The 57,671-nt window shown below is 61.4% G+C and carries 54 protein-coding genes (1 of these 54 running past the window's edge); 18 read left to right on the plus strand and 36 right to left on the minus strand.

The window, feature by feature from the left end; translation table 11 throughout:
* Together Q7S58_RS06200 and Q7S58_RS06205 are read right to left on the minus strand one after the other, a co-directional pair.
* A partial coding sequence (locus Q7S58_RS06200; RefSeq protein ID WP_304822118.1) for a nucleotidyltransferase family protein occupies positions 1 to 535 on the minus strand: 535 nt, incomplete at its 3' end.
* Positions 536 to 542: 7 nt separating this feature from the next.
* Positions 543 to 1,601, minus strand: coding sequence for a phosphotransferase (locus Q7S58_RS06205; RefSeq protein ID WP_304822121.1), 1,059 nt, complete (start codon positions 1,599 to 1,601; stop codon positions 543 to 545).
* 126 nt (positions 1,602 to 1,727) lie between these two features.
* On the opposite strand from Q7S58_RS06205, the gene Q7S58_RS06210 reads away from it, so the two are divergent.
* The 11 genes from Q7S58_RS06210 to Q7S58_RS06260 all read left to right on the plus strand — a co-directional run bounded on the left by Q7S58_RS06210 (position 1,728) and on the right by Q7S58_RS06260 (position 12,363).
* On the plus strand, positions 1,728 to 2,081 hold the full coding sequence (locus Q7S58_RS06210; protein WP_304822124.1) for an NADH-quinone oxidoreductase subunit A: 354 nt from the start codon (positions 1,728 to 1,730) through the stop codon (positions 2,079 to 2,081).
* 48 nt (positions 2,082 to 2,129) lie between these two features.
* The gene (locus tag Q7S58_RS06215; RefSeq protein ID WP_304822127.1) at positions 2,130 to 2,630 is read left to right on the plus strand and encodes an NADH-quinone oxidoreductase subunit C; all 501 of its coding nucleotides are present in this window, start codon (positions 2,130 to 2,132) and stop codon (positions 2,628 to 2,630) included.
* Between the two features lie 17 nt (positions 2,631 to 2,647).
* Positions 2,648 to 3,862, plus strand: coding sequence for an NADH-quinone oxidoreductase subunit D (locus tag Q7S58_RS06220; RefSeq protein WP_304822130.1), 1,215 nt, complete (start codon positions 2,648 to 2,650; stop codon positions 3,860 to 3,862).
* A gap of 238 nt (positions 3,863 to 4,100) precedes the next feature.
* Positions 4,101 to 5,171 (plus strand): glycosyltransferase family 9 protein, encoded by a 1,071-nt coding sequence (locus tag Q7S58_RS06225; protein ID WP_304822133.1) that lies wholly within the window; start codon positions 4,101 to 4,103, stop codon positions 5,169 to 5,171.
* A complete protein-coding gene (locus tag Q7S58_RS06230) occupies positions 5,168 to 6,076 on the plus strand; it encodes a lipopolysaccharide kinase InaA family protein (protein ID WP_304822137.1) in 909 nt (302 codons plus the stop codon). Before Q7S58_RS06225 ends, Q7S58_RS06230 begins: the two co-directional genes overlap by 4 nt.
* A complete protein-coding gene (locus Q7S58_RS06235; protein ID WP_304822140.1) occupies positions 6,076 to 6,771 on the plus strand; it encodes a glycosyltransferase family 2 protein in 696 nt (231 codons plus the stop codon). Before Q7S58_RS06230 ends, Q7S58_RS06235 begins: the two co-directional genes overlap by 1 nt.
* A gap of 59 nt (positions 6,772 to 6,830) precedes the next feature.
* Positions 6,831 to 7,988: a glycosyltransferase family 4 protein gene (locus Q7S58_RS06240; protein WP_304822143.1), complete on the plus strand. Its 1,158-nt coding sequence runs from the start codon at positions 6,831 to 6,833 to the stop codon at positions 7,986 to 7,988.
* Between the two features lie 5 nt (positions 7,989 to 7,993).
* Positions 7,994 to 8,869 carry a YicC/YloC family endoribonuclease gene (locus tag Q7S58_RS06245; protein ID WP_304822146.1) on the plus strand — a complete coding sequence of 292 codons (876 nt, stop codon included), beginning with the start codon at positions 7,994 to 7,996 and terminating at the stop codon, positions 8,867 to 8,869.
* Between the two features lie 47 nt (positions 8,870 to 8,916).
* On the plus strand, positions 8,917 to 9,549 hold the full coding sequence (gmk, locus tag Q7S58_RS06250) for a guanylate kinase (RefSeq protein ID WP_304822149.1): 633 nt from the start codon (positions 8,917 to 8,919) through the stop codon (positions 9,547 to 9,549).
* Positions 9,537 to 11,771: a bifunctional (p)ppGpp synthetase/guanosine-3',5'-bis(diphosphate) 3'-pyrophosphohydrolase gene (locus tag Q7S58_RS06255; RefSeq protein ID WP_304822152.1), complete on the plus strand. Its 2,235-nt coding sequence runs from the start codon at positions 9,537 to 9,539 to the stop codon at positions 11,769 to 11,771. Before gmk ends, Q7S58_RS06255 begins: the two co-directional genes overlap by 13 nt.
* Positions 11,772 to 11,973: 202 nt before the next feature.
* Positions 11,974 to 12,363, plus strand: a complete 390-nt coding sequence (locus Q7S58_RS06260) for a RidA family protein (RefSeq protein WP_304822155.1) — start codon at positions 11,974 to 11,976, stop codon at positions 12,361 to 12,363.
* A 141-nt stretch (positions 12,364 to 12,504) separates the two neighbouring features.
* On the opposite strand, the gene Q7S58_RS06265 is transcribed toward Q7S58_RS06260, so the two are convergent.
* Genes Q7S58_RS06265 through lpxB form a run of 7 tightly spaced genes read right to left on the minus strand, consistent with a single transcriptional unit; the run spans position 12,505 to position 20,162 of the window.
* Positions 12,505 to 13,233, minus strand: coding sequence for a lipopolysaccharide kinase InaA family protein (locus Q7S58_RS06265; protein ID WP_304822158.1), 729 nt, complete (start codon positions 13,231 to 13,233; stop codon positions 12,505 to 12,507).
* Positions 13,234 to 13,267: 34 nt separating this feature from the next.
* Positions 13,268 to 14,482 (minus strand): glycosyltransferase family 87 protein, encoded by a 1,215-nt coding sequence (locus tag Q7S58_RS06270; RefSeq protein WP_304822161.1) that lies wholly within the window; start codon positions 14,480 to 14,482, stop codon positions 13,268 to 13,270.
* A 34-nt stretch (positions 14,483 to 14,516) separates the two neighbouring features.
* Positions 14,517 to 14,687: a Trm112 family protein gene (locus Q7S58_RS06275; RefSeq protein ID WP_304822164.1), complete on the minus strand. Its 171-nt coding sequence runs from the start codon at positions 14,685 to 14,687 to the stop codon at positions 14,517 to 14,519.
* 26 nt (positions 14,688 to 14,713) lie between these two features.
* Positions 14,714 to 15,832, minus strand: a complete 1,119-nt coding sequence (lpxK, locus tag Q7S58_RS06280) for a tetraacyldisaccharide 4'-kinase (protein WP_304822167.1) — start codon at positions 15,830 to 15,832, stop codon at positions 14,714 to 14,716.
* A 2-nt stretch (positions 15,833 to 15,834) separates the two neighbouring features.
* On the minus strand, positions 15,835 to 17,097 hold the full coding sequence (locus tag Q7S58_RS06285) for a 3-deoxy-D-manno-octulosonic acid transferase (protein ID WP_304822169.1): 1,263 nt from the start codon (positions 17,095 to 17,097) through the stop codon (positions 15,835 to 15,837).
* A gap of 39 nt (positions 17,098 to 17,136) precedes the next feature.
* Positions 17,137 to 18,930 (minus strand): ABC transporter ATP-binding protein, encoded by a 1,794-nt coding sequence (locus Q7S58_RS06290; protein ID WP_304822172.1) that lies wholly within the window; start codon positions 18,928 to 18,930, stop codon positions 17,137 to 17,139.
* A complete protein-coding gene (gene lpxB, locus Q7S58_RS06295) occupies positions 18,927 to 20,162 on the minus strand; it encodes a lipid-A-disaccharide synthase (RefSeq protein WP_304822175.1) in 1,236 nt (411 codons plus the stop codon). The genes Q7S58_RS06290 and lpxB overlap by 4 nt, the downstream gene beginning before the upstream one ends.
* Positions 20,163 to 20,626: 464 nt before the next feature.
* Here lpxB and Q7S58_RS06300 point away from each other — a divergent pair, with 464 nt between their 5' ends.
* Entirely contained in the window at positions 20,627 to 21,169 is a 543-nt protein-coding gene (locus Q7S58_RS06300) for a Fic family protein (protein ID WP_304822348.1), read from the plus strand.
* Between the two features lie 47 nt (positions 21,170 to 21,216).
* Here Q7S58_RS06300 and Q7S58_RS06305 read toward each other — a convergent pair whose 3' ends face one another.
* From Q7S58_RS06305 to Q7S58_RS06370, 14 genes are all read right to left on the minus strand, one after another.
* On the minus strand, positions 21,217 to 22,083 hold the full coding sequence (locus Q7S58_RS06305; protein ID WP_304822177.1) for a copper resistance D family protein: 867 nt from the start codon (positions 22,081 to 22,083) through the stop codon (positions 21,217 to 21,219).
* Positions 22,080 to 22,466, minus strand: a complete 387-nt coding sequence (locus Q7S58_RS06310; protein WP_304822180.1) for a copper resistance CopC family protein — start codon at positions 22,464 to 22,466, stop codon at positions 22,080 to 22,082. Before Q7S58_RS06310 ends, Q7S58_RS06305 begins: the two co-directional genes overlap by 4 nt.
* Positions 22,466 to 23,371 (minus strand): hypothetical protein, encoded by a 906-nt coding sequence (locus tag Q7S58_RS06315; RefSeq protein ID WP_304822184.1) that lies wholly within the window; start codon positions 23,369 to 23,371, stop codon positions 22,466 to 22,468. Before Q7S58_RS06315 ends, Q7S58_RS06310 begins: the two co-directional genes overlap by 1 nt.
* A gap of 103 nt (positions 23,372 to 23,474) precedes the next feature.
* Positions 23,475 to 23,792, minus strand: a complete 318-nt coding sequence (locus Q7S58_RS06320; protein WP_304822187.1) for a hypothetical protein — start codon at positions 23,790 to 23,792, stop codon at positions 23,475 to 23,477.
* Positions 23,793 to 23,801: 9 nt separating this feature from the next.
* Positions 23,802 to 24,419: an SCO family protein gene (locus Q7S58_RS06325; RefSeq protein WP_304822190.1), complete on the minus strand. Its 618-nt coding sequence runs from the start codon at positions 24,417 to 24,419 to the stop codon at positions 23,802 to 23,804.
* 16 nt (positions 24,420 to 24,435) lie between these two features.
* Positions 24,436 to 24,882 carry a Fe-S-containing protein gene (locus Q7S58_RS06330; protein WP_304822193.1) on the minus strand — a complete coding sequence of 149 codons (447 nt, stop codon included), beginning with the start codon at positions 24,880 to 24,882 and terminating at the stop codon, positions 24,436 to 24,438.
* A gap of 34 nt (positions 24,883 to 24,916) precedes the next feature.
* A complete protein-coding gene (locus Q7S58_RS06335) occupies positions 24,917 to 25,867 on the minus strand; it encodes a Gfo/Idh/MocA family protein (RefSeq protein ID WP_304822196.1) in 951 nt (316 codons plus the stop codon).
* Positions 25,860 to 26,687, minus strand: coding sequence for an LpxI family protein (locus tag Q7S58_RS06340; RefSeq protein WP_304822199.1), 828 nt, complete (start codon positions 26,685 to 26,687; stop codon positions 25,860 to 25,862). Before Q7S58_RS06340 ends, Q7S58_RS06335 begins: the two co-directional genes overlap by 8 nt.
* Positions 26,680 to 27,471, minus strand: coding sequence for an acyl-ACP--UDP-N-acetylglucosamine O-acyltransferase (gene lpxA, locus Q7S58_RS06345; protein WP_370655462.1), 792 nt, complete (start codon positions 27,469 to 27,471; stop codon positions 26,680 to 26,682). The genes Q7S58_RS06340 and lpxA overlap by 8 nt, the downstream gene beginning before the upstream one ends.
* Positions 27,468 to 27,923 carry a 3-hydroxyacyl-ACP dehydratase FabZ gene (gene fabZ / locus Q7S58_RS06350; protein ID WP_304822205.1) on the minus strand — a complete coding sequence of 152 codons (456 nt, stop codon included), beginning with the start codon at positions 27,921 to 27,923 and terminating at the stop codon, positions 27,468 to 27,470. The genes lpxA and fabZ overlap by 4 nt, the downstream gene beginning before the upstream one ends.
* Positions 27,924 to 27,931: 8 nt before the next feature.
* Complete coding sequence (locus Q7S58_RS06355) at positions 27,932 to 28,585, minus strand: OmpH family outer membrane protein (RefSeq protein WP_304822208.1); 654 nt, start codon at positions 28,583 to 28,585, stop codon at positions 27,932 to 27,934.
* A gap of 141 nt (positions 28,586 to 28,726) precedes the next feature.
* On the minus strand, positions 28,727 to 31,078 hold the full coding sequence (gene bamA, locus Q7S58_RS06360) for an outer membrane protein assembly factor BamA (RefSeq protein WP_304822211.1): 2,352 nt from the start codon (positions 31,076 to 31,078) through the stop codon (positions 28,727 to 28,729).
* A 153-nt stretch (positions 31,079 to 31,231) separates the two neighbouring features.
* Entirely contained in the window at positions 31,232 to 31,963 is a 732-nt protein-coding gene (locus Q7S58_RS06365) for an ABC transporter ATP-binding protein (RefSeq protein WP_304822214.1), read from the minus strand.
* Positions 31,956 to 33,236 carry an ABC transporter permease gene (locus Q7S58_RS06370; RefSeq protein ID WP_304822217.1) on the minus strand — a complete coding sequence of 427 codons (1,281 nt, stop codon included), beginning with the start codon at positions 33,234 to 33,236 and terminating at the stop codon, positions 31,956 to 31,958. Before Q7S58_RS06370 ends, Q7S58_RS06365 begins: the two co-directional genes overlap by 8 nt.
* Before the next feature lie 210 nt (positions 33,237 to 33,446).
* Between Q7S58_RS06370 and gspD the strand changes: the two genes are divergently transcribed.
* Together gspD and Q7S58_RS06380 are read left to right on the plus strand one after the other, a co-directional pair.
* Entirely contained in the window at positions 33,447 to 36,029 is a 2,583-nt protein-coding gene (gspD, locus tag Q7S58_RS06375) for a type II secretion system secretin GspD (protein WP_304822220.1), read from the plus strand.
* Between the two features lie 84 nt (positions 36,030 to 36,113).
* The gene (locus tag Q7S58_RS06380; protein ID WP_304822223.1) at positions 36,114 to 37,034 is read left to right on the plus strand and encodes a lysophospholipid acyltransferase family protein; all 921 of its coding nucleotides are present in this window, start codon (positions 36,114 to 36,116) and stop codon (positions 37,032 to 37,034) included.
* 220 nt (positions 37,035 to 37,254) lie between these two features.
* On the opposite strand, the gene Q7S58_RS06385 is transcribed toward Q7S58_RS06380, so the two are convergent.
* The gene (locus Q7S58_RS06385) at positions 37,255 to 38,157 is read right to left on the minus strand and encodes an NAD(P)-dependent oxidoreductase (RefSeq protein WP_304822226.1); all 903 of its coding nucleotides are present in this window, start codon (positions 38,155 to 38,157) and stop codon (positions 37,255 to 37,257) included.
* A gap of 228 nt (positions 38,158 to 38,385) precedes the next feature.
* Here Q7S58_RS06385 and treZ point away from each other — a divergent pair, with 228 nt between their 5' ends.
* Both treZ and Q7S58_RS06395 read left to right on the plus strand, forming a co-directional pair.
* A complete protein-coding gene (gene treZ, locus Q7S58_RS06390) occupies positions 38,386 to 40,242 on the plus strand; it encodes a malto-oligosyltrehalose trehalohydrolase (RefSeq protein ID WP_304822229.1) in 1,857 nt (618 codons plus the stop codon).
* 111 nt (positions 40,243 to 40,353) lie between these two features.
* A complete protein-coding gene (locus tag Q7S58_RS06395; RefSeq protein ID WP_304822233.1) occupies positions 40,354 to 41,400 on the plus strand; it encodes a phosphotransferase family protein in 1,047 nt (348 codons plus the stop codon).
* Here Q7S58_RS06395 and Q7S58_RS06400 read toward each other — a convergent pair.
* From Q7S58_RS06400 to Q7S58_RS06425, 6 genes are all read right to left on the minus strand, one after another.
* A complete protein-coding gene (locus tag Q7S58_RS06400) occupies positions 41,394 to 42,194 on the minus strand; it encodes an alpha/beta hydrolase (protein WP_304822236.1) in 801 nt (266 codons plus the stop codon). The two genes, Q7S58_RS06395 and Q7S58_RS06400, sit on opposite strands and share 7 nt — an antisense overlap.
* Positions 42,195 to 42,232: 38 nt before the next feature.
* Complete coding sequence (locus tag Q7S58_RS06405) at positions 42,233 to 42,838, minus strand: hypothetical protein (RefSeq protein ID WP_304822239.1); 606 nt, start codon at positions 42,836 to 42,838, stop codon at positions 42,233 to 42,235.
* A complete protein-coding gene (locus Q7S58_RS06410; protein WP_304822242.1) occupies positions 42,813 to 43,412 on the minus strand; it encodes a hypothetical protein in 600 nt (199 codons plus the stop codon). The genes Q7S58_RS06405 and Q7S58_RS06410 overlap by 26 nt, the downstream gene beginning before the upstream one ends.
* A 2-nt stretch (positions 43,413 to 43,414) precedes the next feature.
* A complete protein-coding gene (locus tag Q7S58_RS06415) occupies positions 43,415 to 44,149 on the minus strand; it encodes a YgcG family protein (protein WP_304822245.1) in 735 nt (244 codons plus the stop codon).
* Positions 44,150 to 44,199: 50 nt separating this feature from the next.
* Positions 44,200 to 44,802 (minus strand): LemA family protein, encoded by a 603-nt coding sequence (locus Q7S58_RS06420; protein WP_304822247.1) that lies wholly within the window; start codon positions 44,800 to 44,802, stop codon positions 44,200 to 44,202.
* A gap of 115 nt (positions 44,803 to 44,917) precedes the next feature.
* Positions 44,918 to 46,366 (minus strand): amidase, encoded by a 1,449-nt coding sequence (locus Q7S58_RS06425; RefSeq protein WP_304822249.1) that lies wholly within the window; start codon positions 46,364 to 46,366, stop codon positions 44,918 to 44,920.
* 197 nt (positions 46,367 to 46,563) lie between these two features.
* Between Q7S58_RS06425 and Q7S58_RS06430 the strand changes: the two genes are divergently transcribed.
* Both Q7S58_RS06430 and Q7S58_RS06435 read left to right on the plus strand, forming a co-directional pair.
* Positions 46,564 to 47,715: an ABC transporter permease gene (locus Q7S58_RS06430; RefSeq protein ID WP_304822252.1), complete on the plus strand. Its 1,152-nt coding sequence runs from the start codon at positions 46,564 to 46,566 to the stop codon at positions 47,713 to 47,715.
* A gap of 88 nt (positions 47,716 to 47,803) precedes the next feature.
* Positions 47,804 to 49,069 carry an MFS transporter gene (locus tag Q7S58_RS06435; RefSeq protein ID WP_304822255.1) on the plus strand — a complete coding sequence of 422 codons (1,266 nt, stop codon included), beginning with the start codon at positions 47,804 to 47,806 and terminating at the stop codon, positions 49,067 to 49,069.
* 11 nt (positions 49,070 to 49,080) lie between these two features.
* On the opposite strand, the gene Q7S58_RS06440 is transcribed toward Q7S58_RS06435, so the two are convergent.
* The 6 genes from Q7S58_RS06440 to Q7S58_RS06465 all read right to left on the minus strand — a co-directional run.
* A complete protein-coding gene (locus Q7S58_RS06440) occupies positions 49,081 to 51,096 on the minus strand; it encodes a thaumatin family protein (RefSeq protein WP_304822259.1) in 2,016 nt (671 codons plus the stop codon).
* A gap of 18 nt (positions 51,097 to 51,114) precedes the next feature.
* Positions 51,115 to 52,110 carry an NHL repeat-containing protein gene (locus tag Q7S58_RS06445; protein ID WP_304822261.1) on the minus strand — a complete coding sequence of 332 codons (996 nt, stop codon included), beginning with the start codon at positions 52,108 to 52,110 and terminating at the stop codon, positions 51,115 to 51,117.
* 211 nt (positions 52,111 to 52,321) lie between these two features.
* Positions 52,322 to 53,506, minus strand: coding sequence for an acetyl-CoA C-acyltransferase (locus tag Q7S58_RS06450; protein WP_304822264.1), 1,185 nt, complete (start codon positions 53,504 to 53,506; stop codon positions 52,322 to 52,324).
* 111 nt (positions 53,507 to 53,617) lie between these two features.
* Complete coding sequence (locus Q7S58_RS06455) at positions 53,618 to 55,063, minus strand: amidase (RefSeq protein ID WP_304822267.1); 1,446 nt, start codon at positions 55,061 to 55,063, stop codon at positions 53,618 to 53,620.
* Positions 55,064 to 55,240: 177 nt separating this feature from the next.
* Positions 55,241 to 56,290 carry an NAD(P)-dependent alcohol dehydrogenase gene (locus tag Q7S58_RS06460; protein WP_304822270.1) on the minus strand — a complete coding sequence of 350 codons (1,050 nt, stop codon included), beginning with the start codon at positions 56,288 to 56,290 and terminating at the stop codon, positions 55,241 to 55,243.
* 30 nt (positions 56,291 to 56,320) lie between these two features.
* A protein-coding gene (locus tag Q7S58_RS06465; protein ID WP_304822274.1) for an amidohydrolase family protein crosses the window boundary here: on the minus strand, positions 56,321 to 57,671 show its 3' portion. Its footprint extends 125 nt past the window's final position; 1,351 of the gene's 1,476 nt are visible here — the last part of the coding sequence; its start codon lies off the right edge, out of view; its stop codon occupies positions 56,321 to 56,323.

Here is a 57,671-nt window from a genome sequence, read left to right on the forward strand (position 1 = left end):
TCGCGATGCGATCGTCGAGCGCCTTCGGATAGTCGTCAAACTCGATCGGATCGCGGCGCGCGAGCAGGCGCATCCGGCGAATCCGCGCGTCGGCATCGATCTCGATTCGGCTGTAGTAGTGGGCATTGGCGGGATTGAACAGTGCAATCGTGCCGAGCGCGCCGCGCGCGCGATGAAATCGGATCATCGCCGCGAGATCGAGATCGAGAATTGTGTCGCTGTTCGCAATTACGAAGGTATCGATACCGAGAAAATCGCGAAGGCCGTTCAGCGGTCCGCCGGTGCCGAGCAAAACTCGCTCGGGCGCATACGTGATTCGCACGCCGAGCCGCGAACCGTCGCCGAGACCGCTTTGGATTCTACCGGCCAGATGATGAACGTTGATTGCGACTTCGGTAATACCCGCGCGCCTCAGCATCGCGATCGGATAATGAATCAACGGCCGTCCGCCAAGCTCGAGCATCGGCTTGGGCGTAGTCGCGGTGAGCGGACGCAGCCGCTCGCCTTTCCCCGCAGCAAGAATCAGCGCGCGCAATGCTTGCTCACGCGTCCAGCGCCGATGCGAGCCGCGGAAAATCCGCGCGCATCGCCGCGAGCATCCGCCGCGCCTGCATCAGCAGATGCGGAATGAATTTTCGGTATCCCGTCTTGCCGTTGCGCTCGAACATTTCGAAACGCCCGATCATCTTGAGCGCGTGCTGCAGCACGCAGAGCCGATAGCTCATCTCGAAATCCGCAATGCTCATCGCGATTGCACCGCGCCGCGCGAGTCCGGCAAGGTAAAAATCCAGCAACCTTTTTTCGATCACCGGCGTGATCACGTCGCCGGTGTCGCGCGTCGTCATCAGCACCGCGAGATCCTGCGCCGCCGGCGCCATCAACGCGTCCTGAAAATCTATGATTCGAAGTCGGCTGCCCTCCTGCAAGTAAAGATTGTGCCCGTGATAGTCGCGATGCGACAACACGCGCGGATATCGATCGAGCCGCGCCGCGAGCGCCTTTATCTCCTCCTGAATCGATGCGGCCTTGACGCCGGGCGCGATCAGTTCGAGGCCCAGCTCGATAAATTCCTTGAGCTCCCATTCGAACAGACGGCCGTCGTAAGCGATTCGCCGCGCGATACATTCGTCATCGATCCTGCGCGTGCCATCCACATGCAGCCGCAGCAATTCCTCCACCGCGAGCCGGTAGAGGTCCGCGACGTGCGCGCCCGGCTGCCGCGCCGCGTCGAGCAAAGGCAGTTCGCCGACGTCCTCCACCAGCATCGCGCGTTTTTCAGGGGCTACATCGTATAGTGATGGCACACCCGCGCCGAGCGACGACAAAAATCTGTGCACATTGATCCAGGGCGGTTCGGTGGGTTCGTCGGTGACAAGCTTCAGTACTCGAACGTAGCGGGGCAGGTCGTCGGGGCCGAGGTCCACGACGATTGCCGTGCTCGGCGCGCCGCCAGTTTGCGGCGAGATCGTCGCCCGCCAGAATCGACGCGTCGATAAATCGCCACGCAGTGCGTCGAACTCGTCGAGGCGCGCGCCGGGCCATCGATGCGCGATCGCCTGCGCCGCCCACCGCTCAAATCCAATACCGCTCGGTTCTGCCACTGTGCGGATTGTACGCCGAAATAAATTCGCAACACGAGCGCCGGCGTGTCACCGCGCACCGTTCCCAAAGCGGTCCTCATCGGGTATTCATAGGGGAGCATCCATCGCAACTAGGACCTTCGAGCAATGACAACCTGGTTCCCCATCGCTGTCACTTTCGTCGTCGCCGGCCTGATCGTCGGCGTGATGTGCACGATCAACATGTTGATCGGGCCCAAGCGCCCCAACCCGATCAAGAGCGAGGCGTTCGAATGCGGCAATCCGCCGAGCGGTTCCGCCTGGGGGCGCTTCTCGGTCCGCTTCTACCTGACCGCGATTCTTTTTTTGCTCTTCGATGTGGAAGTAATTTTTCTATATCCGTGGGCGGTCAATCTCAGGATGCTCGGGATGTTCGGGTTTGTCGAAGCGCTGATCTTCATCTCGATTCTGGTGGTCGGATTAGTTTACGCGTGGGGACGGGGCGCGCTCGACTGGACCTGATTGGATCGCTGGATTGATATTCGCGATTAAGCTGGGAAAAACTCCTCGATGCTGATCGAAAAATTGAACGACCGCTTCGGCGCGGCGATCCTGAAAACAGAAACCGCCAACGGCGACGAATCGATCACGATCGCGCGCGGCACCGCGCTCGAGATTTTTAAATCGTTGCGCGATGAGTCGGGCTTCGAATTCAACGTCCTGGTCGATTTGACTGCCGTCGATTGGCTCGAACGCAAGCCGCGCTTCGACGTTATCTATCACCTGAATTCGCTGACGCTCGTTCACCGGCTGCGCGTGAAAATCGCCGTCGAGTATCCCCAGCCGTGGGCCTTTAGCGCGACGCCGCTCTGGAAGTCGGCGGACTGGCTCGAGCGCGAATGCTTCGACATGTTCGGCATCGTTTTCAAGGGCCATCCCGATCTGCGCCGCATCCTGCTGTACGACACGTTCGAAGGACATCCGCTGCGCAAGGATTATCCCTACAACAAGCGCCAGCCGATCGTGCCTGAAATCGACCCGATCGCGAATCCACTTCGCTCTTCGCGTTAGGCGCGCCACAAAAAGAAATGTCACTACCAGCACGTTGGAAAGACAAGCTCACGACCGCCGACCCGGCTGACGAGATCATGGAACTGCAGATGGGCCCGTCGCATCCTGCATCGCACGGCACCATCAAGTTTAATTTGAAACTCGACGGCGAACGCATCATCGATTGCGACGTCGAGGTCGGCTACCTGCATCGCGCGTTCGAGAAAATGTGCGAGCAGGGCACCTGGACGCAATGCTTTCCATACACCGACCGCCTGAACTACGCCTCGCCGTGCATCAATAACGTCGGCTTCGCGCTCGCGGTCGAGCGCCTGCTCGGTCTCGAAACCACCGAGCGATGCAAATACGTGCGCCTCATCATGAGCGAAGTCGCGCGCATCGCGGATCACCTGACTTGTCTCGGCATGGCGTCGAGCGAAGTCGGCGCGACCACCGTCGCCTTTTACATGCTCGAGGCTCGCGAATTTCTCTACGACTTGATCGAAGCCGTCACGGGCGCGCGCCTTACCGTCACGTGGTGCCGCGTCGGCGGCATGACGCACGATCTACCGCCCGACTTCGATGAACGACTCGCCGCTTCTTTCAAACGGCTCGATTCAGTTTTGTCTGATTGCGATCAGTTGCTCAGCCGCAACCGCGTCTTCATCGATCGGATGGCGGGCATCGGCATCATGTCGAAGGAAGATGCGATTTCCTACGGCGTGACCGGTCCGCTGCTGCGCGCCACCGGCGTCGCTTACGATGTCCGCAAGGCGACTCCGTACCTGGTGTACGATCGCTTCGAGTTCGACATCCCGACCGGTGAGCGCGGCGACAATTACGATCGCTTCAAGATGCGGTTTGACGAGATGTATCAGTCGAAACGGATCATCGAGCAGGCGATCAAATCGATTCCCGAAGGACCGGTCTCGATCACCGATCCCAAAGTCGTGCTGCCGCCAAAGGAAAAAGTTTACAACTCGATCGAAGGCCTGATGAACCATTTCAAGCTCATCATGGAAGGCATCAAGGTGCCGGCCGGCGAGGTTTATCAAGCGGTCGAAGGCGCCAATGGCGAGCTCGGATTTTACGTGGTGAGCGACGGCAGCGGGCGTCCGTACCGGGTGCGGGTGCGGCCGCCGTGCTTTTTCGGCATGGGCGCGCTCAACAAGATGCTGATAGGGCACATGATTCCCGACATCATCACGACCTTTGGCATGATCAACATGATCGGCGGGGAGTGCGACCGCTAAAGCACGAAGCATTCGATTGCGACTGGAGCGAAGTGAAATGACGCTATTCCGGTATGGCGCGAGTTGCTAAGCATCCATCTTTCGTAACAGGCCGTAGGCCGCATCCTTTCACCTCGGGAAGCCCGAAACCTGCGTGAGGTTTCGGATATTCTCCGATCGCCTTCTTGACCCCTTTGCGGCGCTCGCCTCCGCCGTTATCATCGAATCAAACGTCGGGGCCCGGCTCCGACCTTCCACGATGTCCGCCGCCGAAGCTATCGCGCCGTTCAACCCGCATCCACGCCGCATCCTGATCGTCTTGCACGGCGCGATCGGCGATGTGCTGCGCGCATTGCCGCTGCTCGGTCGCATCCGCGCCGCATGGCCCGACGCGCACATCGCTTGGTCCGTCGAGCCCAAGTCGCAGCCGATTCTCGAGCATCATCCGTGGCTCGACGAGTTGATCGTTTACGATCGCTCCCGCGCGCCGTTGAGTTTTCTTCCCTTTCTGAAACGGGTGCGCGCCGGCCGCTTCGACCTGGTGCTCGATTTGCAGCGCCACTTGAAGAGCGGCATCACGTCGATCGTGTCGGGCGCCGGCGAGCGCTACGGCTTCGATGCGTCCAACGCCAAGGAATACAATCATCTCTTTTCGAATCATCACGTCGCCGCGCAGCCCAACATGCGGCTCAAACTCCTTCAGTATCAGGCCTTTGGCGACGCGCTGAATCTTCCCGCCGCGCCGATCAAGTTCGGCCTAACGCTCACCGACGACGAACGCGATCGCGCGCGCGCGATGCTCCGCGACGCGCCGCGTCCGTTGCTCGGCGTGATCCTTGGCTCGTCGTGGCCGAGCCGGCTGTATTTTCCCGAATCGACCGCCGCAGTCATCCGCGATCTCGCGCGTCCGGCGAACGGCGCGCCGCCGCTATTTCCGGTCTTGCTCGGCGGCCCCGGCGAAAAGAGTATCGCTGCCGACGTGATGCGCCATCTCGACGGCGCGCGCGCGCTCGATCTCGCCGGCCGTACCACGCTCCGCGATCTGATCGCGATCTTTCAGGAATGCAGCGCCGCCTTCGGCCCCGACTCCGGCCCGATGCATATCGCGGCGGCCGTGGGATGTCCCGTCGTTTCGCTATGGGGCAGCACTGCTGCGGAACGCTCGGCCCCGTGGGGCTTCGACGATCTGACGATCAGCGGCGAGATCCCATGCCATCCCTGCTACCTGCGTCAATGTCCGATCGGACGCGAATGCATGCGGCGAATTTCTCCAGCGCAAGTCAGCGCGATGGTCCGGCGCGCGCTCGCGCATCCGCGGGTGTGCGCATGAAGCTCGGGATGTCCGGCCTCGAGGGCGTGCGCGTTTCGCGCGGCGGTTGGCGATTTGTCTGGCTCGATTACGATGCGCGATTTTCGGAGGAGATGCGCGAGCAGTTCATCGACAACGCATTCGCCGCAATCGACGGCACCTTGAGCCGGCGGATTCGCCGCTCGCGCCATGCGGAAACCTGGCTGCAGCGAATTCCGGGCGGTCCCAGCGTCTATTATAAATTGCTCGATCCCGTGCACGGCTTGAACGGTCTGTGGCGATCGTTTCGGCACAGCCGCGCGGCGCACGTCGCCGCGATCTCGAAGCGCTTGCGCGACGACGGTTTCGATTCCGCCGAAGTGCTGCTCATCGGCGCGGAGGAAGCAGTCGGCAACGGACGCGAAATCGTCGCCACCGAACGTATCGACGGCATGATGCTTCCGCGCCACCTCCGCGTTACGCGCGAGCATCTTGGGCGCAAGCGTGCGATCCTGCGCGCACTCGGCGGTGAAATTGCCCGACTTCATCGCGCCGGATATATTCACGGCGATTTGACGCCCTACAATATTTTCGTCACCGCCTTCGATCCGCCGCGCTTCACGTTTATCGATCACGAGCGTACGCGCCGTACCTGGCGTGCGCATTTTGAGCGGCCGCGCTTACGCAATCTAGTGCAACTCGGCCATTTCAGTTTGAAGGGGCTGAGCAACACCGATCGGATGCGCGTCTGGTGCGGATACCGCGCGGCGGTACCTTCGATGCGTCGTTCTGGCAAGCTGCGCCGGCTTATCTCGATGATCGAAGTTCGCGTCGCGCGCGATCGGATGCGCGCAAAAGGCGTCGGTCCCATCGACGCGGAACAGCATCAATCGAATCATGAACAAGTTGCGATCGCGGCGTCCACCGCGCAGGCGAGAAAGTGCTGATGGAGTCGCCAGCAACCACCATCTCCGTCGTGATTCCGGTTTTCAACGAAGCCGCGACGATATCCGCCGTCATCGATCGCGTGCTGCGATGCGGCTTCGAGGCTGAAGTGATCGTCGTGGACGACGCCTCGACCGATGGCACGCGCGACATCCTCGCACAGGTGAGCGATCCGCGCGTGAAGTGCTTCTATCACGCAAGCAATCGCGGCAAGGGCGCAGCGCTACGGCTGGGCTTCGCGGCGGCCAGCAATCCCTACGTGTTCGTGCAGGATGCCGACCTCGAATACGATCCAAGGGATTACGCCACGATGATCGCGCCGATGCTCGACGGCCGCGCGGACATGGTTTACGGCTCGCGCTTCCTCGGCGGGCCTCATCGCGTAATGTTTTTCTGGCACTACGTCGCCAACCGCGCCGTGACCCTGCTCTCCGACATGATCAGCGATCTCAATCTCACCGACATGGAAACCGGCATGAAGGCGTTCGTGCGCGAGAAGTTGCTGCGGCTCAAGCTCTCGGCCGATCGCTTCACATTCGAGCCTGAAATTACCGCCAAGGCGGCGCGCGCGCGCTGGCGCATCTACGAAGTGCCGATCTCGTACTCGGGCCGCACTTACGAAGAAGGCAAGAAAATCGGATTGCGCGACGCGTTCGCCGCGGTCGCTGCGATTCTCTACTACCGGTTTTTCGACTGATCCGGGCGTGATAAAGCTCAACCATGCAAAGCGCGTCGCCTGAACTGGAATCGAGCACGATGGCTCTGGAAGCCAACGACGACGCCTCGCGAAGGCTTAGTATCGTTGGCGTCGATCCTGAACCCGGATTTTCAGGCGGCGAGACGCAGGTGCTCGCATTGACGCTTGCGCTCAATGCCGCCGGTCATCGCGCTGAACTGATCTGCGATCCCGCCGGACGACTCTTCGAACGCGCTTTGGCGGCGGGTATCAGATGCCATCCGCTGCGCATCCGCAACGCGATCGATCTTGCCGCGGCGATGCGCCTCCGCACGATCCTTCGGCGCGAGCACTTCGACGTTGTTCACTTTCACACTTCGCGCGCGCATTCGATGGCGCCGTTCGTGCGCGATTGCGCTTCCGCCACCGTCGTCACTCGCCGCATGGATTACCGACCCAATCGTCTCTTCGCCCCGTTCCTTTTCAATCGCAGCGTCGATCGCGTGATTGCGATTTCTGCTGGTGTCGCCGATTCGCTCGAGGCCGCGGGCGTCGATCGCAACCGCATCGCAACTATTCATAGCGGCGTGGATTGCGACCGTTTTTGCCCGCCAAGCATCATGCAGCGCGACCAGGCGCGCTCATCGCTCGGCCTCGGGCGCGACGAAATCGCCGTGGTCGCGATCGGCTCGCTCGAGGCGCGCAAAGGCCATCGCTATCTGCTCGAAGCCGCCGCATCGCTCGCGCGCACCGCGTCGAAGCACGCGCCAGCCATTCGTTATTTCATCGCTGGCGATGGCTCGATTCGCCGCGAAATCGAGAATCAGATCGCTCAACTCGGATGCCCGAAAGGCATCACGATGCTCGGACGAATCGATGACCCGCTTACGCTTTTGTGGGCGTCCGACATTTTCATGATGCCTTCATTGAAAGAAGGACTCGGCGTCGCGGCACTCGAAGCGATGAGCTGTGGACTGCCCACAATCGCAAGCGCCGTCGGCGGTCTCGCCGAGTTGGTCGAGCATGATCGCACTGGCGTCCAGGTCGAGCCCGCGCACTCTGATCAACTTGCGTCGGCGATCGCGCGGCTTGCGGCTTCACCCGAGCTTCGCACTCGCATGGGCGCCGCCGCCAGAATCCGTGTGGAACAAAACTACTCGATGGCCGCGATGGCCGCGCGAACGCTCGCGCTCTATCGCGCTTGCCTGAATCAGCCGCGAGGTGAAAAAAAGGTTTGAGCCAGATGAAAAGCATGACCGGCTTCGGCCGCGCATCGGTCGAGCACGACGGCACCCGCGTGATTGCCGAAGTGCGCGCGCTCAATCAGCGCTTCTTCGAACTCAAGCTCGCGGTACCGCGCGGATGGGGCGAGCACGAAGCCGAGATTCGAAAACTGGTGCAGGCCGTCGTCGCGCGCGGACGCGTCGAGGTGTTCATCAAGTCGGTCGCGCTGAAACCGCCGCCGGTCCGACTCGAAGTGAACGACAAACTCGCGACGCTGTACATCAACGAACTCCGCCGGATGGGCAAACGCCTCCACCTCGATGGCGATCCCGCGCTCGACACGATCCTCAATCGCCCCGAAATTTTTCACGTCGTCGAAGAGGAAGCCGATTCTGCTTCAGCCGCGACGCTCGGTTTCAAGGCGTTGAAGGGTGCTCTGAAGGAACTCGACTTGGAGCGAATCCGCGAGGGCAAGAGCCTTCAGCGCGATTTTGCCGCGCGCGTGGCGCATATCGAGGCGGCGTTGCCGAAGATTGAACGCCTTGCGGAGCAGAGCCGCGCCGAGATCATGGAGAACTTTCAGAAACGAATCCGCGAGTTGCTCAATGAACTGCCGGTCAATGAGAAGAGACTCTATGAGGAAGCGTCGTCCGCCTCGCAGCACGGCGACATCAGCGAGGAGATCACGCGACTGCGCACTCATCTCGACGGCTTGAAGGCGCTGCTGAAGCGCTCGGGTCAGGTCGGCAAATCGATCGAGTTTTTGCTGCAGGAGATTAATCGCGAGGTGAACACGATGGGGTCGAAATCGCAGAACGCGGCCTTATCTCAAGTAACGGTTGAAGTTAAGGCCGAGGCCGAAAAAATGCGCGAACAGGTGCAGAACGTCGAGTGAGCGTAGTATAAATCGATATTTGCAATATCTCCCGGGCTTCTCCTATAGTGTCTGAACCAGTGGACCTGTCGCCACCCAGACGCGGCATTATTTTTATACTCTCGGCGCCCTCGGGCGCCGGCAAGACGACAATCTCGCGTGCAGCCCTCAAAGCTATCGCGGGTCTCGCGGCATCGGTTTCGCTCACCACGCGCAAACCGCGCGACGGCGAAACAGAAGGAATCGATTATCGCTTCGTGAGCGAGGACGAATTCAAACGCAGCCTGAGCCTCGGCGATCTCGCCGAATGGGCGCGTGTGTTCGAATCGTCTTACGGCACTCCGCGCGCGCCGATCGAAGATGCCGTCGCCGCCGGCCGCGACATCCTGCTCGATATCGACATCCAGGGCGCGCGCCAGATTCGCGACAAGTATCGCGCCGACGCCGTTGCCATCTTCGTCTTACCGCCGAGCTTCATCGAACTCGAAGGACGACTTCGCCGCCGCGCGACCGAGGACGAATCGAAAATTCAGCATCGACTCGAGCGCGCCCGCGAAGAAGCGAAGGCCTTCCCTGAGTACGACTATCTGATCATCAACGACGACGTGAGCGATTCGATCGCGCGCCTCGAAGCGATCGTCAATGCCGAACGCCTCAAAGTCAGTCGCCTGCGCAATCATTTCGCGCCGTGGAAGAACTAGCCCAAACCACCAGCCCCGCGCAGCCGGGAAACCAGCTAGATGACCTGCTGGCGCGGGTCCAATCCTACAATCCCCAAGCCGACCTCGAACTCATTCGCCGCGCCTACGACTATTCCGCGCGGATGCACGTCGATCAGAAGCGCGAATCCGGCGAGCCTTACGTCATCCATCCGCTGAACGTCGCGCTGATCATCACCCGGCTCAAACTCGACGTTCCCTCGATCGTCACCGGCCTGCTGCACGACGTCGTCGAGGATACGCACGCTTCGCTCGCCGAAGTGCAGTCGCAGTTCGGCGCCGAGGTTTCGCAACTCGTCGATGGCGTCACCAAGGTTTCGAAGATCACGTTTCAGAGCCGCGAGGAGAAGCAGGCCGAAAATTTCCGCAAGATGATCATCGCGATGGCGCACGATATCCGCGTCGTCCTGATCAAGCTCGCCGATCGATTGCACAACATGCGCACGCTCGATCATCTCGCTCCCGAGCGCCAGCAGGAAATCGCGCGCGAGACGATGGAAATCTACGCGCCGATCGCTCATCGCCTCGGCATCTACTGGCTCAAATCCGAGCTCGAGGATTTGTCGTTCCGCTACCTCAACTCGTCGGCCTACGGCACGCTCAAAGCGTTTGTCGCCAAGCGCCGCGACGAACGCGCCGAATATATCGCCAACGTGATCGAGATTCTCTCGCGCCGCCTGCTCGAAAGCGGCGTCAAGGCCGAAGTCACCGGCCGCCCCAAGCATTTCTTTTCGATTCATTCGAAGATGCAGGAGCTGGGGCTGAGCTTCGAAGAAATCTACGACCTCGTCGCGTTTCGCATAATCGTCGATACCGTGCGCGAATGTTACGAGGCGCTCGGCGTCGTGCACGCCAACTGGAAACCGGTGCCCGGCCGCTTCAAGGATTACATCGCGCTGCCCAAGGGCAACATGTACCAGTCGCTGCACACCACCGTGATTGGTCCGCGCGGCCAGCGGATGGAAGTGCAGATTCGCACGCGCGAGATGCACAAAGTTGCGGAGGAGGGTATCGCCGCCCACTGGACCTACAAGGAAGGCAGCTCGAAAGAAATCCGCGAGACCGAGCGCTTCGCATGGCTGCGTCGCCTGATCGAGTGGCAGCAGAATCTCAAGGACCCGCAGGAATTTCTCTCGACCATCAAGGACGATTTATTTCCCGAGGAGGTTTTCGTCTTCACGCCCAAGGGCGACGTTTTCGATTTTCCGCAGGATGCGACCGTGATCGATTTCGCGTATCGCATCCATTCGCAGGTCGGCAATCATCTCGCCGGCGCGCGCGTCAACGGCCGGATGGTCCCGCTGCGCTACAGACTGCGTTCCGGCGACACGGTTGAAGTAATCACCAGCGAAAAGCAGGTGCCCGGCAAGGATTGGACGAACTTCGTCGTCACTGCCCGCGCCAAATCCCGCATCCGGCAATGGCTCCGGCAGCAACAGGCCGAGCGCTCGCGCGAACTCGGAATCTCGCTGCTCGATCGCGAACTCGAGCCGCTCAAGTTGAGCGTCGCGCAACTTCGTTCGAGCAAGCGCCTCGACGCGGTGCTCAAGGATTTTTCACATCGCGACGCCGATAGCCTGCTCGCCGCGGTCGGCTACGGAATCGTCACTTCGACGCAGCTTCTGAATCGCATCCTCACGCCCGACGAACTGAAGCTCTACCGCCCTGAAAAATCGCCGATACCGCTTGGGCCCGCGCAGCGCGAACGCGCCGCCAAGGAGGCGCGCAAATCCGCCAGCGGCGCGGTCGTCGTCTCGGGAGTCGGCGATATGCTGGTGCGATTCGCGCGATGCTGCAATCCGCTGCCGGGCGAGGCGATCACCGGGTTCATTACTCGCGGCCGCGGCGTCACGGTCCATGTCGCGGGATGCCCCCACGCGCTCAACACCGATCCGCAGCGCCGCGTGCCGGTAGTGTGGAAGGACGGCGAGGAAGCGCCGCGCGCGATTCGGCTCGAGGTGCTATGCGCCGATCAGCCCGGCTTGCTCGCCGCGATGACCAAGGCGATCGCATCGGCCGGCGTCAATATCTCGACCGCCGAGGTGAAAACCAAGGGCGCCGACGGCCGCGCGCTTTCGGTGTTCGAAGTGAGCGTCACCAGCGCGCGCCAACTGAACAACCTGATGAACTCGATCGGCGCGATCGACGGCGTGATGCGCGTGTCGCGCCTCGGCCAACGCATCAGTAGCAACTCCCGCTTGTGACGGGCATTGGCGGTCGCTGATTTTTTCCTCGTTCTGTCTTCCCCGATGTACCAGCTTGGATCACTTGAAGCGTCTCTTGAGCGGGGCCGGGAGTCGCGGCGATCGTAGCGAGCGCTGGCGTGGTGGTCGGCGCTACCGCGGCGGGCTCGACCCGGCGGGGTTGGTACCGATAATCTCATTTTGATCTTCTCGACGTACAGTCATGAAAAATCCAGTTCACACCAAATCCGCGCCGGCTGCGATTGGACCGTACTCGCAGGCGATCGAAATTCACGGAACCGTTTACTGCTCGGGCCAGATTGGACTCGATCCCGAGACGGGCGCGCTCGTCTCGGGCGGAATCGAAATCGAGACTCGTCGCGTGCTGCAAAACCTGGGCGCGGTGCTCGAGGCCGCGGGCCTGGATTTTAGCGACGTCGTCAAGACCACAATTTTTCTCGCCGATCTCGCCGACTTCGAAACCGTGAATCGCATCTATGGCGAGCACTTCGATCCGCCGTATCCCGCGCGCTCGACCGTGCAGGTCGCGCGACTCCCACGCAACGCCCGCGTCGAGATCGACGCCATCGCGCTCCGCCGCTCGATCTTATAAAGCAGCCCCGGCGTATCCCGCTCTTTTCTTATTCCGTCGCCCACTCCTTCAGTCCCTCGCCCGCTTCTTTGCGGGAGAGGAAGCCGAAGCGCGTTAACGATGAGGCAGGTGAGGGTGCAGGAGTCGCTGACAGCGCACCACTCAACGCAGACTCAAAATCGATAACCCCGCGTCATCCAGATATCGCCCCGTCGGATCGAGCTTCCGCGCAGATCTCAACAAGCGCCGCAGATTCTCGCGCCGCTTCGATTCCGGCACCGGTCCGTCATACAGGCGCGCCTTATCGAGGTCCAGAATAATCGCACCGAACCGCTCGCCCGCCGTCGTCACCAGCAGATTGTGCAGATTCAAATCCGCATGATACAGGCCGCCGCGATGCATCGTATCGATCGCGCTGCGCACGCGACGCAATACGTGCTCGCGCACCGTCGCGTCGTCATCGGTGCGCAAGAATTCCCAGAGCGTCATCCCCGCCACGGCGCGCGTCAGAAAAAATCCGCGATACAGCGCCGGCCCGATCCACTCGACCATCGCGCCCATCGGCTCGGCGACTTCAATCCCGCGAGTCATCGCCGCGACGGTAATCGCCAATTCCTGAAGCGGCCGCGGATTCGTCCCGAGGTACACGTCATCGAGAATCGACGCGATCATGCCGCCGCGCCGCGCTCGCCGCGCGAACAATTCCACTCCGTTTGCGATACTCAGTCGAAACGCGCTCTGCCGATTTCCGGCGCCCGCTTCATCCCTGGTTTTCAGCGCGGCCAACTCCTGCACGATCGTCGCCGCATGCGCCGCGAGATCGCGATGAAGCACCAACTCGCGGCGTCCGATCTCGAAGCGCGAGAACTTCGGATCGGATACCCAGCGCATTTGCGATGCCGCTCTCACGTTTGACCCGACTGGCTCACGCGCGGCTGGCCGAGGCTTGAAGGTCGCCGCTTTCAGCAATCGCGCTGCGCTTACTCCACCAGAGCGTGAACAGAGCCGCGAGCGCCAGCAGCGACGATACGAAATGCGCGAAGTAAAACATCGCGACCCGATTCAGGCGACTGCCCGGCGCGAGATTCAGCAGCACCGACAGCGCGAACAGTATCGACGCCGTGAGGTTCATCTCTTCGTTCTCGTCTCGATCGATCCATAACGCCGACACGAGCGCCATGTACGGCAGCAGCATCGCCGCGTAATAGCTTTTCCAAGATACGGGCGCGAGCGACGGCATCACGCAAAACATACCGCAGAGCGCGAGCCGCGATCCGCCGCGACGCTGGCTCCGCCAGTCCCAAATCAACACCGCGATCACCATGATCAGTTCGAATCCCATCCCAGCCATCATCGGCAACGGCGATGCTTCCGCATCGATGCTGCCCGCGCGGCTCATCATGCGCGCGGCCGCCGACACCGCCGATTGATTCGTGATCATCGTGCGGTACCGGCCGGTCATCGACGCGACCGCGGTTAGGTACGCGCTCGTCTGATCGATCAATCCATGCGGACCGAACACGACGACCGGCAGAATCAGCAGCACAATTCCCGCGACGATCGACCATCCGATCGCGCCGAAGCGCCGCAATATCGCCAGATGCAACGCGGCGAGAATCGCGAACGGTTTGATCAGGATTGCGGTGGCCAGCATCAGGCCCGCTCGCGCATTCCGATCTTCTTCGGCATAAACGATCGCCCAAGTGATCAGCGCCAGCGTCGGCAGATTGATTTGGCCGTGCTCGAAATTATTGCCGACAAAGCGAAACGCGAGCAGCACCGGTAGCACGATCAGCGGCGCCGGTAGTTGGCGCTCGCGGCCAAACAAAATCACGCCCGCGCCGAGTACGAACTGGACCAGCGCGAACGCGTTGATGACGAAAAAAAAGAACTGCGCCAGATGCCGCGGCATCGCCGCCAGCGGCGCGAATCCGATCGCGAAAATTGGCGCGTAGATGAATCGATCGTCGTCGGTCGGCGGGTAGATCGCGAGGCCCTGCAGTACGCGATGCCCCGCGCGATAGTACACATTGAAGTCGCCCTGATTCCTGAATGTCGCCGAGATGCCGAGCCCGACGATGTACGCCGCCATCGCGAGCCACGCGAGTTGCCGCGCGCGCCTGGCATCGATCTTCAGCATCGCGCGCCTTTCGGCGGCTCGGCGCGGCGCTCGATCACGCGATCGGCTTGGCTTCCTCGATCAGCATGATCGGGATATCGTCGCGCACCGCATACTCGAGTTTGCACGCGTTGCAGATCAGCCCGTCCTGCTTGTCCGTCAGATGCAAGTCGCCCTTGCACTTGGGGCACGCCAGGACGTCGAGCAATTCCTGACTGAGCGCCATCCGCAAAATCCTCCGTCGAAAAACTTCTATGACTGCGCCGCAGACGTTTGAAGCTCGCGCCCCACGATCAATTCGTCGAGCGCGGCAGCCTCAGCCGGCGCCATCTCAATTTCAAGCCTCAAAGCGTATAGCGAATTGCGCGTAAACGGAAACCGCTCGAGCTTGACCAAATCCTTTTCGGTCGTCACGACGATATCGCCTTCGCCGAGCGCGTTCACGATCGCCCGCCAATCGCTCGCGCTGTACGCGTGATGGTCCGGATACTCGAGCACGCCGATCAAATCCGCTTCGAGCGCTCGCAGCATCGCGTAGAATCCGCTCGGGTCGGCGAGTCCGCTCACCGCCAGCACCCGCGCCCCGACCAGCGCGATCGGAATCTCGCGCCACGCGCCGTGCTCGATCGCCACCAGCGCGCGCGCCCGTATCGTGGCATGCAGCACGGTCAGCGCGCGAATCCTCTCCATCTGCGATTTGCTGAGCGCCGATTCTCCGCCGCCCGCATCGATCAGCACGATCGCGTCGGCGCGATCGATCGCTCCAAGCGGCTCGCGCATCGGCCCCGCCGGCAGCATCCAGCCATTTCCCAGCCCGCGCGCGCTGTTGATCAGCACCAAATCCACGTCGCGCTCGAGCCGGAGATGCTGAAACGCATCGTCGAGTATCACCGCGTCGAGTGGACCGCGACGCATCAGCAACTCGATCCCGTCGAGTCGCCGCCGCGCTACCGCGATCGGTCCACTGAACGATTTCGCCATCATCGCCGGTTCGTCGCCAGCCTCTTCCGCCGTGACCAGCAGCTCGCCACGGTCCGCGATCAGCGTCGCCGCCGCGCCGCCGCGCCGCCGGCTGTAACCCCGGCTCACGATTCCAACTTTGAGCCCGCGACTCTGCAGCCGCGACGCGAGGAAAATCGTGAACGGCGTCTTGCCATTGCCGCCCACGGTCAGATTGCCGACGCTGATCGTCTTCACGCCCGCCGCGCGCTTCATCATCTGCCAGTAGAGCCGCCGTGCACTCACGCCGAGCCGAAAAATTCCCGACGCGCCCGCCAGCGGAATCCATCGCGCGACATCCGCGAGCGAAAGATGCGATTGCCAGAGCCGTTCGATTCGCGGACGTCCCGCCGTTGGCTCACTCCCGCGCATGCTCAGTCGGCATCGATCAGCGATCGGATCTGCCTGAGCGCGAGGCGCGCGCCGCCGCTCCGATGCCGCGTTGCTTCAGCCGCGTTGCGCCCCGCGCGATGCCGCGCGTCTTCGTCCTCGAGCCACTTCGCGCATGCTGCCGCGAGGTCGCGCGCATTCGCGACGATTCGCGCGCCGCCGCCGCGCACCATCGACGTGAGCAATTCCTTCTGATTGTCGTGATATGGCCCCACCAGCACCGGCACGCCCGCACTGGCCGGTTCGATCGGACTCTGTCCGCCGCGACCCGGCGCGAGGCTGCCGCCCACGAACGCGATCGCCGCGCGCCGATAGAAGCCGCGCAATTCTCCCATCGTGTCGATCAGCAGGATGTCCGCGGCGCCCGCCGCGCGCTCCGGACTCAACTCCGTCGCCCGCACGTAGTCGAGCGAGCTCGCGCGCAGCACTTTTTCGGCGTCGCCGATCCGATCGAGATGACGCGGCGCGATCGCCAGCGCCAGACCCGGAAATCGTTTGCGCAATTCGCGATACGCTCCGACCACCACCGCCTCTTCGCCCGGCGCCGTCGATCCCGCGACCAGGATTTCCCGCTCTTTTGCGAACGCCTCCAACTCCGCGCGCAGCGGCGCGTTCGCCGCCTCCGCGGCGTCATCGATCTTCGTATTGCCGATCACCACGACCCGCGTGTGCGTATCGAACGACATGTAGCGCCGCGCGTCCTCCCGCGACTGCGCCAGGATCGTGCTGCAGCAATCGAGCGCCGTCTTGAACAGTTTCCGCACCGGCCGATAGCGCCTGAGCGATCGCTCCGACATCCGCCCGTTGACGATCGCGATTTTCGCGCCGAACCGCACCGACTCGAAAAAATAGTTCGGCCACAGTTCCCCTTCCGCGATCAGCACCAGCGTCGGATGCACTCCGAGTAAGAACGATCGCACCGCGCGCCGCGCATCGAGCGGCGCCATCATCCACGCCGCCGCGTCCGGAATCCTTTGCCGCGCCGCATCGCGTCCCGCCGTCGTCATCGTCGTCACCACGATCACCGCGCCCGGATAAAGTTCCAGCAACGAGTTGGCGATACCGCGAATCGCCTCGACCTCGCCCACCGACGCCGCATGAATCCAGATTCTCGGCGCGCCCGCACTTTCCGGAAAATCGCCGTGCCCCAGCCGCTCGCGCAGGTCCCCCAGCCGGCTCGGATGAGCCGCCACCAGCGCCACCGGCAACGCCGCATACCAGAGCATGTTGTAGATTTCTCTCAGCACGAAAACTTTCCCGCCCCCATTTCGTGCCCGGCGAGCGCGCTAGTTCGCGACCGCGGCGCTGGCCGCCAAATCCTCCGGCGACATGAATTGCAAATCGTATAGCTTGCGATACTCCTGCCCGCGCGCGAACAGCTCGTCGTGCGTTCCTTCCTCGACGATTCGCCCGTGCACGATCACCACGATTCGATCCGCGCGCCGCACCGTCGACAGCCGATGCGCGATTACCAGCGTCGTGCGATTTTCCATCAGATGCTCGAGCGCTTCCTGCACCGATCGCTCGGCCTCCGAGTCGAGCGAGGAGGTCGCCTCGTCGAGAATCAGTATCGGCGGATCTTTCAGCAGCGCCCGCGCGATCGCAATCCGCTGCCGCTCGCCGCCCGAGAGCCGCACGCCCAGCTCGCCCACCATCGTCTCGTAACCGTCGGGCAGCCGCGAAATAAAATCGTGCGCGTTGGCCAGTTTCGCCGCCGCGATCACGCGCTCGACTTTCTTGTCCGCGCTGCCGTACGCGATATTGGCGCGAATCGTATCGTTGAACAGAAACGTATGCTGCGTCACCAGCCCGATCTCCGACCGCAGCGACATCAGTTTCAGTTTGCGCAGATCGATTCCATCGATCGTCACGCGCCCTTTCTGCACGTCGTAAAAGCGCGGAATCAAATCCGCCAGCGTCGATTTGCCGCCGCCGCTCATCCCCACCAGCGCGATCACCCGCCCCGTGCCGATCTCCAGGTTGATGTCGCGCAGCACCCATTCGTCGCCGTAGCGGAAGCTCACATTTTCGAACGCCACGCGATGCGTTCCCGCCGGCAACTCGATTCCTGCCGGGTCGTCCGGCACCTCGGTCGGATGGTCCATCATCTCGAACACGCGCTCCGCCGCCGCCATCCCTTGCTGTATCGTGTTGTTGGTCTTGCTCAGACTTTTGAACGGTTTGTACACCAGGATCATCGTCGTGAAAAAACCCGCGAACTGCCCGAGCGTCCGCGCCCCGGATTGCAGCGATCCGACCGCCCACCACACCACGATCACCACCGCGATTGCGCCCAGCGCCTCGATCATCGGTCCCGTCAGCGCCTTGATCAGGCTCACGCCCATGTTGATCCGGAACAGGCGCTTCAGTTCTTTTTTGAAGCGCGCGCGCTCGTAATCTTCCATCACGAACGCCTTGACCACGCGATTGCCCTGGAAGGTCTCGTGCAGCAGCGCGTTCAAACCGCCAAGCTGCTTCTGCGCGTTCTTGGTGTCCTTGCGGACTTTTTTCGAAAGCCCGACGATCGGCAGCACGACGATCGGAAAGCCGATAAACGCAACGATCGCGAGCCGCCAATCGAGCAAAAACGCCGTCGCCAGCAGCGCGATCAGCGACATCCCGTCCGCGAAAATCGAGAACACGCCGTTGCTCAGGCTCTGCACCACCACGTTCACGTCGTTGATCACGCGCGAGACCATCACCCCGGTCGGCGTGCGATTGAAGAAGCTCAGCGACTGGCGCTGCAGGCTCTCGTTCAGATCGTTGCGGATGTCCATCGTGATTTTCTGCGCGATGTAAGCAGTCAAGTAGTCGTCGGCAAAATTCGCCGCCGCGCGCATCAGGAACAGTCCGCCGAGCCCGATCGATAGTTCGCGCAACTTGATGGCCGCGGCCGGATCGATCGTGCGCGCGCCCCGAAGATTCGTGACCAGGTCCACCACCAGCTTCATGATGAACGGGATACCCGCGCTGGCGGCCGCCAGCAGGCCAATCGCAATCCCCAGCAACAGCGCGTACGGAACAAGATAGCGGCGCAGATATCCAAACAGACGCCACTGCAACGACGAAAGCAATTTCATTCGATCATCCCCAGCGCCATCCATGCGACGCGACTCGCGGCGCCCGGCAGTCCAAGTTTTTCGCGCAGCGATTTGAGCGATTTGATCGTCTCCGCGCGAATCGTGTCGCTCAGGATCGATTCCGCCGCCCGCACGATATTCGTCGCGGTTACCTCGCGCTGGATCAACTCGGGCACGATCTTTCGCCCGGCAAGAATGTTCGGCATCCCGATAAAATCGACGCCGGTGATCAACATCCTGCCCAGCACATACGTCAGCGCCGACACCTTATAGACGATAACTTCCGGGCATCCCAGCAGCGCCGTCTCCAGCGTCGCCGTCCCCGACGCCACGATCGCCATCTCGCTCACGCCGACAATACTATACGTATCGCCCTCGACTATCCGTATCCCGTCGAGCTTCGTGCGCCCGACTTCCTCGAGTTCGCTGGGAGTCAGCGTCGGCGCGAGCGCGATCACCGGCTCGAGTCCATGATCGCGCGCGAGCACGCGCGCCGCTTCGATCATCGGCCGCAAGAGATACTTCACCTCGGCGCGCCGGCTGCCCGGCAGCAGCGCGAGAATCCGCGTCCCGGGCGAAAATCCGTGGCGCTTCAGCACCTCGGCGCGATTCGCCGGCGGACTCACGCGATCGAGCAGTGGATGCCCCACGAAGGAAACCCGCTCGCCCGCGCGATGATAAAGTTCGGCCTCGAACGGCAGCACCACCGCCAGCCGGTCCGCGCGCTCGACCAGCTTGTCGACTCGGCCGCGCCGCCAGGCCCACACCTGCGGCGTGATGTAATAAAGCACGGGCACGCCCGCGCGCTTGGCCGTGCCCGACAGGATCAGATTGAATTCCGCGTAGTCGATCAGGATCAGCAGGTCCGGCTTCTCGCGCCGCAGCACGCGCCGGAGCTCTCGAAATGCGGCAACGGTGCGTCCGATCGTCGCCGCCAGTTCCGACAGTCCCAGCCCATGAATACTTTCCATCTCGACGATCGCGCGCACGCCCGCCGCGCGCATCTTCTCGCCCGCGATTCCGAACAGTTCGCAGCCCGGGTCGCGCGCGAGAATCTCCCGCGCCAGATCGCCGCCATGCAGATCGCCCGACGCCTCGCCGGCCACGATCATGATTCGGCGCCGCCTCGCACGCGCGATCGTATGCTTTGAGAGTTCTTCCGCCCCTGCGTCCGAGGCCGTGATTGATTTGGCCGCGACTTCGCCGCTTTTGACGTCTGTCTCGATACTCACTTGGCCTTCGCAGCTTTTCGATGCGCTAAATTCTTATCGAAATCCCTCCACCGCACCATACTCTACAATCTGATAGCCTATCCCTCTTCAAAACGTATTTGGCGTTTCGCGATGCTTTCGATAGTCTCCAAGGATGCGCCCGTCGGAGGTATTTCGTATGTCAGACAGTCTACAAGTTCTTTTGAACAAAGCCCGAAAGGTCCGAATGACTAAGGAGGAGAGGGAGCGGCAGCGGCGGAGCTTTGCCTATGGTAACACCAACATTGAGAACTCAAGAGTAACGAAGGAAACTGTAGAAATCGCCGCGAAGTCATTGGCAGAGCATAAGTCTGAGTAAGGACGACGAGCGGGCAAGCGAACCGCAAAGAGCGCAAATCCCCACCGATCCGGATCAGATCGCGCTAATCGAAGCGCGAAACGGCTTAAAGCAATTCGATGCGATCCGCGATTTCGTCCGTAAATCGATTGGCCATCCGTTCAAGTTAAGGCCCTCGGAGCTACTCCGACTGAACCGCGTCGCTCTCCTCGATTTAAATCACCTGGCCGGAGTATTTCGGCCCGATGAAATGAAGATCGGCAAGAGCCGTCACAATCCACCACCTCCCGACATGGCGCCGGCTCTTGTCGAAGACATGTGCGATTATGTCAATGGGAATTTGGACAAATCTCCGGTGCATTTGGCTGCATATCTGCTCTGGAGAATAAACTGGATTCATCCGTTCGATGACGGGAACGGCAGAACCGCTCGTGCGGCTTCGTATGCGATACTGTGCATTCAACTTGGATACGAACTGCCCGGTACGAAGACAATCCCCGAGCACATTGCTGACGACAAAGATCCCTATTACAAAGCCCTCGAAGCCGCAGACGAAGCGCAGAAAGTAAATCGAATCGACGTTTCGCAATTGGAGACTCTGTTGGAGAGAATACTCGCGAAGCAACTGGTGGAAGTTCACGAGAAAGCCACCGGAAAGAAATTGCAGTCTGACAAGCCTGAGACCAATTAAAAATTGCATCTCCGTGCGTAGGGGACTCGATACCCTGCAATGCTCTCTCAATGCGGGGGCGGCGTGTTCGCCAGCACCGACGACCACGCGAGCACCGCGGCCAGCAGCAGGCACTCCGCAGTCACGTTGCGAATCAGCAAACTGCGCGGCGACTCCTCACCCACCACCGACACCAACTGATAGCGGTTGTAGCCGCCGACCAGGAGCACTGCGCCGGCCGTCGCCAGCTTCCACAGCAACGTCCGGCCATACAGCGAATAGATAAGCAACTGCGGATGCCATCCCAGCGCAAAGTAGGCGCTACCGACCCCGGTCAATGCCAGCATCGCCACCGACCATCCTGCAACTCTCGAAACGCGCACCGCGGTCCGCTCAATCAACGCCGAACCGCCGTCGTCGCTTGCCGCCACGATCAACAGCGAACTCAGCGCACCGATCCAGAATCCCGCGGCCGCCTGATGCGCAAACAAAATCGCCACTGCGCGCGCGCCCTTGTCGATCGCATGACTCGAAAGGCTCTGCATCAGGAGCAATGCCGTCGCGAGCGCATAGATGAATGCGGCCGTCCTCCGCGACGGTGATCGAGTCGCCGTGATCGCCGCGAGTAATATCGCCACCGGCAACCGGATCGCCCATAGATGACCGAACACTGTCTCGCGCATCACCATCGGCGCGAGCACGATCGCGTCGCGCATCGAGCAGTCCGCCATGTTCGCAATCTGGACCAGCATCGCGAGCGGCGACACCGCGAGATTGATCGCTGCCAGCCACAACCACACGCGCCCGAACGAATCGAGCGGAGCCGCGCTTTCGGCCGCGTCGAAGAAAAGCGCAAACGCCGATGTGCCGAAGATCACCGTGGACGCGATCAGCAGCGGCCATGTCGCGAGCGCGCTCAACTGCGTCGGGGTCAATCGCGACTCCCAGCCACCGTGAACGTGTACGAACCCTCCGAGCGATGACTGTCCTGCGCAACCACGCTCCACTTGACCGCGTAATCGCCGACCGCGAGCGGCTTCAATTTCACCGACAGTGTGATGCGATCTTCGCTGACCGCCGGCGCATCCGCCGTCACGTCGGCGCCGCTTTTATCGCTTACCTGCAGATGCGCAAACATCGCTTCGATTGGATTGTCGAACCGGATTTCGACTTCGGCCGGCACCGCATTCATCGTGCACCCCACCATCGGCTGCTCGGCGGCCGGGAATGCATGTGCGCGCGACGATCGCGGCGCTACAACAACGCCTGCCCCTGCGATCGCGATCGCCGCTATCAGTGATGCTTGTGACGCTCTCATCAGAATGGAGTCCAATTCGTCGCGGGAATCAGATCGTCGATAAATAGATCGACCAAGCCGAGCACCACCGCATGATTCTCGGGCACCGTCGCGTTGTTGAGCGGAAATTGCGTCGCCACGCTAAGCTCCAAAGAGCGGTTCATGAACGCGAGCCCCGGCGTGATCCGAATCTGCGGAAAGGTCTGGCCCGACGGTCCTGCTAGTAGTTGGTCGTAGTTGAACTCGGTGTAGAGATACATGTTTCGAATCGGCCACGGCAGCCCGAAATCATGCACCGAGTTGCTGAGATACGGGATCGAGTATTCGATCAGTTCGTCGGCGACGAGATCGTGCACCGCAACCCCGCTGGTATTGGCGCTGTAACCGACGTCGCCCTGAAAACCGATCGGCCGCAGGTATCTCAGGATCGGATTGTCATTCGGCAAGTCGCCCATCCCCTTGGCCCACAGCACCTCGGGCCCCATCCTGAAGTGCGTCTCCGCGCCGATGCTCGGATTGCCGACGGGCATGTCCATCCCCAAGGCCGCCGACAATCGGAACTGATGCTCGTCGTTGGTGTAGAACGCATACTTCAGCAGTACTTCCATATTTTCGAAGCCGCTCGCCGAATGTTCCTCTTTCGGCGACGATTCGACCCACGCGCTGCCGAGCACGATGCTCGAGTTCTCGCTGAGTTTCTTCTCGAGCGAGAATCCCAACGCGAATTCTCTACCCTCCGAAGTGCGGACCCAACTCGGCCGCGCGATTGCAAATTCATTCTTCGGATTCGCGTCCTCCGCCACAATCGGCTCGAGGAACGTGTAGCCGCCTATTGTCCCGTGCGCACAAGCGCACCTCGCATCAATCGCGACCGCGGTGAACGCGAGCGTCCCCGATGCGATCGCCATCACCAAAATCCGTATCATCCATCGCTCTCCACAAGGCCACGCCGACGTGCTGCGCAACCTTGGCGAAATGGCTGCAAAACTTCGCTAAATGTTCGTACCGAAGAGGAGAAAAAGCGCGACTCTAGGCCAGCTTGGGCGGGGGCGAATCCGGGAACACGACGATTTTGCCCTTCAAAACAGGCACAACCGGCAGGAAGGTTTCACGTGAAACATCGTCGTAGCCAATTATTCGCGGCGCGGACCGCGCGAGCAGGGTCACCGTCGGAGATTGATCCGCAGCCTGCAGCGGATGGCAGATGTCCATCGTCAGCGACGGCCCCGACTTCTCCGCGATCACGATCACGCCAATCGATGGCAGACTCGCGGCCATCATGACGATCGCGATCGCCGCGGCGAGTTGCCGCAGCGCGATTCGATTCATCGTGAGCGCCGTCGCCATGAACGCAATCTAGCCTTTGCTCAGCACGGCGTTCACGTCGGCCGCCACCGACTTCGCACTTACGTCGAGGGCGTTGTACTGGCGCATCTGGCGGCCGTCCGGCCCGAGCAAAAACGCCGACACCGAGTGCGTGACCGAGCCGTCGCTCTCGCGATCGCGCCGCAGCTTGTACAGTGCCAGCACCTGGTCGATTTGCGCCGGCGGCCCCGTCAGAAAAAGCCATCCGCGTTCGTCGGCGCCTTGCACCTTCGCATACTTCGCGAGTTCCGCGGGGCTGTCATGCTCGGGATCGAGCGTGATCGAAATGATCGTGGCCTTTTCGCCGAGTTCGGGTCCGAGTTCGCGCGCAACCTCCACCATCTTGGCGGTGAGCCTCGGACACGTCGATGCGCACGACGTATAAATGAAATCGACCAGCACTGGCTTGCCCTTTAGCGATGCAAGAGACACCGAGTTGCCGTGCTGGTCTGTCAGACTGATCGCGGGCAGGCCATTGGTTTCGTTCGCGGCAGGATAGTCGCCGACTGCTTCGCGATTGCATCCCGCGATCGCGAGCGCGATCAGCAGCGCGAGTCCGGCGCTCGCCAGCATCGCGCGTGCGTGATTCATGGCGCGGTGTTCAGCCATTGGATTCGACTTGCTACTAGAAAAGCGCGCGGCCTGCGCTCAAATCTGAAGTTTTGATTTTGACCGTCTGCGCGTTGCCTTCGTGCGGCAGTCGCTCCGGCACGCACGACGCTTTGCCCTCGGCCATGCGATCGATCGCGTAATGGTTGCCGCACACGCGGCAAATCAATTCGCCCGCAACGACCTGGTAACCGCGATGAAACGTGAAGCACTGCCGGCATGCGTCGAACACGGAACGCACCTCGCCGTCCATCCCGCGCGCCAGCACGAAGCGCAATTTTTTGCCGGCGTCGTCGGTGTAGCAGAACATCTTCGCGTGTCCGCGCAGCAGACTCGCGATGTTGACGTTCACGTTGCCATTGCCGCTGACGGCTGAGCAGTTCGAGGTGGCGGAGACCGCCAGGTAGATCGCGCCGACGGCAAGCGCGGCGCCCGCGGCAATTTTGAATCTGAGCAATCGCATTGGACCAAGATGCTGGCTTACAGCGCGCGCATCGTCAAGAAGCCGCCGCCTCGGTCAGCATCACTTCCTTGATTCGCTCGCTGAGTTCCATCACGCGGAGTCCATCGTCGGCGCTCACCGCCGGAGTTGCGCGAGTGCGCACCGCGTCGACAAAAGATCTGACCTCGTCGGCGAGCGGGTCGCTTTCCGCGAGATCGATCTGCTCGGCCGAGATGGTTGGAAAGTTCGAGCCGGGGGAGGGCGGACTCTTCCGATAAATCTGGATGCGGCGCGCCTCGTAATCGACCGAGATGTACGCGTCGGGCTGGAAGAAGCGAATCTTGCGCTCGCGCCGCGCCGAAACTCGGCTCGTCACAAGGTTCGCGATAAGCCCGCTCCTGAAACGAATGCGCGCGTTGGCTAGATCGATGCGATCGGTGAGGATCGCGACGCCAACTGCTTCGAGCGACGCGACCTCCGACGGCGCAACCGACATGATTACGTCGAGATCGTGCACCATCAGATCGAGCACAACGTCCACGTCGGTGCCGCGCTCGGTGAAGGGCGCGAGTCGATGGCATTCGACGAAGCGCGGATTTTTTACGAGCGAATGCAGTCGCACGACGGCGGGATTGAAGCGTTCGAGGTGGCCGATCTGAAGAATCCTGCCGCCTGACGATGCGAGGTCGGCGAGTTGACGCGCCTCCGCGAGCGTCGTCGCCATCGGCTTTTCGAGCAACACATCGATGCCGGACGAGAGCATCGCGGATGCGATTTCGTGATGAGTGATTCCGGGCGACGCGACCGTGACCAGATCGACGGCGCCCGCGAGCTCGCGATAGTCGGTGAGCGGCGATGCGCCGACTTCGGCCGCGACTTGCGCCGCGCGATCGCGGTCAATGTCCACGACGTGCGCGACCGTGACGCCGGGTATCGCGGCATACTTGCGGGCGTGCAAGGTGCCGAGGCGTCCGGCGCCGATGACCGCTGCGCGCAGTTCAGGCATCACCGCTTCGCGTAGTCCAGGTATGTCCGAAAACGGCTATATTTTTCGCACGCGCCAAATCGAGCGTGCGATCGCATTCGAGAATCAGCGCGATGCCCGCTTCGATGCCGACCAGCGCGGCGCCGATCTCGCCAAGCAGATCGATCGTCGCGGGCCCTATTGCGGGGCGGTCGAAGCGGAGGTCCTGTCCGGGTTTGGCGGCTTTCGCGACGACGAGTCCCGCGCCGACCATCGCGGCTGCGCGCCTGAGCGCCCCGTCGGTGCCCTCGACAGCTTCGACCGCGGCCACGACCCCATCGCGAACCGCAACGGTCTGTCCGATATCGAAGCTGCCGAGTTGCCGCGCCACCGCGAATGCCAGATCGAGATCGCGCAGTTGCGCCTCGCTCGGCGCCGGGCCTGCGGCGATTCCGGCCGGCGCGAGCCAATGCTCGATCATCGGGACCGGATCGATCATGCGGATGCCTTCGCGCTCGACTTCGCGCGCGACGCCGCGGAGCACCGCGTCGTCACTGAAGCGTCCGATACTGGCGAGCATCGCGAGTGCGCGCGCATCGGGCGCGAATGAATCTTTGAGGCGCGCGCGCGAGATGCCGCCCGCCATCGCAGCTTCACTCACGCCGGCGCGGTTGAACGCATCGATTATTTTTTGCAGCTCGCCGACTTTGATCCAGGTGACGTCATCGGCGATCGAGTCGATCGCGCGATCGCTTTCGTTGAGATGAGCCACTGCGATGACCTTGATTCCGCGTTTGCGCGCACCCGCTGCGACTTCGAGCGGAAAAACGCCGTTGCCCGCGATGAGCCCTAGCTTATTCACGCTTGCGGCCGACGACTCCGCGCTTCGAGTTGTTGATGAAATCTACGAGGCGCCGCACTTCGGGCAGGTCGCCGTATTCCTCGAGCGCTTTAGCGATAGCTTCCTCGCGGAGCAGCTTGGAAAAAAAGAGCATGCGGGTCGCGGACTTGATCGCAGAGATGGTCTCGGCGCTGAAGCCGCGGCGCTGCAAGCCGATTTCATTGACGCCGGCCAGGCGCGCGCGATCGCCGGCAACCATCGCAAACGGCGGCACGTCCTGCGCGACTTTCGCGCCCGCCGCGACCAGCGAGTATGCGCCGACGCGGCAGAACTGATGCACGCCGCTCATGCCTTCGAGGTTGGCGAACTCCTCGATCACGCAATGGCCGCCGAGCTGAGTCGAGTTCACCAGGATGCAATGGTCGCCGATGAAGCAATCGTGCGCGATGTGCACGTAGGGCATCACCAGCACGTGATTGCCGATGAGCGTGCGCATCCCGCCGACTTCGGTGCCGCGATGAATCGACGTGAACTCGCGGATCGTGTTGTCGTCGCCGATTTCGAGCGTCGCGGGCTCGCCGTGGAATTTCAAATCGGGGGTTGCTGCGCCGACAACTGCGAAAGGAAAAATCCGGTTGCGCCGGCCGATCGTGGTGAGGCTGTCGATCACGACGTTCGGACCCACTACGGTGTCAGCGCCGATATTTACTGCTGGCCCAATCACCGCGCCGGGACCGACATCAACGCTCGAGTCGATTTCAGCGCGCGGATCGATGACGGCTGAGGGATGGATTCGGCCCGCTATCGGACTTGCTCCTCGACTTCCATCGCAGACAGTTCGGCCTGCGCAGCCAGCTCGTTTTCGACCTTGGCGGTGGCCTGCATCCGCCACAGCGGGCGGTGAAACTTGATGATGGTAACTTCCATGCGCAACTGATCGCCGGGAATCACGCGGCGCCGAAAGCGAACTTTGTCGAGCCCGGTCAGCATGAAGAGCCGTTTCGGATCGCCGCCCACTTCGTTCAGCGCGAGAATCGCCGCCGACTGCGCTAGCGCCTCGACAATCAACACGCCGGGCATCACGGGATGCTCAGGGAAATGGCCGGCGAAAAAGGGCTCGTTGAAGGTGACGTTCTTGAGCGTCATCACGCGGCCCTTTTCGAGCTTAAGGATTCGATCGACCAGCAGGAAGGGATAGCGATGCGGCAGCAGCCCGAGCACGCGCTGCAGCTCGGCGGCTCTTGCGTCGTCAGCCATCGGAGCACTCACTTCGAGATCGTGGATCGTTTGGTGGCGGCCGAGCCGAAGTCCGACGGCGGGCGCGCTCCGGCCTGTTCGGCGCTGGAACGGGTGACTCCGCCGCCGCCCAATCCGACGCCGCCGCGCGTGGATTCGCCCAGCGTGCCGATCTGCACGTGCATCTGGTTGTAGCTGCGAATCAATTGATCGGTGACGTCGATGGCGGGGGTACCCCACAGGATCGATCCTTTTTCCATCACCATCGTGTAGCCGTCACGCTCGCCGATGGTGCGAATCACTTGCGCGAGATCGTGGACAATTTTGGCGGTGATCTCATTGTCCTTGCGCTGCAGTTCGTCCTTGGAATCCTTGTAGTCGCGCTCGAAGTTCTTGAGCTTGGCGACGTATTGGTCCTGCAGCGATTGGCGCTGATCGGGATTCATCAGCATGCCTTTCTTCTCGATCTCGTCCTTGAGGGACTGGACCTCGTTCTGCTGCCGTTGCAGGCGCGATTCGAGGGTTTCGACGCGCCCCTGAAATTCGCCCTTGGCTTTTTTGCCGGCGTCGCACTCGTTGAGCGCCCGCTGCACGTCGACGTATGCGAGCTTCACTTCGGCGCGTGCCGGGATTGCGGTCAATAACAGCGAAACCAACGCACCGATGAAAAACCGTTGCCTCATACCGCGTGAAAAGCCTCCTGCCATTGAACGATCTTGCGCTTCAACACCGAAAGTGAATGATGCCTCAATCGCGAGCAACAAATCTACACGATTTGCGCCTCGGACGGCACCTGAGAATCGGCGCGCGTTCGAGGTCCACGCCTACAACGGCGCGCCAGCGCCGAACTCGAAGACGGTGGCGAGGTCGGCCGGCCGTGGATTGATCGGGAAGGCGAGGTCAACACCGATCGGCCCGAACGGCGACTTCCAGCGCACGCCGAATCCGTACGAAGCCTGCAAATCGGTGAGGTTCATCGAGTCGCGCAGCCGGAACGAATTGCCCGCATCGGTGAAGACCACGCCGCGAATTCCGAGGCCCGAGAGAATCGGAAAGGTAATCTCGTTGCTGAAGATCAATTCCTTGCTGCCGCCGACCGTCTGCACGCTGATCGGCACGCCCGCCGAGTTGTACAGCGTTACCTGCGGCGCCACCGAATACAGTTGATAGCCGCGGATATCGCCGGAGCCGCCGAGACCGCCCGGGAAGAACCGCTCGTATAGCGGCAGCTCACCCGCCGTGCCGCTATTGAGGTCGGTGCCGATGCCGAACGTGATGCCTTGCGATATCACCCACGAGCCGAAGGTCTGGCTCTTGATGAATGGATAGAAGTAGCGGCCGTGAAAGACGCCCTTGAGGAACGCCTCGCCGCCGCCGATACCGCCGATCTGCATATTGAGCGAGGCGATCGTGCCGGTGCGGGGATCGATCGGATTGTCCACCGTGAAGCGGCGAATCGACGGCGTAATCTGAGAAGTCTGCGTATAACCCTTGTAACGGGCAATCTGGTAAGTCGTGAGCGGACTGAGTCCCGTGATGCCGATGCTCTGAAATGAATAGGCCAGGCCCGCGCTCACATCCTTGAGCGAGAACGGCCCGAGCTTCTTGAAGCCCAATTCAGTCAGCGGGTAGGTCGAATTCAACGTGAAGCCAGTCGAAGACCGGTTGAAGCTCAAAAAGTAGGTCTTGTTGGCGAAGAGCTGCACGCCGACGCCGAGCGGAATATCGAGGAACCACGGCTCCGTGTAGCTGATGCTGTAGTTCTGGAAGAGGAAGCCGATCTGCGCGTTCAGGATCAGCGATTCACCGCCGCCAAACAGATTGGTGTTGCCGAGGGTGAAGGTGCCGAATAGCGACTGGTAGCTGTCGAATCCGCCGGCGACGCGGAACGACGCGGTGTTGGTCTCGGTGACGGCTACGTCGAGATTGATCTTGTCGGGCTGGGACGACGGCGAAGTCGTGATCCGGGTGTCGCTGAAAAATCCCAAGCGATCGAGCCGCTGCTTCGAATAGCGGATGCCCTCGGCGGAATAAGGTTCCTGCTCCTGTACCTGGATTTCGCGCCGGATAACCTTGTCGGAGGTCTTGTTGTTGCCGGTGATATTGATGCGATCGATCAGGACTTCGTGGCCCGGATTGATGATGAAGGTGACGTTAATCGTTTTGGTGGTTTGATTGAGCTGAGTGCGCGGATCGACGTTGACGTAGGCGTATCCGCGGTTCGAGTAGAAGTCCGACAGCGCGAGCACGTTGCGCTGCATCGCGGAGCCGCGAAACAACTCGCCTTTTTTGAGAGTGAGCAGCTTTCTTAATTCGCGCCGCGGATATTTCAGATTGCCCTCGACCGCGACCCGTCCGACGCGATACGGCTGGCCTTCATCGACGGTGATCACGATCGCGATATTATTGCCGTGGCGCTCGATTCGTGGCTGATCGATGTGGATGTTGAGGTAGCCGCTGTCGTAGTAGAACGCGGTCAGCCGATCGGTGTCGTCATTCAGCTTGGTCTGGTCGAGCGTGCCCCAACTGGTGAAGGAACTGAGAATCGGCAGGTGGGTCTTGGTCTGCATGTTCGCGCGCAGCGTGCTCGCTGAAAATGCTTTGTTGCCTTCGAACTTGATGTCCGAGACTTCAACCTTTGGACCCTCGACCACGTCGAACTCGCCGAACGCGGTGTTGTCGGGCTGCAGGATTGGCTTGAAGGTCACCTTGGCGTCGAGATAGCCCATCGCCTGGTAGATCTGCGTGACGCCATTGATCGTTTCCTTGACCGCGGTGGGATCGAGGATCGCGCCGGGATGGATCTTGGTCGCGGTGACGACCTTGTCGTCATTGAAGCGAATCGCCTTCATCCCGTAAAACTTGACGTCGGTGATCTGCGGCCGCTCCTTGACCTGGTAAACGAGAATAATCGAGCCGTTCGGCTGGGCGATTTTTTTAACTCCGACGTTGTCGAAGAAGCCCATCTTGTAGATCGACTTGATGTCCTGATCGACGGCGGCGGCGTCGAGCGGCTGGCCGGCCTGCTGCGTGATGTGGATGAGGATCGCGTCGTCCTCGACGCGCTGGTTACCTGCAATCTCGACCTTCGAGACGATCGGTTTGCCCTGGGCGAGGGCGATCGCCGTGAAGAAGACGGCCGCCAGCATCGACGCGATTGCGAAGCTGGCGGGCACGCATTTTGATCGCGCGCATAACTTTCCCACTCTCACTCAACCACACTGAAAACGGCGACCAACCTAGCCAATCGCGCGATCCATGTAAATCGTCCGCGAGCGAATCCGGCGTTGCGAGCACGTCTCATCGGCAGGCCCGCGCGGACTGGATTGTCAGGCGTTCGGTTCGTCGAACAATTTTCCTTCTTGCAGACGGAGTGCGCGGCCAACGCTGCGCATGAGCCGTTCGTTATGAGTTGCGATCACCAACGTGATGCCGAGCTCGCGATTGAGCCGGTGAAATAGCTCGTGAATTTCATCAGCGGTACGCGGATCCAAGTTGCCGGTCGGTTCATCGGCCAGCAGAAGCTTGGGCCGCAGCACGACCGCCCGCGCCACCGCGACCCGCTGCTGCTCGCCACCGGACAGTTCGGCGGGTCTGCGCGAGAGTTTGTCGCCGAGGCCGACCAGTTGCAACATCTCGGTGGCAATTCGAGCGGCCTGGTCGTCGGGCATCCGGCTGATCAATTCGGGCATCATGACATTTTCGAGCGCCGTAAAATCAGCCAGGAGATAGTGAAACTGAAACACGAAGCCGAGCTTCAGGTTGCGGAATTCGGCGAGCGATTTCTGATCGAGCGCGAACAAATCTTCGCCCTCAAAAAACACCTTGCCCGCAGTCGGAGCCTCGAGGCTGCCGATAATGTGCAGCAGCGTCGATTTGCCGGTGCCGGACTCGCCGACGATCGCGATCTCTTCGCCCGCCTGCACCGAAAGATCGAGCCCGCGGAGCACGCGAATCTCGCGGCCCGCATCGTAGAAGGTTTTGTCGAGGCCGCGCACCTCGATCAGCGGCTGCGCAGTGTTCGCGATTCGCGCCGCGGCCGGCCCGCGCGCCTTACTCATAGCGAATCACCTCGACCGGGGAGAGCGAGCGCGCCTGCAAGGCCGGGTAAATCGAGGCGATCACGCAGAGCACAATCGTGGCCACCGCGACCAGCACGAAGTTGATCGGATAGAGCCGCACCGGCACTGCGCTCACCATGAACAAATCGGCGGGCAGATGAATCAACTGGTACTTGCCGATCATGAATGACGTCAGGTAGCCCGCGCCGACGCCGATCACGGTGCCGATGATGCCGAGGGCGGCGCCCTCGCAGAGAAAAATCGAGGCGACCGAGGCGGCCCGCGCGCCCATCGCGCGCAGGATCGCGATCTCCTTGCGGCGTTCCATCACGACCATCACCAGCGTTGCGATGATGTTGAACGCGGCGACCAGCACGATCAGCAGCAGCACCATGAAGTAGGTGAATTTTTCGAGTTTGAGCGCGGAGAAGAGCGGCGCGTTGGCCTGCGTCCAATCGTTCACCTGGAACTCAGGGCCGGCGATCGCCTCGATACGGCTGCGCAACGCGGGCGCGTCGAACATGTTGGTCAAGCGCAATTCGAGGCCGCTCTCGAGCTGCGGATCGTCGGCGAGCAGTGTGCGTCCATCTTTCAGCGCGACGAACACCAGCGACGAATCGAATTCGTACATGCCTGAGTGAAAATAGCCGGCCACCACGAAGCGCTTGAGCCGCGGCGGCCCGATTCCCGCGCCGAGACTCGCGGGCGAGATGAGTATCACCGGGTCGCCGGGCTGGATGCCGAGTTCCATCGCGAGCGATCGGCCGATGATCGCGCCGGGCAACTCGACTTCGCGCTTGGCGCCGTGATCGACGATCGTAACTTTGTGCATCGTCTCGAGACCGGCGAGACTGCCGCGCTCGAGCGTGTCCTTGAGTTCCTTCAGCACCGGATTCGCGTGCGGCTCGAGCGCGCGCAATACTCCGCCGGAGACATAACCGGGCGTCCCGGCCGCGGTGCTCGACACCGCCATCACCTGCGACGTAACGAAAGGCGCCGTCGCCGCAATTTCGGGGATCGCGGCGAGCTTGCTCGCAAGGTCACTGGGATTCCAGACGTGTCCGTCGGTGCGCTCGATGGTGATTTGCGGAGTGAAGGCGAGCAGCCGATTGCGCAGATCTTCCTGGAATCCGCTCATCACGGAGAGCGCGACGGTCAGGGTAAAAGTGCCGAGCGTAACCCCCGCGAGCGAAATGATCGCGATCAGTGAAACGAAGCGCTCGCGGCGGCGCGCGCGCAGGTAACGCAGTCCTATCAGGAATTCGAAGCGCAACGCGTTACCATTCCACCGAGGCGGCCGGGATGGCGCGCCCTTGCGCATCCGCGCCAAATGGGTCTAACTCGAAAGTCCATTGAATCAAAGCAGGTTGGCTTTCGTCATAGTCGCCGAGCGTCGGCGCATTTGCAATATCACGCGGTTGCGGAGCCGCGCGACGCTGAAATAAGCTCACGAAGTTTACACGAAACTGCGGAGGAAGCTCGCATGAGCCGCAATTTGTTTTTGGCGCTGGCCGCCGCGATGTTGTTCCTTGGTTCAGCCGCACCCTCTTCGGCTGAACCCGATCCCTCATCGAATCAGATCACGATGAACTTTCAGAACGTGGACCTGCCGGTATTGGCCAAGTTCATCAGCGAAATTACCGGCCGCAACTTCGTAATCGACGAAAGCGTGCGCGGCAAGGTTACAATCATCTCGCCGACCAAGGTGACGCCCGAGCAGGCCTATTCGATTTTTCAATCCGTGCTGCAGGTCAAGGGATTCACCACGGTGCAGGCGGGCAAGGTGATCAAGATTGTGCCTGCGCGCAACGTGCGGTCGTCGGCGGCGCTGACCAAGTCGCAGGAACCCGCTCAGAGCAAGGGCGACGAATACGTCACGCGCATGGTGCGGCTTAAGAATGTCGATGCGGGCTCGCTGGTGAGCGTGATCCAGCCGATGATCTCGCACGACGGATTGATCGCGGCTTTTCCCGGCGACAATACGCTGATCATCACCGATGACGCCTACAACGTCGAGCGGCTGCTCACGATTATCGGCAGCCTCGACGTGCGCGGTGAGCAGCAGGCGGTGAATGTGATCCCGCTGAAGCTCGCGTTCGCGGCGGAACTGGCGCCCGAAATCCAGCAGATCATGGACGCGCGCAGTACCGGCGGCGGAAGCTCGGCGCCTGGCCGCCAGGCGATGGGTGCGGTGGCGCCGTCGGCGCAAGGCGCGGCCAACGGATTCAAGGTTATCGCCGACGAGCGGACCAATTCGCTGATCGTGCTGGCCGGGCCGATTCCGATGCGCCAGATCAATGAAATCGTGTCGAAACTCGATGTGTCGCCGCCCAACGCGACCTCGCGCATTCACGTATATCGGCTAAAAAATGCGCAAGCGCTCGGGATGGTGATGGTGCTCAACAACCTGCTCAATGGAGGCAGTGGACCTAGCACCCTCTCGCCCATGACGGGTCGAGGCTCGCTGGGCCGCGGCAGCTCGCTCGGCAACTACGGCGGCGGCGGCGGTATGGGTGGCGCCGGATTCGGCGGGGGCGGATTCGGTGGCGGCGGCATGGGGGGGATGGGCGGCGGCATGGGCGGCGGCGGATACGGCGGCGGTGGGATGGGCATGGGTGGCATGGGCGGTGGCGGCTATGGTGGTGGCGGCGGTGGCGGTGGCGGCATGATGCGTGGCCGAGGGATGTCTGGCGGGGGCATGGGCGGGACAGCGTCGGCCAGCACTGGCGGCAAGAGTATCGATTTCACTTATCCGGTGAATGTGACGGCCGACCCCGCGACCAACGCGATGGTTATCAGTGCGTCGCCGCAGGATTGGCAAACGCTCAAGCAAATTATCGACGACCTCGACGTTCCGCGCGTGCAGATTTTCGTGCAGGCGGTACTGGTGGAAGTATCGGCCGAACGCCAACGCCAGCTCGGGATAAATTTTCAGGCTGCGACCAACATCAGCGGCAGCACGATCGGTTTCGGCACGCTTAATTTCGGGCAGTTGCAATCGGCCCTGGGCAATCCGCTCGGACTGAGCGGACTCGGACTCGGCCTGGCGTCGGGCAGCCTTTGCACCATCCCGAGTGCAGTTGCCGCGACCGCCGGCGCCACGGCCGGCACGGTTAGCGTTCCGTGCGATATCGCGCTGCTGACCGCGCTCGAAACCGACACGCATACGAATATCCTGTCGGCGCCGACGCTGCTGACCGCGGACAACGAAGAGGCGATGATCGTGGTCGGCCAGAATCTGCCGTTCGTCGGCTCGGCGGCGGCCAACGCGGGTCTGCCCGGACAGATCTTCAACTCGGTCGCGCGGCAGAACGTCGGTATCACGCTCGATATCGTTCCGCAGGTTTCCGAAGGCGACTACGTGAAGCTCGATCTTTACGAGGAAGTTTCCAACGTGGTGAATGGCACGCAGACCAACACCCTGGGACCGACGACTACGATCAGATCCGCCTCGACGACGGTGCTGATTCAGAACCATCGCACGGCCGTGATTGGCGGGCTGCTCGCGAGCCAGGATCAAATTCAAAACCAGGGCGTACCCTTTCTTTCGAGCATCCCGGTGATCGGCAACCTGTTCAGCAGCAAGAGCAACGATCGGCAGAAGGACAACCTGATTGTGTTCCTTACGCCGCACGTGGTCCGCAACAAGACAGATCTGCGATCGCTCGCGCTGGACGAACGGCAGAGGTTCGTCAATTCGCTCGGCCGCAAGGAAGTCCACGATATGCCGGCCTCGCAGATTCACGAGGTGTACAAGCCGAGTTTCTCGATTCCGGTGTCGCCCGATGCGGACCTGAATGCACCTTACAACGCAGCGCCAGTTGCGCCGGGGCCCGAGAACCCGGGCGCGCGCCGCGTGGCGCCGGGCAACAGTACCGATACGCCGTTCAACACGACCGAGATTGGGCCGACCTCGATGAACAACTCGAATCGCGCGCCGGCGCCGTTTGATTCGGGCGCGGGAGCTGTTTCGAGCGGCGGTGCGGCAGCCTCCACCAGATACGCCGCGCCATCGAGCGCTCTGAACGCCGCGCGGACGGGGGTCACTCCCGCGATTGCGCCCTAGCATAGACTCCTCAACCTGCGACGCGGCGCGCGGCGGCAATTCGCTTGCGCGCCGCTTCCATGTTGGAGCATCTTCAAAACCCACATGGCGCGACAGATAGGTGCCGTTCAGGCTCGAATCGAATACACCGGCATCGCGGCGGTCGTCGCGGCGTTGCGAGCGATGCCGCTGGAGCGCGCGGTGAGGGCCGGCGCGCGGCTCGGTGGATGGGCGATGAACTTCGATCGTCCCAATCGCAGAATCGCGCTGACCAACCTCGAGATCGCCTTTCCGGATTACACAGTGCAAGCGCGCCTCGGAATTTTGCGCGCGATGTACAAAAGTTGGGGAAGGATGCTTGCCGAGTGGACCCACTTCGGCGATCTCAGCCGCGCGACGATCGAACGCGTCGCGACCTACGAAGGGAAGCAACACTGGGACGACGCCGAGCGGAAATCGAAGGGCCGCGGCCTGCTGGTATTGAGCGGTCACTACGGGAATTTCGAACTGCTGCAGCTCGCGCATTCGATTTACGGCTATCACATCGCGATTGTGCATCGGGCGCTGCGCAATCCGCTGATCGACGCGGCCGTATGCGGCGCACGCGTGCGCTACGGAAATCGGGTCATCGAGCGTAAGGCGGGCGGCGCGGAGATGCTGCGGATGCTGCGCAAGAACTGGATGATCGCGATCGCGCTCGATCTCGACGTGCGCAAAGGCGTGTTCGTCGATTTCTTCGGCAAGCCCGCCTCGACCAGCGACGGGATGGCGCGGCTTGCGGTGGCGATGGGCACGCCGGTCGTGCCGGTGTTCATGGTGCGGCAGGGCGACACGATTCGCCACAAAATAAAAATCCTGCCGCAGATCGAGATCGTGAAAACCCGCGATCGCGAAGAATGCGTGCGCGAGAATACCCAGCGCTTCACCAACACGCTCGAGCAGATGATTCGCGAACATCCCGATCACTGGAACTGGATTCATCGGCGCTGGAAGACGCGGCCGCCGGGAGAGCATCGCTTCTATTGATCGAGCGCGGTTTATCTCTCGAACGCCCAGGACATTCGATAGAATCCGGGTCGGATGGAACGCGACGAGAAACCTTCCGATCCGGATGTTCAGAAATCGGAGCCAGGCGAAAATCCGGCCGCGATCGATCCCCCCTCACGAACCGCCGATGGTTTATATCGCGTCGTGCGGGCACGCTCTGCGACGTGTTCTGGTGGGCGCGTCGCCGGCCGTGACCAAGTCATTCGCCTGACGACTTAATACGATCCCCGGCCGCGAAAAACGATCTGAGTTGCGCAATCGATCGCGACGCGTCGGCATCGCGATCCCAATCGGCGGCGATTTGCTCGTACAATCGCGCTGCGCCGGAGTAGATTTGAGAACCCGCCTCGGCGTCGCCGAGAAATTCGGCGATCTGCTCCATCTCGGCGACCCATCGGTACGCCTTCGGAAACATGTTTGGAATTCCTGCGCTGAGAAATGCGAGCAGGGCGGGCTGACTTTGCGCAAGTTCGTCGAAGAGCGGCGCTGCGAGGCCTTCATGCGATGCCGCAGTGAACATCGCGGCGCCGATCGCGATCAGTCCCTTGGTCACGCCGCCATACGACATTTTGAATGCGGAAGCAGCGCCAATCGGACCGTCGAGAATCTTCACGTTGAGGCCATGCGCGCGAAGACCGGTTAGCAGTTGCGCGTCGGGGCCCGAGGCATAAAAGCGCGGCCCCGACTGCGGTCGCGCCGGTGAAGGCGGGCCGCCGATGATGCCGGCGTCGATCACGCGGCATCGAGCGGCGGCGAGCGATTCAGCGATTCGGCGCATCGTCGCGGGCGAAATCGCGTTGCATTCGACGAATGTCGCCTTGCGGGGCGCTTTTAACGAGGCGAGCAAGCGCGATGCCACCGTCTCCGCCTGGCCGGGCGGCACGATCGACAGAATAAAGTCGGCCTCGCGCACGAGCGCGTCGTCATCGTCGATTATTTCCAGGCTCGCGCGGGCGACTCGCTCGACGCTCGCGGAACTGCGGCCCTTCAGAGTCGTGATTACGCGCGCCCCGGTCTCGCGGAGTCGTTGGCCGACGGCGGCGCCCATCTCGCCGGCGCCGATGATTGCTACTGTAGTTCGCTTCGCTTCTGAATCGTTCATTTCTTCGCCCCCACGGGATTTGGTTGAAAATGTCCCTTTTGAAAGAATTGAAGCACAGTCATCAACCTGAATAGTACGCGTGGAACGCATCAACCAGGAATCAGAGGACCGGGAGCAGGCACTCCGTGAACTTCGAGCCGATCTTGCCAAAGCATAACGCAAAGAACCGCGCCCGCTATGGCTCGGTTGTCCAGCGGGATTGCTGATTCTCAGTCAGGAACTTATCTGATGTACCAACGCCGCCTGCCGATCGGAGCGGAAATTGATGCGGGTGGATCGGCGCACTTTCGAGTCTGGGCGCCTAAGTGCAAGCGCGTGTGCGTCGCGGTCGAGCAGGGCGATAGGTACTCTCTGGCTCGCGATGAGGATGGATACTTTGCCGGCGTCGCGTCACAGCTAGCTGCGGGGAGTCGGTACCGATTCCAGCTTGATGACGACGCGAAGCTATATCCCGACCCTTGCTCCCGCTTTCAGCCTGAAGGGCCGCATGGACCAAGTGAGTTAATCGACCCGTTGTCCTACCGATGGAGTGACTCGAACTGGAAAGGATGCTCCCTGTCAGGGCAGGTTATCTACGAACTTCATGTTGGCACTTTTACGCCTGAAGGCACTTGGACCGCCGCCGCTGAACAACTGGAGGAACTGGCAAAGGTGGGTATCACCGTGATCGAGATGATGCCCGTCGCTGATTTTGCCGGCAGTTTTGGCTGGGGCTACGATGGTGTCGATTTGTTTGCGCCATACCATTGCTATGGCAGGCCGGATGATTTGCGCGCCTTTATCGATCGCGCTCATCAGGTTGCCATAGGTGTGATCCTGGATGTCGTTTACAACCATATCGGGCCTGATGGGAACTATCTCAAGAAGTTTGCCGATGACTACTTCACCGATCGCTATCGCACTGATTGGGGCGAGGCGCTGAATTTTGAAGGCCGGTACTCCGGACCAGTTCGCGAGTTCTTTACGACCAACGCTCGCTATTGGATCGAGGAATTTCACTTCGATGGCTTGCGGCTGGATGCGACGCAACAAATAATCGACAGCTCGCCGACTCACATACTAACCGAAGTTGGACGCGCTGTTCGGAAAGCTGCCGGCTCGCGCGCCACAGTCGTCGTTGCCGAGAATGAACTGCAAGACGCAAGACAGATCCGGCCTGTCGCGCAAGGCGGCTACGGCCTGGATGCTATGTGGAACGACGACTTTCATCATACGGCGATGGTAGCCATGACCGGCCAGAACGAAGCCTATTACACCGACTACGGCGGACGTCCGCAGGAATTCATCTCATGCGCTAAGCACGGGTTCCTTTACCAGGGACAGCGCTATGCGTGGCGGCATGGCGCGCGTGGCGGCGCGGCGCTCGGTATCAAGCCGGAACAATTCATCACGTTTATTCAAAATCACGATCAGGTTGCGAATTCCGTACGCGGCGAACGCTGCCACTTTATGTCGAATCGCGGTCTTTACAAGGCGATGACCGCGCTGCTGCTGCTTACGCCTAACACGCCGATGCTGTTCCAGGGCCAGGAGTTCGCGGCGAACAGCAGCTTCATGTTCTTTGCCGACCATCAACCTGAGCTAGCCGCGGCGGTTCGCGAGGGCCGCGGTAAGTTCATGGCCCAGTTTCCAAGCGTGGCGGCGCTCGAGCGGATTCATCTTTTAGCGGATCCGTCGGCGCGCGAAACGTTCCTCAATTCGAAGCTGGACTTTCGCGATCGCGAGCGCAACGCATGGGCCTATAGGATGCATCGCGATCTGCTGGCTTTGCGCCGCGGTGATCGCGTGTTTGCGTCGCAAGCGAGGTCGGTCGATGGCGCGGTGCTCGACACCGACGCATTTTTGCTCCGATTCTTTGGCGAGGGCGGCGACGATCGCTTGCTGCTGATCAATCTGGGCCGCGCACTCCCGATGAAGATTGTTCCGGAACCGCTGATCGCTCCGCCCGCCGACCGGGCGTGGAGGTTGCTATGGTCAAGCGAATCCGGCGACTACCTGGGCTCGGGCGCGATTCATCCGGAATCCGAGCGCGGCTGGCGGCTCCCCGGCTTTTCTGCAAGCGTGCTGGCATCGACTTTACGCTAGTAGGCGAGCACGGTACGCCTCTCTTACCATCGAGTTTTGCTAGCTGAATCGCCGCGGGTCAGGAATGATTGTCGCCAGACAGTCCAACTGTCCGCCGGTGGTGGATAGCAGATGGAATATTCGAAGCAACTAGGCGCAATAACTGATGCGCAAATCCAGCAGGCGTTGAACCACTTCAACCTGGGCGAGTTGCTGCGAGCAGAACCTGTTCCGTTCGGATTGTTCGGACAGAATGTTTTCGTGACTAGCACGGCGGGCCAGTACGTGCTGCGGGGCGCGCCGCATACTCCGTCGCAGTTTCCAGCCGAGCAGTACTACACTGGCGAACTGCATCGCCGGACGTCGGTTCCAGTCTCGTGGCCCTACCTGATCGATGAGTCGCGGGCGATCTTTGGCTGGAGCTACGTGCTTATGCCGCGGATGCCGGGAATCAACGTGGACGATCGCGAAGTGCGCGGCCGGCTGTCAGACACGGACCGAATCGCGATCGCGCGCGCGATGGCCGAAAACCTGGTTGCGATGCAATCTCTCACTCATAGCGAGACCGGCCGCTGGGATTTAGCGACGAACACGATCCGGCCGTTCGACCTGGAGCATGAGATCGCGTGGTGGTTTCCGCGTGCGCCGCTCGATCAGGATGAGACGCGACGGATCGGCAGCGCCGAACAAATCGAAGGACTGATCAGAACTTTTGCGCGGCGCTCGAAAGCCGCCGACCATGGCGAGGACCTGGACTGGGTCGAACGAGTTCTCGCCGCCGCGCACGACGCTCTGCGAATTTTGTTCGAGCCGTGCTTCGTGATGGAGGATTACAAGCTCGGCAACGTCGTCTTGAGCGATACAGCGGGGCGATGGCGCGTGAGCGGTGTGTTCGATTTGGCGGGCTCGTACTTCGGCGACGGCGAAAGCGATCTTTCGCGGACGGTTGCCAGCTATCTCGATGAGAACGCATCGCTCGCGCGCGAATTCCTGCTGACTTACCTGAAGCTGCGACCGGCGCGCGACGGATTCGCCGAGCGATTTCGCGCATACATGCTGCACGATCGGCTGATCATTTGGGATTACGTGCAGCGGCATGAGCCTGAGGTTGCGGCGAAGATGGGTTCGCTGCGCGATTGGGCTGAAAGATACGTCGAGGCGCTGGCCGGACTTTACTGACGATCTTCATTAGCCGATGCGTGCGGTTGATTCGCGGCGATAAATCGGAGCATCAGGCTCTGCAACTCCTGACTGTGCGGGCCGTGAAGAATCGCGGTGCCGTGAGCGCTGCCCGGCAAGGATTGAAATGACTTCGGCGCCTTCGCTGACTTGTAAAGGATCTCCGGCTGACCCGCCACGAGCGCATCGCCGGTCGAAGTCACGAACAGTATCGGCGCCTTCACTTCCCGCACGGCCTGACTGACGTCGAGACCGCCGAAACTAGACGGCACAGAAATGCAGATGACGCCGGCTACCGGGTTTCCCACCGCGACGAGAATCGCAGCCTCGGCGCCGAGGCTTGCGCCGGCGAAGAAAATCGTCGGGACGCGCGGACGCATGAATTCGTAGGCCGCGAGCAAATCGCGATCGGCAAACTCGGTGCCCGATCTTCCTTCGGATTCGGTGAAGCCACGAAAGTCGAAGGTGAGCGCCTGATAGCCGTGATCGGCGAGCACTTTCGCAAAGTCGGTCCAGTCCGACTGATCGGCGGGGTACATGTGCGCCAGGATCACTCCCGTCGCGCCGCGACCATAGAGATGCCCGCGCAGCAGCACGCCGTCCGAAGTGGTGAATGACACATGCTCGCCGCCTAAATCCGGCTGCGCGTAGCCGGCGAGACTTGCCGGTGTCGGCGATGGGACCGGCGTCGCCGCGGCGGCTTGCGTCGAGTAACCAGCCGAACTGGAGCATCCGGCCGCGACGATCATGATGATCGCAAAGAGCGTCGAGGCGGCGACAATGCGTATCGACACCCCACGCAGATCGATCAGCCGGGCGCGAATCGTCGCACCTATTCGAGTCGCGGGAAGCACACCAGTTCCGGCGTGAGGGTGTAGCCGTAGGTTCTGCCTCGCCATTGGAACTTGCCTTGCGGCCCGCCAAAGACTTCGGTTACCGTCGCGATTTTCAGGCTCTCATCGTAGTTGTCGGATTGTATGGGCGCGTAGGCGAGGAATTGGCTGGCGCCTTTGGTGAGCGCGGGTCGAAGCTGCGGCCGGAAGTCGAGTTGAGCGATTCCCGGCTTCGGCGCCCATCCGCGCGACGGATCATTTTTGGCGCTAACGACCGCCCATCGCGGCGCCGAATCATGCGCAACCAAAACCCATTGGCGGCTCTCGATAGTGCCGTCATTTTCCATGCGCAGTTCCTCGATTCCCGGTGTGGTGCGCGCCAATTGATTGCAATGCTCTTGCAACTCCTCCTTCGGGACAACCACTCCGTTTCTCGAGAGTAGGGCAGCTCCGCCAGCATTCAGCGCGGCGTTCGCCGGTCCCGCGTCAGCGGGTAAGTTTGCGACCGCGGCGCGCGAGCATCCGCCGAGCGTCGCGCACAGAAATCCAACCACAATCGCGAACCGCCGCGTTCGCACGCTATCGCCGAGCGCCCTCATCGTCATCAGCCACAGGATGATACGTGGCCAGCACGGCGCCGCAAGCCTCGATCGCAGCGATTACGCCGTCAACGATACGTCCCGATTTCACCGTCGCAAGAAAATCGGCGACGATTTTGCTCCAGACGGTCTCGGGCGCCAGCGCGTGCGTCGCACGATCAGCAATGATTTCGACGTAATGCTCGCCGAGCGACACGAACAGCAGAATCCGGCGTTGATGGGGATTGCCGCCGTCGTGCGCGGCAAATTCGCGGCGCGCGAGTTGTCGCGCGTGAGTCTGCTTGATCCGCTTCGACACCAGCATCATCCTGATCGGCATCCAGTCCAACAGCATCGTGAGCGCGATCAGAGTTATCAACTCGATCAGCACCACGATGCGTGCACTAAGTGCCGGGCGCAGGATCGCGAGAACGCCGGCAACTGCGATCGCGCTTAGCGCGGCCGATAGTGGTGGATAAAGCGAATAGCGATCGCTGACGCGGGTGACGACCAGATCGAGATCGGCGGCGGTACTGCGTTCGACAGCTCCGATCGCGGCGTCGATGCGCGCGTATTCTTCAGGCGTGAATCGACTCTGCACAATCACCAACTTCCCGAAGCGCCGCCGCCGCCGAATGAACCCCCGCCACCCGAGAATCCACCGCCGCCGCTGCCGCCTGAAAATCCGCCACCGCCGCCTCTCCAGGGGTCATTGCCGTATGAACGACCCATCCGTCGAACAACGCTGTTCCGATTTCCCAAGCGGCTCCGGATCATCAGCAAAATCATCAAGATCACGGCGAGGATCGGGATCATTGAATTGAGATTGTTATCGTTCGAGACTCGCGGCGAGGTCGCTTCACTGCCGATCGAGGCGTCGCCGCCAAGCACTTTCACGATCGATGCGGTCGCGGCGAGCACGCCAGCGTTGAAATCGCCGCGCTTAAAGTTGGGCACCACATCCTGCTCGATGATGGTGCGGCTGATCGCGTCGGTAAGAGTGCCTTCGAGTCCGTAGCCGACTTCGATGCGAACCTTGTGTTCGGCCGGCGCGACGATCAGCATCGCGCCAGTGTTCTTGCCTTTCTGGCCGATACCCCAATGACGACCGAGTTGATATCCGAAATCCTCGATCGGATAGCCTTGCAGCGTCGGCAGGGTGACGACGACGACTTGCTGGCCGGTCGTCTGCTCGTGATGCGCCAGCATTTCGGTGAGCTGGCTCGTAGTCGAAGGATCGAGGATGCCGGCATCATCCACGACGCGGCCGGTGAGTTCAGGAAACTTCGGCTCGGCGGCAAAACTCGGCGCTGCGAACAACATCAACAGCACGAGCATCGCGCACGATGCTCGCGTGCAATCGTCGATTCTGTCGCGGCGCTGGAGCATCAGAATTTGACCGTCGGCGCCTGCTTCGCCTGCTCGCTGATGCTGAACGTCTCGCGAACTTTCAGGCTCGGGTAAACGATCGACGCCACGATGCGCCCCGGAAACGTCCTCAGCTCGGTGTTGTACGCCTGCACCGCGAGGATGTAATCGCGGCGCGCCACTGCGATTCGATTCTCGGTGCCTTCGAGTTGCGATTGCAGCGCCAGAAAATTCTGGTCCGATTTCAGCGCAGGATAATTTTCCGTCACCACCAGCAGTCGTCCGAGCGCGCCGGTCAACGCGCCCTGGTTTTGCTCGAACTCGTGGAACTTCTCCGGATTCGACAGGATATCCGGAGGCAGTTGCATCTGAGTCGCCTTCGCGCGCGCCTCAACTACTTGCGTCAGCACCTGCTGTTCCTGCTTTGCATAACCCTTCACCGTCTCGACCAGGTTCGGAATCAGATCTGCGCGGCGCTGGTACTGATTGAGAACTTCGCTCCACGCCGCCTTCACTTGCTCGTCGAAAGTCGGCAATCGGTTGATGCCGCATCCTTCGACGGCGAGCAGCGCGGCGATGCAAATCAGAAAGTAGGAGAGGGGCTTAAGTTGCCTCGATCGCATGCGGAAGTAGCCTCCTGGGTGACGCGTGGATCACCTGACCAAGAGACTATCACGCGCGGCAAATCGGCGGCCAAGTCGTATCGCGACGGTTCGGAAATTTCGCGCGACTGTTTTTCTAATCGCGAAATACCGGCGGACGAACGAATCCGCCGAATTCCTTTTCCGCCAACTGCGCGAAGCGAAGCGTCGTGCGATCCTCGAGATACGGTCCCGCGATTTGCAAGCCGGTCGGCATCCCATCGACGATGCGGCCGGTCGGCACCGCCGTCGCCGGCAAGTTTGCAACCGTGATAAGCCCGGGCCATTGAAGGTTGTCGAGATAGGGGCGCGGCTTGCCATCGACGAGCAGCGTTCGCGTGAACTGCCCGCCTTCCTCGATGCTCGACGTGTCATGAGGAAACGCGACGGTCGGCATGATTGGGCATAGCAGGACGTCGTACTTTTCGAAGAAGGCGCGCCACGCGCGGCTGATATGCTCGCGCTTCTCGGCGTGGCGCGCGAACTCCTGGTAACTCAGTCGGCCGGCGCGTGCGAATCGTGCGGCATAGCTCCGATCGTCGGGCGCAAAGGTGTCTGGAATCGGCGGCATGCCAGCGGCCATCACGGCGATCAGGATGTTGAGATAGACGTCGTAGCTGTCGACGGGATCGATCTCCGGGCGCGCCTTGTCATCGACCTTCACGCCGGCGCGGCGAAGATCGTTTGCATATTCCTCCATCGCCTGCAGGCAGCGCGCATCGATCGTGTAGTGCTTCGCGTCGGCCCACATCGCGACCCGGAAATCGCTGAGCTTCTCGTGGCGGCTCGCCGGAATTCTCAGCGACCACGCAGTTTGATCGAGTTCCGCCGGCGATGCGAGCAGGTCCATCGCCAATTCCAGATCGTAAGCGCTGCGCGCGAGCGGACCGCCGACGCCCAGTTCAAAGTCGCTCAGGGACCCCGGCGGCGGTGGAATGTGGCCGCGCATCGGCACGATTCCATAGCTCGGCTTGTGGCCGTACACGCCGTTGAAATGAGCAGGGCATCGAATCGAACCGCCGATATCGCTGCCCAATTCAAGCGGAGTAAAACCTGACGCCAGCGCGGCAGCCGCGCCACCGGACGATCCACCGACCGTGCGCTCGACGTTCCACGGATTTCGCGTCAGCCCAAACAGCGCGTTGTAGGACTGATGATCGGCGGCGCCGGTCGGGAGGTTGGTCTTGCCGAAGAAAATCGCGCCGGCGGAACGGAAGCGCGCAATCGCGTCGGCATCGCGGGCCGGCCGATGATTCGCGAGCGCATCGATTCCGCACGTCGCCGGCATCCCCACGACTTCCCACGAATCCTTGATCGTCAATGGCAGCCCGTGCAGCGCGCCCGACGCATGACCTCTCGCCCGCTCCTCATCCGCGCGCCGTGCAGCGTGCCGCGCATTGTCGGCGTCGAGCGCGATCACGGCATTCAGGTTGTCGTTGTGAGCCTTGACGCGCGCAAGCTGAAGATCGAGCAGTTCGAGCGAGCTCAATTCCCGCGCCTTGAGCATCGCGATCAGATCGGTCGCCGATTTGAATTGGATGGGCATTGATTTCGATTCGGCTTGCCTGGTCATAAGGTCCCTCGATGCTGCGTTCCTTGTATCCTGAGCGAATTGACTCGTTCGGTCTTCGCGACATATCGCCTGCGGCCCCGCAACGCAACCAGCAAGGGGCATCCCGTCCGATGCGAGCGGGTTCATTCCGCTCGATGCTTCCGCTATAGGCTTGAATCGGAGCGGTTCAAATGGTCGCGAAGCTGGTACCGCTGGTACTGCGAAATCTTGGGCGGAATAGGCGCCGCACTCTCCTGACGATCCTGTCGATCGGAGTGTCGATTTTTGTGTTTGCGGCGCTCGCCAGCCTGCCGATGCTGGTCGATCAGATCCTGCGCGATCGCGCCAACTCGCTCCGCGTCATTACGCACAGCAAGGTCAGCGTGATGTACCAGTTGCCGGTCGCATACCTGCATCAAGTAAAATCCGTTCCGCATGTCGAGGCCGTTTCTGCTTACACGCTCTTCCTTGCCACCTACCGCGATCCAAGCGTGCAACTGCCGGCTATCGCAGTGACTCCCGAGAATTTTCGGCAAATCTGGCCGGACTGGGGCCTCAGCGAAGCTACTGAACAGAAGTTCCTCGAGTCGCGTTCCGCCTGCATGGTCACGCGCGCGCTGATGCGCCAGTACGGCTGGAAGATCGGCGACAACGTAATTCTGCACGGCACCATGTATCCGATCGACCTGCAAATAAAAATCGTCGGCGAAGTCGGCGATCGCGCGCCGGGCGTCGTGATCATTTTTCGCAGCGACTATCTCGACGAACTGATAGGACGCCCGGGCAAGGTCAACATCATCTGGTCGAAGATCGATAGTTCGCATTCGACGCAGCAGGTGATGGCGGATATCGATCGGATGTTCGCGAATTCGGCCGATGAAACTCAAACCGAGACCGAAACTGCGATGGTCAAGAACCGCGTTGGCGAAATGAGTCTGATGATCAACGGGGCGAAGGCGCTGGCCGCGATCGTCATTTTCGCGATCGCGCTGGTCGCCGCCAATACGGCTGCGATGGCGGTGCGCGAGCGGCGCGGCGAAATCGCGGTGATGCGCGCGATTGGTTTCTCCCGCGATTCGATCGTCGTCGCGATCCTGGGCGAGGGCGTCGCGATCGGGATACTCGGCGGACTGGTTGGATGCGCGATGGCGCGGGCGGGATTCGTCGCACTGCCGTATCTCGCGGCAGAACTCGGCCCGATTGCGCTGCAGCTCAAGATGTCGGCGCGGGTGCTGATCAGCAGCTTCGCGGTGGCTACGATCATCGGCGCGGCCAGTTCGCTGGTGCCGGCTTTCACCGCGACTCGCGGCAGCGTCGCGCGCTCGCTACGCCCGGTCGGTTGAGCGGGCTCGCGACTATTGCGCTGTCGCAGCGGCAGGTGAGTGCGATAAGATTCGCGCGTCGAAAACGTCAGGCATTAGCGAGGCATCTATGACAGCTCGGGAAAGGCGGGGATGGATCATCGTCGGCGCGATTTTCGTCACGATGTTTTTCATCTGGGGCGCGATCAATTCCGGCGCGGTGTTCTTCGTGCCCGTGCTCAAACACTTCGGATGGACGCGCGCGAAGTTGTCCGTGGCGCTGTCGATCGGATGGGTGACCGGCGGCGCGGCGGGCCCGTTCATCGGATGGCTCGCCGACCGAATCGATCCCAAAAAGATGATGGTCACCGGCGCCACGATTACCGGCCTGCTATGGCTCGCGCTCAGCCGCGCGAACAGTTTCGGAGAATTCCTCGTAATCAACGGCCTGTTTGGAATTTGCGTCGGCGCTTCGACCTCCATTCCGGTTTCGCTGTTGATTGCGAACTGGTTCGAGCATCGGCGCGGCCTTGCGATGGGTATCGCGTTTTCCGGCAGCACGCTCGGCGGCGCAGTCATGACGATCGTCGCAAGCCACGCAATCGTAACGAGCGGCTGGCGCGTCGGTTATGTGACGTTGGCATTGCCGATCCTGCTGATAGTGGTCCCGTTGATCGTGTTTTTTGTCCGCAATCGAAACTCGACCGAAGGGCGCGAGTCGGCCGACGCCGCCAGCGCGGTGCCGGGCGTTCAGGTCGATAGCGCGTCGTACGAACTGCCCGGATTGGAGCTATCGCAGGCGACCAGGACTCGATCGTTCTGGCTGATCTGCGCGGCGCAGTTTTTTGCCGGCTCGTCACTTGGCCTGGGGCCTCACTTCGTCGCCTATCTGACCGGCGTTGGCTATAGCCCGACCTTCTCGGCGACGGTGGTGAGCATCTACTTGCTGATGACTACTGCCGGGATGCTGCTAGGCGGTCCGCTCGCCGATCGCTTCACCTCGAGGATAGCGTTAACGAGCACCTACACGCTCGCATCGCTAGGAACGGCTGCACTGCTGGCGGCGGCGCATCCTATCGCGCTGGCGGTAAGCGTTCTTGGTGCGGGCTTTGCCGGGGGCGCGCTAGCAGTGCAGACGCCGCTAGTCATGATCGAATCACTGGGAGTCAGGCGGCTTGGCTCGGTGCTGGGTGTCACCGGAATCTTCTACACCATCGGCGCCGCGATAAGCCCAATCGCGACCGGTCGCATCTTCGATGTGACCGGCAGCTATAGTATGGCGATTGGGTCCTTCGTGGTGTTCCTGATGGTATGCGCGTTCGCGATATTCCGATGCCGTCCGCTTGGTCACGAGCAGTTACTTTTCGAGACCCCCGCGCCGTCGCGCGCGGCTTAGCGACCAGGCAATCACAATCCCTTGCCGCCGTTTCCGCAGAAAGAGACGGTGTAGTTCACCAGTAGGTTCGTGGTGTTCGTGCAGCTCCAATCGCTCGAGGTATCGTCGAACTGGTACGAATAGGCGCTCGGGCAGGCAGCCTTGAAGATCGAAATGTAATTGTTGCTGCCGGTCTTGATTTGATTATTGGCGTTGGTCCAGTTTTGGTTCACGGCCCCGCAGACGCCGGTATAAACCGAGTTGACCTGGCAGATGCATTGTCCCCCGGTGCACGCCAGCCCCTGTTTGTTCAAGCAATTCGTGCTGGCGGTACAGTCGGAGTTACTCGAGCAGGATTTCACGTCGTTGCAGACGCATCCCTCGGGATCGCTTGCGCCCGAGCATTCGGTGACGGCTTGCGCCTGGACGGCGCCGCTCGCCGGAAATTTGCGAACGGTCTTTTCGAGGCAATACTGGCCGGTGGCGCATCCGCTGTCGGAAGTGCAGGTGGTTGCAGTCGCCGTGAAGTTGTCAGCGTTCCAAACTAACTCTCCGAAGGCGGCGTTACCTGTGGCTGTCGCGGTTATAGGAGGTACGCAGAAGGTTAGCTGTGCGCCTGAGCCGTCATTGGTAAGCGTGCCGCACTTATAGCCGGGAAACGGAAAAATAAAGCTTGCCGACGGGCACACCTTGCCATCATCGGCTGTGCTGGTGCATGCGCCGTTCTGCGGGATGGTTCCGTTGCCAGGGACGCAGACTCCGGCGCCGGCTGGAAAAGTGATCTTGCTTGCGGCGGTGAAGGTCGGATTGAAGATGCACTTGGTGCCGGGCGCGCAATCGTCGGCGGAAAAGCAGATTGGCGTGCCGGCATTCGCCGATACTAAATTGATCGGATTGCCGAATGGATCGCGTTCCGTGGTCAGCTTGTTCGCGCATAGGAAGAAAGAATTGTTCTGTGCGCTGCAGGTAGGCGTACCAGCTCCAGCTCCCGCGCAGTAGTCATCGGGCGAATCGCAGGCGGTTACACAATGACCGCCGGAACATGGCGCCTTACGGGGGCAATCGCTCGCGGCGGTGCAGCTAAGACTCGAGTCAGTAACCCTCAGCACCGCGGGGCAGGTCGTCAGCAAAGGATCGGGCGCCGTTTGAGAGTAACTGCAAGCGCCGGTCTGGCAGGTGGAAGTCGTGGTGCGCCAGGCCAGCTTATAGGGCGAAGTGGAAGTCGAAGGGTCTGGCACGTTGCCGCCGAGCACTGTCGAAAATTTCGGCACTACGGTTCCGCTATTAGCTGTGGTCGCGCTGCCGGTGGCGTCATTGAACAACCACTCGAAGGAGCCCGCTGAGGCGGTGATTACCGATTGCTTCAAGCCGCCTTGCCCGTTGTGATAAGGGCTGCTGGGTTTCCAGCCAAGAGTGTCAGTCGGTGGCACCGCCTGCACGGTAAGCGGCACATTATATCCACTGACGAGACTTACATCGTAGTTATCCTGACCGCTCAGACCCGCCAGACTCATCTCAAATAGTGTCGCGCGATTGGCAGTACCGACGCCGAAGCAGTCCAGTTTCCCACCGCAGTCGCCGGTGTCGCAGCTAAGGTTCGCGCCCGACCCGGTACAGCCGGTGCGTCCCCAAATCCGGGCGCTAGGATACGCGGCTGGTACCAGCAGCGAAGTCTCGGTCGCGCAATGAAACTTGCCAGTCGCACCCGCAACACAAGCGGCGCCGTAGCAATTTGTCGTGTTGCTAGCCGCCGCGGCGGGACAGCTACACTGGCTGTTTACGCATTTCGAACCGGATCCCGGACACGGATTGGCCGAGGCGGCGTTGCATGATGGGGCCAGTTCCCATCCATGGGCGGGCGTCACGTCCTGGACTTTGCTGAAAGCGGCGATCCAGATTGGTTGCGGGCAGTTATTGGCAAAATTGATCTCGTGGGTAGTCGGCGCCGCTGCGAGCGCATCGCGACTATTCGATGACAGGCTTGATATCAAGAGCAGGGCGACGATCATGATTGCGCATTGGCTGAAGTAGCGAATAAGACGATTCATCGAGGGTCCTTCTTGTGGCTACAGCTTAAGAGCGATGCCAAATGGGAGGTCGAGAGCAGTCGCGGAACCCGCAAGAACCGCGACCGGGGCGACGTCGCCGCTTGCACCCGAAGTAAAAGTAAGGATGCTGTTGTTGAGGCTGCTCGAGACGAGCAGATTGCCTTTGCGATCGATAGCGAGGCCGCCCGGTCCATCGATTCCAGTTGCGGTGCCGCTGATTATTGCGCTCGGTGGAACATCGCCGTTCGAGTTGGGCGGGTAGATGGTGATGCTGTCGCCCTCAAAATTCGCGACGTACAAATTGCCGGACGCGTCGAAGGCAAGGGCGTCGGGCGACTTAAGGCTCGTGCTGAGGCCATAGATGCGAGCGATGAAGGCCGCATTGCCGTTTGCGCCGGGTGCATACTCGGTAATCGAGTTAGCCGCGGTGTTTGCGACAAAGAGGTCGCCGGCCTGATCGAGCGCGACGTCTTCGGGCATCCTCAATCCAGTTGCAGGTCCGTTGATCGAGAGAATCGGCTCCGCGTCGCCGTTGCTGCCGGCTGGATACACGCAAATCGTGTTACCGCCGGCGTTCGCGACGTAGATCTGCCCCGCAGAGTCAACGATCACACCTTCGGGGTTTTGCAAGCGCGTGTTATCGCCAACGATCGTTCGAGTCGGAGCCGTATCGCCGAAGCTCTTGGCGGCGAACACCGCGATGCTGCCATTGGAGTTCTCGGTCGGGGGATTTGTCTGATCGTTGGCGACGTACACCGCCCCGGCCGAATCCACATAGACGTCCTGGGGATTGTCGAGCGTGGTGTTCGACCCGGTCAGCGTTTTGCGCGGCTTCGCATCGCCGCTCGACTTCGACCGATAGAATGTCACTGTGCTGCTGTTGCCGTTAGGCGCGATCAGACTCTGCGATGACGACGATACCGGGCCTGCGCCGCCCCCGTCGTTGCCGCATCCCGCGCTCGCGAGCAGGACTGCCGAGAACAGCCAGAGCGCCACCTTCGATTGTTTGCTCAAGGATTCCCCCGTCGCACTTTAATAGAACACGCCGCAACGCCACGCCCAACAGCATCTAACCACGCATAGGCTTCGATCGGCGAGGGAATTCTACACATGAGTTCGCTGGAAAAAAAGCGCGAGTCGCGTTTATCGACCAAAAGAAAACGGCGACGGAGCTTCGATCTCCCCCGCCGCTATCGCTTTGCGAAATTCCAGTACGATCGACGCGTTACGCGACTTCGAACAGTCCCGCGGCTCCCATTCCACCGCCCACGCACATCGTGATCACGACGTACTTGACGCCGCGCCGTTTGCCTTCGATCAGCGCGTGCCCGACCATGCGCGAGCCGCTCATCCCGTACGGATGCCCGATCGAAATCGCGCCGCCATTCACGTTGAGGCGCTCGTCGGGGATGCCGAGCTTATCGCGGCAATAGATCACCTGGCAGGCGAACGCCTCGTTCAATTCCCAGAGCCCGATGTCGTCCATCTTGAGGCCGTTGCGCTCGAGCAATTTCGGCACCGCGAACACCGGCCCGATTCCCATCTCGTCGGGCTCGCATCCCGCGACCGCCATCCCGCGATAAATCCCCAGCGGATGCAGCCCACGCTTTTCCGCCTGTTTGGATTCCATCAGGACGCAGGCGGACGCGGCGTCGGAAAGCTGGCTCGCGTTGCCCGCGGTGATGAATCCGCCGGGGCCCTTGACCGGCGGCAATTGCAGCAGCCCTTCGAGCGTGGTGCCCGGACGATTGCATTCGTCGCGCTCGAGCGTGACCTCCTGATGCGTCGTCGTGCCGGTCTTCTTGTCGTCGAAGCGCTTGGTCACCTTGGTCACGACGATCTCGGCATCGAAGAGGCCGGCCTGCTGCGCCTTGAAGGTGCGCTGCTGGCTCTGGAACGAATACTGGTCCTGCGCTTCACGCGAAATGTTGTAGCGCTTCGATACTATTTCGGCAGTATCGATCATTGCCATGTACACTGCGGGCGCGCGCTTCAGAACGATGGGATCGGCCTGCCTGAACGCGTTCATGTGCGCATTCTGCACCAGGCTGATCGATTCGACGCCGCCCGCGACCACGGTTTGCATCCCGTCCACGATGATCTGCTTCGCCGCCATCGAGATGCTCATCAGGCCCGACGAGCACTGGCGATCGACGCTCTGGCCCGCGATGCTGGTCGGCAACTCGGCGGCGATTGCGGCCTGGCGTGCGACGTTGAAGCCCTGCGTTCCCTGCTGCAGCGCGGCGCCCATGATCACATCGTCGATCTCGCCGGGTTCGACTTTCGCGCGCTTGATCGCTTCCTTGATAATCGGCGCGGCCATCGACGGCGATTCGATATCGTTGAATGCGCCGCGATACGCCTTGCCGATCGGCGTGCGGGCGGTTGAAACGATTACGGCTTCTCTCATGAAGGACTCCCTGATTTCCCGCGCGCCGCGACAATACCGCTCGCCGCGCACTGGCTGATGCGAACAGCTAATCTCATCTGCATCAGCTTGTCAGTACATTGATCTCACCGCTTACTTCGAGACGTGCAGCGGCGGCTTTTTTGCGGCCCACGGACGCGCCTGTTCGAGTTGCGATGCGATCCGAAGCAAGCTCGCCTCATCGCCGAAGCGTCCTGCGAACTGCACGCCGATCGGCAAGCCGGCGGCGCTCCAGTAAAGCGGCAGCGAGATCGCGGGCTGTCCGGTCGAGTTGAACAGCGGCGTGAACGGGCAATACGCAAAAACGTGGCGAGTCCATTCCATCGCGGTCATCGCCTCGCGATTTTGATTGATCTCGCCATGCGCCGCCGGCGGCCGCGCGATCGTCGGCGTCACATGCAAATCGTACTTCTGAAAGAAAGCGCCGGTCAGCCGCGACAGCGTATTGCCATGCCCCATCGAGCTGATTAGTTCGGTCGCGGTGCGAGCCTTGCCGTCCTCGTAGCACGCGAGCGTCACCGCTTCGAGGTTGTCCTGGCTCGGTTTGCGGCCGAGATCTGCTGCCGCCGCATCGATCGACGACGCGGTGAACGCCGTCCAGATCACGTGCACGTTGCGCAGAAAGGTCTCCCAATCGTAAACCGGGCGATCCTCGACCAGCGTATGCCCGAGGTCCTCGAGCAACTTCACCGTCTCGTGCACCGCGTTTACGCATTCGGGATCGATCTTTTCTCCAGAAGCGGGCGTTGTCGTCCACGCGATCCTGAGCTTGCCGGGCGCCGCGCCGACTTCCTGCATATACGGCCGCGCCGGCGGCGCCAGCAAACCGGGCGCACCGACGTCGGCGCCGGCCACCGCGTCGAGCATCGCAGCCGAGTCGCGCACGCTGCGGCTGACGATAAATTCGATCGCGAGTCCGCACAGCGGATCGGCGTAGTCGGGGCCGGTGGGTACGCGATCGCGCGTCGGCTTGAGACCGACCAGCCCATTGCACGACGCCGGGATTCGAATCGATCCGCCGCCGTCGTTCGCATGTGCAATCGGAACGATTCCCGCCGCCACCGCCGCGCCCGATCCGCCGCTCGATCCGCCGGCGCTGCGGCCTTGCATCCACGGATTGTGCACCGGTCCGAAGAGCGTCGTCTCGGTGGTTGGGTTGTAGCCGAATTCGGGCGTCTGTGTGGTGCCGACCAGCACGATACCGGCGCGGCGGAAGCGCGCCATCAGTTCGGTGTCTTCCTTCGGCACGAATCCTTGCGTCAGCTTCGATCCCATGTCGCAGCGCACGTTTTTCGCGTGGACAATAAGCTCCTTGATCACGAACGGCACGCCGGTGAACGGTCCTTTAGGCAAGCCCGCCGCGATCTCCGCGTCGGCGAGCGCCGGCAAAGTTTGCAGCACGGCGTTCAGTTTCGGATTGACCTTCGCAATTCCCGCGAGCGCGGCTTCCTTGAGTTCCTTGGGCGTTACTTCCTTGCGCTCGACCAGCGCCGCAAGCCCGAGTCCGTCGAGGGAACTATAGTCGTTGAGCGAAATCATTTTTTTCGTGGTCCTCCGGCAATCGTGAATTATCGTGCAACCAAATCGCGTAGCGATATAATGCCGCGTACCACACTTTTCATCGAGTTTGCGAGTTACGCGTCGAACGGCGTAAACGCCCGCATCCGATCGGTCTGCGACCGGTGGTGACCTGACAGTCCCGACGCTTTCTCGGCGTTAGAAAGTAATCAGCGGCTTGATTACTCCGTCGAGCTTTTGATCCATCACTTTGAATGCCTCGTCGAGCCGATCGAACGGGAACGTATGCGTCGTCATCGCGGTCGGATCGACGCGCTTATTTTGAAGCAGGAGCAGCATCCGCTCCATCCTGAGGCGTCCGCCGGGACAAAGGCCCGTTCGGATCGATTTTTCCGCCATCCCGACGCCCCAATCGAGCCGCGGGATACCGACCAGATCGCCCTTGCCGTGATAGCCGACATTTGAAACCGTGCCGCCCGGCTTGGTGACCTTCATCGCGTTTTGAAACGAGACCTCGGAGCCGAGCGCTTCGATCGCGCAATCGACGCCGCGGCCGCCGGTGAGTTCTATGATACGCGCGACGGGATCTTCCTTGCTGAAATCGACGATCACGTCGGCGCCGTAGGACTTCGCCAGTTCGCAGCGCTTTGGAATGGAATCGACGCCGATGATCAGTCCCGCGCCGCGGAGTTTCGCGCCTGCGATCGCCATCAGGCCCACTGAGCCCAGTGCGAATACGGCTACCGCGCCGCCGATCGGGATGTCGCCATTCTCGGCAGCCATTGAACCCGTCGTCATCATGTCGCAGCAATAAACGGCGGCATCGTCGGATACGCCGCTCGGGATCAGCGCCATGTTCGCATCGGCCTCATTGACGTGGAAATATTCGGCGAACACGCCGTCCTTCAGATTGGCGAATTTCCAACCGCCGAGCGGCGCGCTCGATTGCGACGGATGCCCGGCTTGCGATGCGAGTTCGCCCCAATCGGGCGTGATCGCGCCGACCACCACGCGATCGCCGCGCTTGAACAGCTTCACCTCGGAGCCGACTTCATGCACGACGCCGACGGCTTCGTGGCCGAGCGTGAGATTCTCGCGCGGACCAATCGCGCCGTGCACGGTGTGCGAATCCGAAGTGCAGATCAGCGCCTTGGCGGTTTTGACGATCGCGTCGTTGGGGCCGGCCTTGGGAATCGGCTTGTCCATGAAGCCGACGTTGTGCAGCGATTTCATGACGAAGGTTTTCATGCCGGCGCCTCCAAGCCTCGACGAAATGGACTAGCGAGATGCGTGCTGTTCGGGGCTTGCTTCCGCGAGCAGCGCCGCAGCGGCTTTCTCGACCCGCGTACCTTTGAAAAAGTTCGGATTGGCTTCGCCCCAGAATCGAACCGGATTGGCGAACACGAAATCGCGGAAGTCATCGTCGGTGATGAGATTGTCTTCGACCAGTTCGTAGGCCTCGGGTACCACGTCGTTCATGTTCTGGACGTCGAAGTGTCCGATATCGGAGCCGAAGAGAACGTTGAGCTTGGCGTTGTACGGATTCGCTTTTCGATTGAAGGCGTACGAGTTCAGCGGATCGTCGGCTTCGCACCCGAAGTAGAAATTGCGGGTGAACAGTTCGCGGATATCTTCAGCGCGTTCGATTTTGCACGCGGCGTAATCGTCGAGTTCGCGAAGCCCGCCGGTCGCGACGCTCTGTTCGGCTTGCAGGCTCGCTTCGATTCCATCGATCTTGTTTTCGAGCCATCGGCCGCCGTACTGGCGCATTAGTTTTGCCAGCAGCGGACGATTCAGGTTGGCCGGGTTCACTTCCTCGAGCGCTTCGCGGTTGCGCTTCTTCCAGTGGCCAATCAGATCGCTGTAGAGCCCGCAGGCCCATCCGACGCCGCCTTCGAGGAATCCCATTTTGAGAGTCGGGAAACGGCGCGTGACGCCGCCCAGAAACATCGCCTTGCAAACGGCCTCGCTGGCTGCGGCGAAATGCCCGATATGATTGAAAACGAAATTGCTCGGAGAGACGCGCAGCCCCGAGCCGCGCGAGCCGGAATGAAAGGTCGGCGAGATGCCGAGTTCGACGCACTTCGCCCACACCGGATCGTAGTTGTATTCGCTGTCGAGGCCGAGCATGTCGAACCAGGTCGCGAAGCGCGCGGCGTCGGGGGTCTTTTCGAGGATCGCGGGAATCGGGCGTCGCACCAGGCTGGCCATCATCACGACCTTCAGTCCCAGCGAGACGACGTGCTCGAGTTCGGCGATCGCTTCGTCGGGCGTATGCATCGGAATCACTGCGGCGGGCGTCAGCCGATCGGCGAAATCCGAAAAATAGTCGGCGACGAAATTGTTGAATGCACGGCAGGTGACGCGCCGCGTCTCATCGTCGGGATGAAACGGCACGCCGAGTCCCGAAGTTGGATAAAGGACGCAGAAATCGATGCCGAATTCGTCGAGGCGCTGATAGAGCAGATTCGGCATCAGCTCGGTCGCGCGATCGAGGGTGTTTTTGGTCGGGATCGGCCAGAATGCCTCCTGCGCGCGGCGTTTGCGCTTACGATCCTCGCTGGTCTCGTCGAGCGCTTTCGCGACGCGGCCGTTGAATGAGCGAAAGCCGTCGACGGCGCGCTGCCCG

Origin of the sequence: Candidatus Binatus sp. (assembly GCF_030646925.1) — a bacterium.
In the GTDB taxonomy this organism is placed as follows: Bacteria; Desulfobacterota; Binatia; order Binatales; family Binataceae; genus Binatus.

Bases quoted from the DNA above. Each gene is read 5' to 3' on its own strand.
- Q7S58_RS06210 (WP_304822124.1), top strand. From the start codon at position 1,728: ATGACAACCTGGTTCCCCATCGCTGTCACTTTCGTCGTCGCCGGCCTG.
- Q7S58_RS06215 (WP_304822127.1), top strand. From the start codon at position 2,130: ATGCTGATCGAAAAATTGAACGACCGCTTCGGCGCGGCGATCCTGAAA.
- Q7S58_RS06220 (WP_304822130.1), top strand. From the start codon at position 2,648: ATGTCACTACCAGCACGTTGGAAAGACAAGCTCACGACCGCCGACCCG.
- Q7S58_RS06225 (WP_304822133.1), top strand. From the start codon at position 4,101: ATGTCCGCCGCCGAAGCTATCGCGCCGTTCAACCCGCATCCACGCCGC.
- Q7S58_RS06230 (WP_304822137.1), top strand. From the start codon at position 5,168: ATGAAGCTCGGGATGTCCGGCCTCGAGGGCGTGCGCGTTTCGCGCGGC.
- Q7S58_RS06235 (WP_304822140.1), top strand. From the start codon at position 6,076: ATGGAGTCGCCAGCAACCACCATCTCCGTCGTGATTCCGGTTTTCAAC.
- Q7S58_RS06240 (WP_304822143.1), top strand. From the start codon at position 6,831: ATGGCTCTGGAAGCCAACGACGACGCCTCGCGAAGGCTTAGTATCGTT.
- Q7S58_RS06245 (WP_304822146.1), top strand. From the start codon at position 7,994: ATGAAAAGCATGACCGGCTTCGGCCGCGCATCGGTCGAGCACGACGGC.
- Q7S58_RS06260 (WP_304822155.1), top strand. From the start codon at position 11,974: ATGAAAAATCCAGTTCACACCAAATCCGCGCCGGCTGCGATTGGACCG.
- Q7S58_RS06265 (WP_304822158.1), bottom strand. From the start codon at position 13,233: ATGCGCTGGGTATCCGATCCGAAGTTCTCGCGCTTCGAGATCGGACGC.
- Q7S58_RS06270 (WP_304822161.1), bottom strand. From the start codon at position 14,482: ATGCTGAAGATCGATGCCAGGCGCGCGCGGCAACTCGCGTGGCTCGCG.
- Q7S58_RS06275 (WP_304822164.1), bottom strand. From the start codon at position 14,687: ATGGCGCTCAGTCAGGAATTGCTCGACGTCCTGGCGTGCCCCAAGTGC.
- lpxK (WP_304822167.1), bottom strand. From the start codon at position 15,832: ATGCGCGGGAGTGAGCCAACGGCGGGACGTCCGCGAATCGAACGGCTC.
- Q7S58_RS06290 (WP_304822172.1), bottom strand. From the start codon at position 18,930: ATGAAATTGCTTTCGTCGTTGCAGTGGCGTCTGTTTGGATATCTGCGC.
- Q7S58_RS06310 (WP_304822180.1), bottom strand. From the start codon at position 22,466: ATGAGAGCGTCACAAGCATCACTGATAGCGGCGATCGCGATCGCAGGG.
- Q7S58_RS06315 (WP_304822184.1), bottom strand. From the start codon at position 23,371: ATGATACGGATTTTGGTGATGGCGATCGCATCGGGGACGCTCGCGTTC.
- Q7S58_RS06320 (WP_304822187.1), bottom strand. From the start codon at position 23,792: ATGGCGACGGCGCTCACGATGAATCGAATCGCGCTGCGGCAACTCGCC.
- Q7S58_RS06325 (WP_304822190.1), bottom strand. From the start codon at position 24,419: ATGGCTGAACACCGCGCCATGAATCACGCACGCGCGATGCTGGCGAGC.
- Q7S58_RS06330 (WP_304822193.1), bottom strand. From the start codon at position 24,882: ATGCGATTGCTCAGATTCAAAATTGCCGCGGGCGCCGCGCTTGCCGTC.
- Q7S58_RS06335 (WP_304822196.1), bottom strand. From the start codon at position 25,867: ATGCCTGAACTGCGCGCAGCGGTCATCGGCGCCGGACGCCTCGGCACC.
- fabZ (WP_304822205.1), bottom strand. From the start codon at position 27,923: ATGGCTGACGACGCAAGAGCCGCCGAGCTGCAGCGCGTGCTCGGGCTG.
- Q7S58_RS06355 (WP_304822208.1), bottom strand. From the start codon at position 28,585: ATGAGGCAACGGTTTTTCATCGGTGCGTTGGTTTCGCTGTTATTGACC.
- Q7S58_RS06365 (WP_304822214.1), bottom strand. From the start codon at position 31,963: ATGAGTAAGGCGCGCGGGCCGGCCGCGGCGCGAATCGCGAACACTGCG.
- gspD (WP_304822220.1), top strand. From the start codon at position 33,447: ATGAGCCGCAATTTGTTTTTGGCGCTGGCCGCCGCGATGTTGTTCCTT.
- Q7S58_RS06380 (WP_304822223.1), top strand. From the start codon at position 36,114: ATGGCGCGACAGATAGGTGCCGTTCAGGCTCGAATCGAATACACCGGC.
- Q7S58_RS06385 (WP_304822226.1), bottom strand. From the start codon at position 38,157: ATGAACGATTCAGAAGCGAAGCGAACTACAGTAGCAATCATCGGCGCC.
- treZ (WP_304822229.1), top strand. From the start codon at position 38,386: ATGTACCAACGCCGCCTGCCGATCGGAGCGGAAATTGATGCGGGTGGA.
- Q7S58_RS06395 (WP_304822233.1), top strand. From the start codon at position 40,354: ATGGAATATTCGAAGCAACTAGGCGCAATAACTGATGCGCAAATCCAG.
- Q7S58_RS06405 (WP_304822239.1), bottom strand. From the start codon at position 42,838: ATGACGATGAGGGCGCTCGGCGATAGCGTGCGAACGCGGCGGTTCGCG.
- Q7S58_RS06415 (WP_304822245.1), bottom strand. From the start codon at position 44,149: ATGCTCGTGCTGTTGATGTTGTTCGCAGCGCCGAGTTTTGCCGCCGAG.
- Q7S58_RS06420 (WP_304822247.1), bottom strand. From the start codon at position 44,802: ATGCGATCGAGGCAACTTAAGCCCCTCTCCTACTTTCTGATTTGCATC.
- Q7S58_RS06425 (WP_304822249.1), bottom strand. From the start codon at position 46,366: ATGCCCATCCAATTCAAATCGGCGACCGATCTGATCGCGATGCTCAAG.
- Q7S58_RS06430 (WP_304822252.1), top strand. From the start codon at position 46,564: ATGGTCGCGAAGCTGGTACCGCTGGTACTGCGAAATCTTGGGCGGAAT.
- Q7S58_RS06435 (WP_304822255.1), top strand. From the start codon at position 47,804: ATGACAGCTCGGGAAAGGCGGGGATGGATCATCGTCGGCGCGATTTTC.
- Q7S58_RS06440 (WP_304822259.1), bottom strand. From the start codon at position 51,096: ATGAATCGTCTTATTCGCTACTTCAGCCAATGCGCAATCATGATCGTC.
- Q7S58_RS06450 (WP_304822264.1), bottom strand. From the start codon at position 53,506: ATGAGAGAAGCCGTAATCGTTTCAACCGCCCGCACGCCGATCGGCAAG.
- Q7S58_RS06455 (WP_304822267.1), bottom strand. From the start codon at position 55,063: ATGATTTCGCTCAACGACTATAGTTCCCTCGACGGACTCGGGCTTGCG.
- Q7S58_RS06460 (WP_304822270.1), bottom strand. From the start codon at position 56,290: ATGAAAACCTTCGTCATGAAATCGCTGCACAACGTCGGCTTCATGGAC.